This is a genomic window from Metabacillus sp. FJAT-52054 (assembly GCF_037201815.1).
GTDB classification, from domain to species: domain Bacteria; phylum Bacillota; class Bacilli; order Bacillales; family Bacillaceae; genus Metabacillus_B; species Metabacillus_B sediminis.
This window is the reverse complement of the sequence record NZ_CP147407.1, coordinates 2,582,322-2,639,992: the sequence shown is the minus strand read 5'-3', so window position 1 is coordinate 2,639,992 and position 57,671 is coordinate 2,582,322. Positions and strand designations below refer to the sequence as shown.

Below are 57,671 nucleotides of genomic sequence, written 5' to 3'. Positions count from 1 at the left end.
CGTTTATTCTATCCGCACCCTATGCAGTTTCCTGACATCAGAATTTGCGAAATCGGCCTGAAAAAAGAAGGATGGGGACTGGCAAAACCCATCCCCTTTCTCATGCATTTAAGGGAGGTGAAAGATTGTGGAAAATGAAAAAGATCTAAATGAACGTGATTTAGCAAAAGAAGCAGAAGAAAAATCCGCTCTTTCAGAAGAGGAGATTCTTTCTCAGGAAGAAACAGCAGAAGCTGAGCCTGAAACGGACGAGCTAAGCGAAGCGAGAGAGAAGATTGCTTCCCTTGAATCACAAGTTGAGGAATCTGAAAGCAAGCTGCTCCGCGTACAGGCAGATTTTGAGAACTATAAGCGCAGAGCAAGAATGGATGCTGAATCCGCCCAAAAATACCGCGCGCAAAATCTGATTTCTGAAATTCTTCCGGCATTGGATAACTTTGATAGAGCTCTTAAGGTAGAAGCTTCTGATGAACAAACTAAATCTATTCTTCAAGGAATGGAAATGGTTCACCGTCAGCTCGTCCAAGCTCTGAAAAGTGAAGGTGTAGAGGAAATCGAGACTGTAGGAAAAACATTCGATCCTCATTTGCATCAGGCTGTTATGCAGGGTGAAGAAGAGGGATTTGAACCAAATACGGTCATTGAAGAGTTTCAAAAGGGCTATAAATTGAAAGACCGGGTTATTCGACCGTCCATGGTAAAAGTAAGTCAATAAGCGTACATAACTTGAGGAGGTAGCATTATGAGCAAAATTATCGGGATTGACTTAGGTACAACAAACTCTTGTGTGGCTGTTCTCGAAGGCGGAGAACCAAAAGTAATCCCTAATCCAGAGGGCAACCGTACAACACCATCCGTTGTATCCTTCAAAAATGGAGAACGTCAAGTAGGGGAAGTGGCAAAGCGCCAGGCTATTACAAACCCTAACACGATCATGTCTGTTAAGCGCCATATGGGAACAGATTACAAAGTAGAAGCAGAAGGCAAAAACTTTACACCTCAGGAAATTTCAGCTGTCATTCTTCAGCACTTAAAGTCCTATGCTGAAAGCTATCTTGGCGAGCCGGTTACAAAAGCTGTTATTACAGTTCCTGCTTATTTCAACGATGCAGAACGTCAGGCTACAAAGGATGCCGGCCGAATTGCGGGTCTTGAAGTTGAACGTATTATCAATGAACCGACTGCTGCAGCACTTGCTTACGGACTTGATAAACAGGATGAAGATCAAACGATCCTTGTTTATGATCTTGGCGGCGGTACATTTGATGTATCTGTTCTTGAACTGGGAGACGGTGTGTTCGAAGTACGCTCGACTGCAGGTGATAACCGCCTTGGAGGAGACGATTTTGACCAAGTAATTATCGATCACTTAGTAGCTGAATTTAAAAAAGAAAATGGTATTGATCTTTCTAAAGATAAAATGGCGCTTCAGCGTTTGAAAGATGCAGCGGAAAAAGCGAAGAAAGATTTATCTGGTGTATCTTCCACTCAGATTTCTCTTCCGTTTATCACTGCTGGTGAAGCTGGACCTCTTCACTTGGAACTTAACCTTTCAAGAGCGAAATTTGAAGAACTTTCTTCAGATCTTGTAGAACGTACGATGGCTCCTGTGCGCCAGGCACTTCAGGATGCTGGTATCTCAAGAGACGAACTTGATAAAGTAATCCTTGTTGGGGGTTCTACACGAATTCCTGCTGTACAGGATGCAATCAAAAAAGAAACTGGCAAAGAGCCGCATAAAGGTGTTAATCCGGATGAAGTAGTAGCACTTGGCGCTTCCATTCAAGGCGGTGTGATCACAGGAGACGTTAAGGATGTCGTTCTTCTTGATGTAACACCTCTATCTCTGGGAATTGAAACAATGGGCGGTGTATTCACAAAGCTTATTGACCGCAATACGACAATTCCAACAAGCAAATCACAAACCTTCTCAACGGCGGCAGACAGCCAAACAGCAGTTGACATCCATGTGCTTCAAGGTGAGCGCCCGATGTCAGCAGACAACAAAACACTTGGCCGCTTCCAGCTTACGGATATCCCGCCGGCACCAAGAGGTGTACCTCAAATCGAAGTGAGCTTCGATATTGATAAAAACGGTATCGTAAACGTTCGTGCGAAGGATCTTGGTACAAACAAAGAACAAACAATTACAATCAAATCTTCTACTGGTTTAAGCGATGATGAAATCGACCGCATGGTTAAAGAAGCGGAAGAAAATGCCGATGCGGACAAAAAACGCAAAGAAGAAGTAGAAGTGCGCAATGAAGCGGATCAGCTTGTTTTCACTACTGAAAAAACACTGAAAGACCTTGAAGGCAAAGTGGACGAAGCAGAAGTGAAAAAAGCTAACGATGCGAAAGATGCGCTCAAAGCAGCGATTGAGAAAAACGAGATTGAAGAAATCAAAGCGAAAAAAGATGAGCTTCAAGAAATCGTTCAGCAGCTGTCAATGAAGCTTTATGAAGAAGCAGCTAAACAGCAGCAAGCTCAAGACGGCGGTTCCGCTAAGCAAGATGACAATGTAGTGGACGCAGATTTTGAGGAAGTTGACGACAACGATAAAAAATAAACTGTTTTCGACCCAGAAAAGTCAAAGTCAGGCTTGCCTTGACTTTGACTTTTTTTACGAACAGAAAAGAACGGAAAAAGCGGTACTTTAATAAGATGCAAAAACAAGGAATGGGCGGACATCAAAAAACGGTCTGTTGGAGGTCTGCACGACGCAGGTCAGCTCTGCGCTGTGACAGGACGCCGCGCCTTTAGCAGAACTTCTATTCTGGCCTGAACAAGCCGCCTCCGCTTTTCTTTATTGTCTAGCTGCGGGCGCTGTGCCGCAGGGTCATTTCGCTTTCTCGGTCGAGGGCCTTCAGGATGAAGGCTCGTTCAGCGTTGCGACAGGACGTCGCGCCTTTAGCAGAACTTACATTCTGGCATGAACAAGCCGCCTCCGCTTTTCTTTATTGTCTAGCTGCGGCGGCTAGTCCCTCGGACGCTTCGCTGGCCCTGTCAAAGTCAAAAAGCGACTTTGTCAGTTCCAGCTCCACCGTCTGTCGGGCCTGAACGAGCCGCCTCCGCTTTTCTTTATTGCTACAATGTGCTTTAAAATGATACAATTTACTTTATGTGAGAATTCGGGAGTGAGAGGATTATGAGTAAGCGAGACTACTATGATGTACTTGGCGTCGGCAAGGATGCTTCGAAAGAGGAGGTCAAGCGCGCCTACCGTAAGCTTTCGAAACAATACCATCCGGACATTAATAAAGAGGCAGATGCCGATCAAAAATTTAAAGAGATAAAAGAAGCATATGAAATCTTAAGCGATGATCAGAAGCGCGGCCATTATGATCAATTCGGCCATACGGATCCGAATCAGGGATTTGGCGGATTCGGCGGACAAGGCGGAGACTTTGGCGGCGGATTTGGCTTTGATGATATTTTCAGTTCTATTTTTGGCGGAGGCGGAGGCCGGAGAAGAGATCCGAATGCCCCGCGTCAGGGAGCTGATCTGCAATACACCATGTCATTGAAGTTTGAAGAAGCGGCATTTGGATTGGAAAAGGAAATTGAAATTCCTAGAGATGAAGCGTGTGATACTTGTCACGGCTCAGGTGCTAAACCCGGAACATCTCCGGAAACCTGTTCACACTGCGGAGGTTCAGGTCAGCTGAATGTTGAGCAGAATACACCATTTGGCCGTATCGTTAACCGCAGAGTCTGTCATTATTGCAGTGGTACTGGAAAAATGATTAAGCATAAATGCTCCACATGCGGCGGCAATGGAACAGTGAAGAAACGCAGAAAAATCAAAGTAAACATTCCGGCAGGCGTGGATGACGGGCAGCAGCTTCGCGTTTCAGGGCAAGGCGAACCGGGAATCAATGGCGGGCCGGCAGGAGATTTATATGTCGTATTCCAAATACAGGAGCATGATTTCTTTGAGCGTGATGGAGACGATGTATATTGTGAAATGCCTCTAACGTTTGCCCAAGCAGCATTAGGGGATGAAATTGAAGTTCCAACTCTTCAGGGGAAAGTGAAGCTGAAGGTTCCTGCTGGAACACAAGCTGGTACTAAATTCCGTCTGAAAGGAAAAGGAATACCGAACGTCAGAGGATACGGACAAGGGGACCAGCATATTGTTGTGCGGGTTGTTACACCTACAAACCTCACTGAAAAGCAAAAAGAACTGATTAGAGAATTTGCTGAAATAACCGGCAACCTGCCTGATGAGAATGAAGAAAGTTTCTTCGATAAAGTAAAACGAGCAATTAAAGGCGATTAATATATGAAGGAGTTGGCAGAGGATGAAATGGTCAGAAATCAGTATCCATACAACACAAGAAGCAGTAGAACCAATCTCTAACATACTACACGAAGCTGGAGCGAGCGGTGTCGTAATCGAAGATCAAATGGACCTGCTAAAGGAAAGAGAAAGTGTGTATGGAGAAATCTACCATCTCGATCCTCTTGACTACCCTGCTGAGGGGGTCATCATTAAGGCCTATCTGCCAATGAACAGCTTTTTAGCCGAAACGGTTGAAGGAATTACAAACTCTATTGAGGGATTATCTCAGTATGGGATTAATCTGGGATCAAAGCAGCTCAAGACGAACGAAGTGAACGAAGAAGACTGGGCTACTGCATGGAAAAAATATTACCACCCTGTAAAAATATCAGAAAAATTCACCATCGTTCCTACCTGGGAAGAGTATGAGCCTGTTCATTCCGATGAACTCATTATTGAACTTGATCCTGGTATGGCTTTTGGAACGGGTACGCATCCGACAACCGTTCTATGCATTCAGGCCTTAGAGCGTACGGTCAAAAAAGGTGACAAGGTAATTGATATTGGAACTGGCTCAGGTGTACTCAGTATCGCTTCTGCATTGTTGGGCGCTGAAGCTGTTCGTGCGATGGATTTAGATCCAGTGGCAGTTGAAAGTGCTAGGCAAAATACAGTCCTTAACAAAGTGAATGGAAAGGTTGAAGTTTTTCAAAACGACTTGCTTTCCGGAATTTCCGAACAAGCAGATGTCATCGTAGCGAATATATTGGCCGAGGTTATCTTGAAGTTTACAGATGAAGCTTACAACCTCGTAAAAGAGGGCGGATGGTTCATTACTTCCGGCATCATTCTTAATAAGAAAAATGATGTGAGAGACGCGCTTATTAAGGCGGGGTTTGAGATTTCGGAAACGGTTGTCATGGAAGACTGGGTTGCTTTTATAGCAAGAAAAAGCGAACAAAGTGCCATCTGATTTTTACAGTTAACGGGGCCGGCTCTTTTAGTCGCCCCTTTCAATTTTCAGTACCTGCGGGTGGAGGGATTATGATGCAGCGTTATTTTATCGATACACCAAGAAGTGAAATTGGATCCTCTATAAAAGCGGCAGGCGACGATTTTCATCATATGATCAAGGTTATGCGGATGAGAGAGGGAGATTCGATCATCTGGGTGACTTCGGATGGAGAGGAAGCATTATGCACTCTGGCAGAACCGGGTCAACATGATGCAGATTGCCATGTGTCAGAATGGGTGACAGAGAATAAAGAACTGCCGGTACACGTTACAATTGCATGCGGGCTGCCTAAAGGGGATAAACTGGATTTAATTATCCAGAAAGGGACAGAGCTCGGTGCTCGGATGTTTATCCCTTTTAATGCGGCTCGTTCTGTAGTAAAATTGGATGACAAAAAATCCAAGAAGAAAGCCGAACGCTGGCAGAAGATAGCAAAGGAAGCAGCCGAACAGTCCTATCGAAATCGTATTCCATCCGTAAAAAATCCGGTTTCTCTAAAAGAACTTGTTCAGATATCAAAAGAGTATGATGTGAAAATTGCAGCATATGAAGAATCAGCAAAAAAAGGGGAAAAGAGCAGTTTCTCAAAAGCTCTTGAACAGCTGTCCGCGGGGCAGTCACTGCTTGTTGCAACAGGACCTGAAGGCGGATTTACGCTTGAAGAAATTGACTTTCTTCAGGAGCAGGGCTTCATAACAGCAGGCTTTGGACCGAGGATTTTAAGGACTGAAACCGCTCCGCTCTATGCACTTGCAGCGGTTTCCTACCATTTTGAATTGATGAGGTGAAGATATATGGCATCCGTTGCGTTTCATACATTAGGCTGTAAAGTGAACCATTATGAAACCGAAGCCATTTGGCAGCTTTTTAAAGAAGCTGGCTATGAGAGGAAAGAATTTGAAAGTTCAGCAGACGTTTATGTCATTAATACATGCACGGTTACAAATACAGGGGATAAAAAGAGCCGCCAGGTCATTCGCCGGGCGATTCGAAAAAATCCAGACGGTGTTATTTGTGTTACAGGGTGCTATGCTCAGACATCACCGGCAGAAATTATGGCCATCCCTGGTGTGGACATCGTTGTCGGTACACAGGATCGGGTGAAAATGCTTGATTACATTTCCCAGTATCGCGAAGAAAGACAGCCGATTAATGGTGTAAGCAATATTATGAAAGCAAGAACCTATGAAGAACTCGATGTACCGGCATTTACCGATCGCACAAGAGCTTCATTAAAAATCCAGGAAGGCTGCAACAACTTTTGCACGTTTTGCATCATTCCATGGGCCCGGGGACTAATGCGCTCCAGAGATCCTGAAGAAGTGATTAAACAAGCTCAGCAGCTTGTGGATTCAGGCTACAAGGAAATTGTTTTGACTGGAATTCATACCGGCGGTTATGGGGAAGACATGAAGGATTACAATTTTGCTGCCCTTTTGCGTGCACTGGATGAGCGGGTAGAGGGTCTGAAAAGAATCCGGATTTCTTCGATTGAAGCAAGTCAAATTACCGATGAAGTTATTGAGGTATTGGATCAATCAGATAAAATCGTCCGCCATTTGCATATTCCTATTCAATCTGCTTCAAATACCGTTCTGAAAAGAATGAGAAGAAAATATACGATGGAATTTTTTGCAGAAAGACTTGTCCGGCTGAAAAAGGCACTTCCTGGATTAGCAGTCACTTCCGATGTCATTGTTGGATTCCCTGGTGAAACAGAAGAAGAATTCATGGAAACATACAATTTTATTAATGAGCATAAATTCTCAGAACTGCATGTATTCCCTTATTCGAAGCGGACAGGCACTCCAGCGGCAAGAATGGAAGATCAAGTGGATGAAGAAGTGAAAAATGAGCGGGTTCACCGTCTAATTGAATTATCCGATCAGCTTGCGAAAGAATATGCGTCATCTTACGAAGGAGAAGTTTTAGAGGTGATTCCTGAAGAAGAGTACAAAGATGCACCTGGAAGCGGCTTATATGTGGGTTATACCGATAACTATTTAAAAGTTGTTTTTCAGGCTTCAGAAGAAATGGTTGGGCAAATTGTCCGCGTAAAAATCGAAAAGGCTGGTTATCCTTATAGTGAAGGCCAATTCGTCAGAGTTGTGGAAGAGCCAAAGGATACCATTCGCCTAAGCTCTTAAAAGATGCAGGAAATCCGGTTTTCGGATTTCTTTTTTTTAGGCAATCTGTAAGGGCATCTGCTCGCAATTTCAAAGCCCGATGCCTTGCAAAGCGCTTTGATTTTAAGGTAATGACTTCAGCGTCCTGTCTATGTATAATAGAGGAGGTAGGAAGTCAGACAACTAGTTGAGAGGGGTTTAAAATATGACTGAAAATATGGCAAAAATGATAGATCACACAGCACTAAAACCGGACACAACAAAGGCTCAGATTGAAAAACTTTGTGAGGAAGCAAAAGAATATCAATTCGCTTCTGTCTGTGTAAATCCAACATGGGTTGAAACATGCGCCCGTCTTTTAGAAGGTACAGATGTCAAAGTATGTACCGTTATCGGTTTTCCTCTAGGAGCTTCCACACCTGAAACAAAAGCATTCGAAACGAAGGATGCGATTGAAAAGGGTGCGGCAGAAGTAGATATGGTTATTAATATCGGTGCTCTCAAAGATGGAGATGCAGAACTGGTAGAAAAGGATATCCGTGCGGTAACAGAAGCAGCTAAAGGTAAAGCCTTAACAAAAGTAATCATTGAAACATGTCTTTTAACAGATGAAGAAAAAACACTTGCTTGCGAGCTTTCCGTTAAAGCCGGTGCCGACTTTGTCAAAACCTCTACTGGTTTCTCCACAGGAGGAGCAACGGTTGAAGACATCCGTCTGATGAGAAAAACAGTAGGTCCTGATCTGGGAGTTAAAGCATCTGGCGGAGTGCGTGACCGTGCTGGAGCAGACCTTATGATTGAGGCAGGGGCAACCCGAATTGGAGCAAGCGCCGGGATCAGCATTGTCAGTGGAGGAAGCTCTCAGTCTGATTATTAATTAAAAGGCTCTGTTAAAGCCTGGTGTTGATTTTAAGCCCTTGTTGATTGGAGTGGAAGGCGCGAGACTCCGTGCTAAGAGCAGCGGGACAGGTGAGACCCCGCAGGCGCGAAGCGGCGAGGAGGCTCACCGCCCGCCCAAGGATAAGCGAACGCCTGCTAACTGCAATCAACAGCCAAGTTTAACAAAGCTAATTAAAAAGCGATAACTCAAGCTTTAAAGCGAATTTTGGTTGACCATTTCCTCCTATTATATTATAATGGCAAAGTACATGTTTAAAATAAGCATGACAACTTTGAAGCATTCGTCGATTGGTGTATTCGGAGGGAGGGAAATAGCATGTCTAAAACAGTAGTTAAGAAAAATGAATCGCTTGAAGATGCTCTTCGCCGCTTTAAACGTTCCGTTTCAAAAACAGGCACGTTGCAAGAAGCAAGAAAGCGTGAATTTTATGAAAAACCTAGCGTAAAACGCAAAAAGAAATCAGAGGCGGCTAGAAAGCGCAAATTCTAAAAGAGGGTGTATTGCATGAGTCTTCTTGATCGTTTAAATCAGGACATGAAGCAAGCGATGAGAAATAAAGACAAAGACAGACTCACTGTTATACGAATGGTCAAGGCTTCCATGCAAAATGAAGCGATCAAGCTTAACAAATCCGAGTTGTCTGAAGAAGAGGAATTAACCATCCTCTCTCGCGAACTTAAACAACGTAAGGACTCCCTCCAGGAATTCAAAAACGCTGATCGTTCTGATTTGGTAGATAAACTTCAAGCTGAAATTGTGATCGTCAATGAGTACATGCCTGAACAGCTTTCAGATGAAGAATTGCTGGCCATCATCAATCATGCGATTGAAGAAACTGGCGCATCTTCCAAAGCTGATATGGGCAAGGTAATGGCTGCGATTATGCCTAAAGTAAAAGGCAAAGCAGATGGTTCCCTTGTCAATAAGCTCGTACAGCAGCAGCTATCATAATAATTAGCAAAACACCTTGCCATTCGGCGAGGTGTTTTTAGTTATTTGGATTTTCTTGTATTTTTCCAATAAACCTGAATCTTTTCCAATTTTAATACGTATATCCATTGAGGGGAACTGAAAGGGGGGATGACCAATCAGCCTGACGAAATATGCAAGCGTTTTAATTATCTTGTTAACAATTTGTATGGTGCCTGGTCCGAAAAATTCAGCAGTAGGCTCAGAAAATCAAAAAGTGCTGATAATTCCGGTTGAAAACGAGGTGGATTCCGTTCTCGCCGCGTTCATTGAACGAAGTATTCACCGTGCGGAAAAAGAACGTGTAAGTCAGATTGTGCTGGATATAAACACGCCTGGAGGATCACTGCAAGCTGCAATGAACATTTCAGAGCAGCTCAGAAAAACAAAAATTCCCACTGCATCCTATATTAATACGAGAGCTCTTTCAGCTGGTGCTTATATCGCATTAAGTACAGACTCCATTTACATTCGCAAGCAATCAAAAATGGGTGCCGCTGCCGTTATAAAAGGAAATGGAGGAGATGCTGATAAAAAGACACAGTCCTTTTGGCTTGCAGAGCTGAAAGAAACAGCCGAGAGCAGCGGGCGGGATCCGGTATATGCTCTTGCTATGGCGGATTCATCCATTGATCTTCCCAAATACAATGCCGGAAAGGGCAAACTGCTTACTCTGACCGGTAATCAAGCTCTGGAAGTAAATTATGCAGAAGGGGAGGCAGATTCGCTGGATGAAGTTTTCGCAGCACTGAATCTTTCCAAAGCCCATGTGGAAACAGCTAATATGAGCTTTGCAGACCATGCAGCACGATTTTTGACAAATCCTGCGATTATTCCCATACTTCTGACCATTGCCTTTTTAGGACTGCTTCTTGAATTGTATACTCCGGGATTTGGAGTATTCGGTTTTCTTGGATTATCAGCTCTCTTTTTATTTTTCTTTGGACACTTGGCTGCAGGCCTGGCCGGACTGGATGCTGTACTTTTCTTTATAATAGGGATTATCCTGCTGATTGCAGAGCTCTTTTTGCCAGGGGGAATTATTGGCCTTGCAGGGGCGGCTGCTATTGGCTACAGTTTGATCATTTCAGCGGATAATCCAGTCTGGATGGGTGTCTCAATTGGAATAGCAGCTGCAGTTTGTATCATTGCTTCCATCCTACTTACAAAGGTGTTTGGTAAAAAAATGAAATTTTTTAAAAAATTTATTTTAAATGATGCTGTGGATACGAAAAGCGGCTATATCTCTAATCGTTCCCGGGTGGAGCTAATAGGTAAAACCGGTATATGTCTAACTGCACTTCGTCCTACAGGTACTGTAGAAATTGACGGAGAGCGGGTAGATGCCGTATCAGAAGGAACATTTACCGAAAAAGGAAGACGAGTAAAGGTTGTTAAAACAGAAGGAATACGTGTTGTCGTAAGAGAAATAGAGTCTTAACTTTGACTGGAGGATAATTATGGATCCATCTACCTTATTAACAATAGGTTTAGTTGCTGCAGCAGTTATTTTACTGGGTATATTCTTTACGTTTGTACCGGTTATGCTCTGGATTTCCGCACTTGCTGCTGGAGTTGGGGTCAGTATTTTTACACTTATCGGAATGAGGCTGCGCCGTGTTACACCAAGCAGGGTTATTAATCCCCTTATTAAAGCACATAAAGCAGGTATCGGAGTAACCACTAATCAGCTGGAAAGTCATTACCTTGCAGGAGGCAACGTCGACCGGGTAGTCAACGCCCTGATTGCTGCTGAAAGGGCAAATATTGAATTAACGTTTGAAAGATGCGCGGCTATCGATCTTGCCGGGCGGGACGTTTTAGAAGCGGTACAAATGAGCGTAAACCCTAAAGTAATCGAAACTCCATTTATTGCAGGAGTGGCGATGGATGGAATTGAAATGAAGGCGAAAGCAAGGATCACAGTCAGAGCGAACATTGAGCGTTTAGTAGGCGGTGCTGGTGAAGAAACGATTATTGCAAGGGTAGGAGAAGGGATCGTTAGTACGATAGGGAGTTCGGATAATCATAAAAAAGTCCTTGAAAATCCAGACATGATTTCACAGACCGTTTTAAATAAAGGGCTGGATTCCGGTACCGCATTTGAGATTCTTTCAATTGACATTGCAGATGTGGATATTGGTAAAAATATCGGAGCCATCCTTCAAACAGACCAGGCTGAGGCAGACAAGAAAATTGCCCAGGCTAAAGCTGAGGAGCGCAGAGCAATGGCTGTTGCATCTGAACAGGAAATGAGAGCGAAGGTTGAAGAAATGCGTGCTAAGGTAGTAGAAGCAGAAGCTGCTGTTCCTCTTGCGATGGCAGATGCTCTCAAAAGCGGCAATATGGGTGTAATGGATTACTTGAATATCCAAAACCTGTCAGCTGATACGGATATGAGAGGATCCATCGGAAAAATGAACGGGCAGGAGGATGATTCTAAATAGTATAGGAGGCAGGCTTTCATGAATGGAATTGAATCGATCATTAATGCAATTGCAGATAATCCGATTGTATCAGCCGCTCTCATATGGGTGGTTGGTGCCATCTTTTCCAGAACCTTTAGAAGCGGCGATAAAAAAACTGAAAATCAGAAAAAGCCAAAGGAAAGGCCAGAGTCTTTTAAGGTTCAGGAAAAGCAGCTTCAAGAGTCTGTGCAAACCGTTTACGAAAGGGTGCAAAGGGAGATTAATAAGGAAAAAATAAAGAATAACCGCGGTTATGAGAAGGAACTAAGTGTAGTGAAGCTAAACAGGGCTTCAAATCATCAAAAAAAAGCGGCTCTGCAAAACCCTGCTGCTCAGGGGATCATATGGGCCGAAATCATAGGGAAACCGCGTTCTTTAAATCCACATCATACAAGACGGAGCAAATAAGACCATAAGATTCATGAATCAGAACTCTGCTTCTCTCATACATATGAGATGAAGGGGGGTTCTTTTTTATGGCAAAAAAATGGAACAGCCGTATAGCAGATTGGATAACGAAAACGATTGAACTCCCGCCTGATGTCATGATGGACTTACCGCGGATTACGATGGTGGGCCAAATTCATATATACATTGAAAATCACCGGGGGCTGCTGAAGTTCTCCGATCAGGAAATTAGGCTTCTGCTTAAACAGGGACAGCTTTTAATTAAAGGAAAAAGCTTTGTAATCCGAACGATTTTGCCTGAGGAAATTATGCTTGAGGGGAAAATAGAGCAGGTTCATTACCTTGAACAGTAACGGCAATGGAGGAATGGAGGAGAAACGGTGTGAAAAACAGCTGGACAAACTTTTGGATTGGCTATGTTCAGATTAAAGCAGAAGGTACCGGACTGGAGCGGATGATAAATGAATGTCTCCGCAGCGGCATATCCGTATGGAGAGTAAAGCGTGAAGGGGATCAATCGATTTCCTTTTTTATTCCGCTAAAAGATGTACATGCTTTCCGGACCGTAAGAAGAAAACAGGATTGCAAATGCAGCTTTCCAAAGAAAAAAGGCTTCCCCTTTATTGTGAAAAGATCATACAAAAACAGTGGATTTGTACTCGGAATGCTTCTGTTTTTAGGTGTGCTGTTCATGCTGTCCAATATGATCTGGGCAATTGAAGTCCACGGAGCCAAGCCTGAAACTGAGCATTTAATTGTAAAGGAACTGGATAGAATGGGAGTGAAACCAGGGGCCGTTCAATTCTTGACCTATGATTCAGATGACATTCAGAAAATCTTAACAAGCCGTATTCCTGCTTTAACCTGGGTCGGGGTGGAATTAAAGGGGACATCCTATCATTTAAAGGTGGTAGAAAAAAATATGCCGGAGCAGGAGGAGTATTCAAGTCCCCGCAATATCGTGGCAAAGAAGAAAGCCGTTATCACAAGAATTTATGTTGAGCAGGGGAAGCCGCTTGCAATGGTTCATGATCACGTGCAGCAGGGCCAGCTTCTTGTATCGGGGATGGTAGGAGGAAAATTCATACCGGCTAAGGCGAAGATTTTTGGCGAGACATGGTATGAAACAGAAGTCGAAGTGCCTCTTAAAACCGATTTTAGCGTTTATAACGGAAATTTATCAGAAAAACAATACGTCTCAATTAACGGATGGAATCTGCAGATTTGGGGTTACAGACAGAAAGATCCGTCTGTTTATGTAAAAGAGCAGGACAAAAGAGATTTGCAATTTCTAGGGTGGAAGACCCCGTTTTCGTATATAAAAGAAATAAAAAGGGAAAAGGAAGTAGTAACCAGGAGTTATACCGTAAAGGAAGCGGTAAGAGCCGGAGTCGAAATGGGAAAAGAGGATTTAATGCAAAAAATTGGAGAAAGCGGCCGTATCAAGGGCGAAAAAGTTTTGCACCAAAGGAATGAGAATGGTAAAGTAAAATTGAAAATACTTTACCAGGTAATTGAAGATATCGTGAAAACCACACCAATAGTTCAGGGAGACTAAAGAATGCCAGAAGACTTAGTGTCAATGAATCAGAAGCTAGAAAATCCGAATGAAGCCATCATGCTCTTCGGTAATCAGGATATTCATCTTAAAAGGCTCGAGGAAGAGCTCCATGTCACCATTGTGACCCGCGGTGAAGCAGTATATGTTTCTGGGGACTCTATAAATGTTCAGCTGACTGATGACATATTGCAGGCGCTGCTAGGCGTCATACGCAAAGGAATTGTTATATCCGAAAGAGATGTAATCTATGCAGTCAGCATGGCAAAAAAACAAAAACTCGATGAATTTCAGTCCTTATTTAACGAAGAAATTACGAAAAGTGCAAAAGGAAAACCAATCCGCATTAAAACATTGGGGCAGAGGCATTATATATCTGCCATCAGGCAATCAGACCTTGTATTCGGAATTGGTCCGGCTGGTACAGGGAAAACGTATCTTGCCGTCGTAATGGCTGTCAATGCGCTCAAAAGCGGCTCAGTTAAAAGAATCGTGCTTACGCGGCCTGCTGTTGAAGCGGGAGAGAGCCTCGGATTTTTACCTGGTGATTTAAAAGAAAAGGTAGATCCTTATTTAAGGCCGCTCTATGACGCTCTGCATGATGTGCTTGGCCTGGAACATACGGAACGTCTAATGGAACGCGGAACCATTGAAATTGCCCCGTTAGCCTACATGAGAGGCCGTACCCTGGATGACGCATTTGTTATTTTAGATGAATCCCAGAATACGACTCATGCCCAAATGAAAATGTTCTTAACCCGGTTGGGATTCGGTTCAAAAATGGTGGTAACGGGTGATATCACTCAAGTCGACTTGCCAAAAGGAGTTAAATCCGGTCTTGCCATTACCCGCAGCATGCTTGAGAACGTGCCGGGGATCTCATTTGTTGAATTAGAGCAGGCAGATGTAGTCCGACATCCTCTTGTTGGGAAAATCATTGAAGCGTATCAAAAAAATGAGAACTGATGGCAGATGACCCTCACTGGGTCATCTGTCTATGTATCACCACTCATTTGATCTTACTTCACAGCGGCGGGAGGTGCCTTTACATGAAAAAAAAGCAGACAGGCTTTAAAAAACAAATTGACCTCATAAATCAAAACCGATTTCTTCACTATATTCTGTATGTGCTGTTTGGAATTATTTTATTCGCTAGTCTGTATGGAAACGTTAAGCCTCAGAACCTCGATATTAAACTGCTTGATATTTCAAAGCAAACGCTGTACTCCCCGATCAATGTAGTAGACAGGGAAGAGACGGAAAGAAAAAAGAACGAGGCTTATCAGCAAATAGAAGATCAATACAGGCTTGTTGAAGAGTACTCGGACAGCAGAGTCCAGCTTGTCAACTTTATTTACAACTCTGCAATAGAAGTGAACACTGAGGCATTAAACGAAGTGAAAAACGACGCCGCAAAAAACGAAGATCCGGTAAAGGAAAAACAATTGAAACCGCTTACTGCAGAAGAGAAGTATGCTCTTCTTGAAAAAAAACTGGCAGACGGTTTCAAGCGGAAAATACCAAAGGATACCCTCTTTCCTCTAATTGGAGCTTCGACAGAGGAACTGACGGTGGCCAAGGAATCGGTTGTGACGACCGTTAATAAGGTGATGCGCGAGGAAATTTCCACTGATAAACTTGAGGAGAAGAAACAACAGGTGGAGAAGGAACTTCAATATACGCCGCTGACATCTGAAATGCTTCAGTCCTCCATCGAAATTGGCCAGTATGCAGTTATTCCGAATTATATTTATGACGATAAAGCTACAAAGGAAAAACGGCAGCAGGCTGCAGACAAAGTGAAGGAAAGTGTCATTAAACAAGGTCAGATTATTGTTTCAGAGGGACAAACCATTACTCCTGAAATCTATCATAAGCTGGATATTGCCGGCCTGATTAATAATAAGCAATCCTTTAAACCATTTTTGGGCTTGCTGATTTTTGTGTTGCTGGCGGTTTCGATCCTGATTTATTATTTTGAAAGCCAGCAGAAAACAGCAGAAAAAAAGAATCTTTCCCTGCTTCTCTTCTTTCTCGTTTTTTTCATCTCTTTGCTGTTTATGAAAGCGATTAGTATTTTCCAGCAGCTGGATATTACATACATAGGGCTTATTGTGCCTGCTGCAATGGGACCGATGCTCGTTAAATTGCTAATCAGCGAGAGACAGGCCATTCTTTCAAGCATTATTCTGTCTGTTTGCGGCAGCATCATTTTTAACGAAGGAATTACAGGTACATTTAATTTTAATATGGGAATCTATTACCTAGCCGGCTGCCTTGCTGGTGTACTGTTCCTCAATAAGCATAACTTACGATCAAGAATATTGCAGGCGGGCCTTTTTGTTGCATTGGTTAATATTATGATGATTACAGCACTGACTTTGATACAAAATGGAAACTATTCAAATTTAGAAATCGGAAGCTATTTTATCATGGCGGCGATTTCCGGTATCGCAGCATCTGTTCTTGCAATGGGATTTCAGCCATTTTTTGAAACAGGCTTCGGCTTGCTTTCAACTATGCGCCTTATTGAGCTGTCAAATCCGAATCATCCGCTGCTGCGGAAAATTCTCACAGAAACGCCTGGTACGTATCATCACAGTGTGATGGTAGCGAACCTGTCTGAGTCTGCCTGTGAAGCAATCGGAGCAAATGGATTGCTTGCGAGGGTAGGAGCATATTATCACGACATAGGAAAAACAAAACGTCCCCAATACTTTATTGAAAATCAAATGAAGATGGACAATCCTCATGATAAGCTTTCCCCTCAGCTAAGTAAAAATGTAATCATTGCCCATGCATCGGATGGTGCTGAGATGCTGAGAAAACACAAGATGCCGAAAGAATTTGTTGATATAGCCGAGCAGCATCACGGCACGAGCCTTTTGAAATACTTTTACTACAAAGCGAAGGAACGCGGGGATGAAATTCTGGAGGAAGAGTTCCGTTATCCCGGACCTAAGCCGCAAACCAAAGAAATCGCTGTAATATCGATTGCTGATAGCGTTGAGGCAGCGGTACGCTCCATGTCCAGCCCAACACCTGAGCGCATCCAAAAGCTGGTTAGAGGAATCATTGCTGACCGCCTCCAGGATGGACAGCTTAATGAATGTGATTTAACATTAAAAGAACTGGATATTGTGGCGAAGTCTTTTTGTGAATCCCTTAAAGGAATTTTTCACTCCCGCATTGAATATCCGGAAGTAACGAAACAGAAGGTGAAACAGGCATGAATAAAAGATTAATGATTGATCTATGCGATGAAACAGGTGAGCTGTCATCTGAAGAAATCAATATTGTAGAAGCTCTTCTCCAATTTGCTGCAGAAGCAGAGCAGACAAAAGACGGGGCCGAGGTTTCGGTCACGTTTACGGATAACAGCAGGATTCAGGAAATTAACCGTGAATACAGGGATAAGGATCAGCCAACGGATGTGATCTCCTTTGCCATGGAAGAGCAGGGTGAAGATGAGATCGAGATTATCGGGGCGGACATGCCTCCGGTACTGGGTGATATTATTATCTCTGTAGAAAGAACAAGAGAGCAGGCTGCTGACTATGGTCACAGCTTTAAAAGAGAGCTCGGATTTTTAGCCGTTCACGGTTTTTTGCATTTGCTGGGGTATGATCATTTGACAGAGGAAGACGAAAAGGAAATGTTTACTAAGCAGAAGGGGATTTTAGATTCCTATGGGCTTACAAGATCAGAAAACATCTGAAATTAAACGTCTGTTGAAAAGTTTTGCATTCGCCTCGTCCGGACTCATGAATGTGTTCCGGCATGAAAGAAATTTTCAGATCCATTGTATATTGATGGTACTGGCCATTGCTGCAGGTTTCATTCTGGAAATCAGTTTTATGGAATGGTACATGGTTATTGGGTCAATTGCGGCAGTGCTGTCACTTGAGCTTATGAATACAGCAATTGAACGGACAGTAGATCTTGTAACGGATGAAATGCGTCCGTTGGCAAAGGCTGCCAAAGATGCTGCTGCGGGCTCAGTGTTCGTGGCGGCCATTGCAGCTTTCTTTATTGGAGTGCTAATATTTACTCCAAAAATAATTGAATTTTTATAATTGAGAATATTCTAATTATTTATTCTTTATTTCACGAGAAAACGTGAAAAAGATGATGTTTTCGGGTAGAATAGAAATAGACGCAGCTGATTGAAAATGAAAGGATGAAATGCGGCATGAATACAGAACAACTGATTATTGAAGCGAAAACAGCACGGGAAAGAGCGTATGTGCCATATTCAACATTCAAGGTAGGCGCTGCGCTTTTGACCAAATCCGGTAAGGTATTTGGCGGGTGCAACATAGAAAATGCCGCATATAGCATGTGCAATTGTGCAGAACGGACTGCCTTATTCAAGGCTTATTCAGAAGGTGAAACGGACTTTGAAGCGATAGCAGTCGTTGCAGATACGAAAAGACCTGTTCCGCCATGCGGTGCATGCCGGCAGGTGATTTCCGAGCTTTGCAGCAAGGATATGAAAGTGATACTAACAAATATGAACGGCGATATTGAACAGCTTACAGCAGGTGAATTGCTGCCGGGAGCATTTTCAGCGGAGGATTTAAATGACTAACAGAGAATATAAATCAGGTTTTGTTTCCATTATCGGCAGGCCAAATGTCGGCAAATCAACATTTTTAAACCGGGTAATTGGCCAAAAAATTGCCATAATGAGTGACAAACCTCAAACAACACGAAATAAGATTCAGGGAGTTCTGACTACTGAAGACTCTCAAACCATCTTTATTGACACCCCGGGAATTCACAAGCCGAAACACAAGCTTGGCGACTTTATGATGAAGGTTGCACAAAATACTTTGCGTGAAGTAGACATTATTATGTTTATGATTAATGCAGAAGAGGGCTATGGCAGAGGCGATGAATTTATTATCGAAAAGCTTAAAGAAGTTAAAACGCCCGTTTTCCTTGTAATCAATAAAATAGATCAGCTGCATCCAGATCAGCTGTTCCCGCTGATTGAAAAATATAAAGCGTTATACCCGTTCAAAGAAGTGGTGCCAATTTCTGCATTGCAGGGGAACAATATTGAAACGCTCCTTGAGCAGATTAAAACATATCTGCCTGAAGGTCCGCAGTATTATCCTGCCGATCAAGTAACTGATCACCCTGAACGCTTTATTATTTCCGAACTGGTCAGAGAAAAGGTCCTCCATTTGACTAGGGAAGAGATTCCTCACTCCGTTGCAGTCGTCATTGATGCAATCGAACGCAGGGAGGAAAACGCTTCAGTATATGTGGCAGCTACTGTTATCGTAGAGCGTGATTCGCAAAAGGGCATCGTGATTGGAAAGCAAGGAAAGATGCTGAAGGAAGTCGGACAGCGTGCACGGGTGGATATTGAAGCCCTTTTAGGATCGAAAGTGTTTTTGGAGCTTTGGGTAAAGGTTCAAAAGGACTGGCGTAATAAAATGAATCAGCTGAGAGACTATGGATTCAGAGAAGATGAATACTAAAAAATCAGCATGTTAAAGCATGATGTTTTTTGAGACCTGCTGGCTGCAATCAACACCCAATTTTAACAGAGCCAAAAATTAAAAATTGGCTAGCACAATTTAGCAAATATTGTTTAACATGATTAGAGGGAGTCAGGGTCATCCTATCAGTAAGAAAATTGGATTAAGCTTTTCTGGTCTTATTGACGAAAGGTGGGGGTAACATGAAGGATTTTACCTGGAAGGTTTTTTATCAGACAGGTAATATTGACACGTATCTTCTTTTTAAGGAAATGGAAAAGGAGCATGCAGATGGACCCGATACACAAGAGGATGAGCTGATTAGTCCAGATTTTCCGCTGATTTGATTCTGGCCCTTCCGGATGGAGAGGAAAAAGGTGCTCCAAAAATGCGAAGGAATCATTATTCGTTCATCCAACTATGGAGAGAACAATAAAATAGTCACGATTTATACAAGAGAGCTGGGTAAAGTTGGAGTGATGGCTAGGGGAGCAAAAAAACCAAACAGCCGTCTTGCAGCGATGACTCAGCTTTTTACTTATGGCACTTTTTTATTTCAAAAATCATCAGGCCTTGGAAGTTTGCAGCAGGCCGAAACCCTCTCTTCAATGCGTTCCATTAGAGAAGATTTATTTATGACGGCTTACGCTTCCTATATGGCAGAACTGCTGGACAAGGGGACAGACAGCCTGGAAAGGAACCCTTTTCTTTTTGAACTCTTTCTGCAAATGTTCCAGCACCTTGACGAGGGGCAGGATCCAGATATTCTGCTTAGAATGTTTGAACTGAAAATGCTCCCGGTTCTTGGAGTTACTCCGCATCTGAATGGCTGTGTCAATTGCGGAAGTACGGATGGAACCTTTCATTTTTCAATTAGAGAAGCGGGTTTTCTGTGCCACCGCTGTTTTGAAAAAGATCCTTACAGACTCGTTGTTTCACAGGGAACAGTCAGACTCTTGCGTCTCCTGTATTTCTTTGATTTAAACAGGCTTGGCCAAATTTCTGTCAAAACCGAGACGAAAAATGAACTTAAGCTCGTTTTAAACAGCTATTATCAGGAATATTCTGGCCTGTACTTAAAATCAAAACGATTTTTGGATCAGATTGAAAATTTACGGGATCAGCTGTAGCAGGTTGACAATCATGATAAATTTCATTATGATTCGTATATAATTTAATCGAATTTTAACCATGTGAAGAAGGAAAGAAGTACCAGCATGTGCTTTTGTTTTAGCGAGTCCGGGGCGGTGAAAGCCGGATACGAAGCAGCTGCGAAAGGCATTCCGGAGCATGTTTTTGAAAAGAGGGGAACGACGAAGCAGTCTTCTGAATTCCCAAGTAGGGTGGAACCGCGGGTAACTCTCGTCCCTATGTCATTCTGTAATGGCATAGAGACGGGAGTTTTTTACGTTTTCTGCCGAAATTATCATCCTTTTGGAGGGATCTATATGAATATTCAAAACATGATCTTAACATTGCAAAAGCACTGGTCAGAACAGGGCTGTATTTTAATGCAGGCTTACGATACCGAAAAAGGTGCAGGAACAATGAGCCCTTACACATTTTTAAGAGCAATTGGACCTGAGCCCTGGAACGTTGCGTATGTAGAACCGTCTCGCCGGCCTGCTGATGGCCGTTATGGAGAGAACCCTAACCGTCTGTATCAGCATCATCAATTTCAAGTAATTATGAAACCATCCCCTGATAATATTCAGGAGCTGTATCTAGACTCCTTAAAAGCACTTGGAATAAATCCGCTTGAACATGATATCCGTTTTGTAGAGGATAATTGGGAAAATCCTTCTCTTGGCTGCGCCGGTCTTGGATGGGAAGTATGGCTTGATGGAATGGAAATCACCCAATTTACGTATTTTCAGCAGGTAGGCGGATTAGAGTGCAAGCCTGTTTCAGTTGAAATTACATATGGAATTGAACGTCTTGCGTCCTATATTCAAGATAAGGAAAACGTTTTTGACTTAGAATGGACGGATGGATTTACTGTACGGGATATATTCGGAATGCCGGAATATGAACATTCTAAATACACGTTCGAGACATCGGATGCAGAGATGCTCTTCCATCTGTTTACGGTTTATGAAAAAGAAGCACATCGCCAAATGGATCAGGGGCTGGTGCATCCAGCGTATGATTATGTATTGAAGTGTTCTCATACCTTCAACCTTTTAGATGCGAGAGGGGCCATTTCAGTCACTGAACGAACAGGATATATTGGCCGAGTAAGGAATCTTGCAAGAAAAGTGGCTAAAACGTTCTATGATGAAAGAGAAAAGTTAGGCTTTCCAATGGTAAAGGAACAGGAGGCGGAAAATCATGAATAAACATGACCTGCTGATAGAAATCAGACTAGAAGAGCTTCCGGCAAGGTTTGTTACAGATTCAATGAATCAGCTTGGAGAAAAAGTGCAGAAATGGCTTACTGACCATGCGGTTCCATTTGGAGAAATGAAGCTGTATTCAACCCCTCGCCGTCTTGCTGTTTTGGTTTCTGGTTTAGCTGAGAAACAGGAAGATGTAACAGAAGAAGCGAAAGGGCCGGCAAAAAAAATTGCTCTCGATGCAGAAGGCAATTGGAGCAAGGCTGCAATGGGATTCTGCAGAGGACAGGGTGCTTCAGTAGAGGATATATATTTTAAAGAAATTAACGATGTAGAGTATGTCCATGTTCAAAAGCATGTAAAGGGGCAGTTCACTGCGGAACTTTTGAAAAACCTGGATAAAGTACTCTCGAGTCTTACCTTCCCTAAAAATATGAAATGGGGAAGTCAGGACATGCGCTATGCCCGCCCTATTAAATCGATCATAGCGTTATTCGGCAATGAGGTTATACCGTTTACGCTGGCAGGCATCCAAACGGGTATTGTAACAAGCGGGCACCGCTTCCTTGGAGAATCTTCTGTCTCCATAACAGAACCAGCCAGCTATGAAAACGAGTTAAATGAACAATATGTTGTTGCAAATCCGGCTGAACGCAAGCAGCTGATCAGACATCAGCTCGAGGAGATGGCACAGGAAAATCATTGGGTTATTCCGGTTGATGAGGATTTACTTGAGGAAGTAAACAATCTGGTGGAATACCCGACTGCCCTATATGGGAAATTTGAAGCCGATTATTTAACCTTGCCTGAAGAAGTCCTTGTAACGACGATGAAGGAACATCAGCGCTACTTCCCGGTTAAAGATGAAAAAGGCGTCCTTCTTCCTTACTTTGTAACGGTCCGCAACGGAAACGATGTGCATCTTGAACAAGTTGCCCGTGGAAATGAGAAGGTATTAAGAGCCCGCCTTTCTGATGCTGCATTCTTTTATAATGAAGACCATAAGCTGAAAATCGGCGAGGCTGTAGAAAAACTTGAAAAAATTGTATTCCATGAAGAACTCGGTTCACTAGGGGACAAAGTAAGAAGAGTTACCGCACTGTCAGATATGTTGGCAAAACATCTTGAGCTGAATGAAGAAGTCCGTGAAGATGCAAAACGGACAGCTCAAATCAGCAAATTTGATCTCGTTTCCCACATGGTTTACGAATTTCCTGAACTGCAAGGTGTAATGGGTGAAAAGTATGCCAGGCTTTTAGGGGAGAAAGAAACGGTTGCGGCGGCAATCAATGAGCACTATAGTCCACGGCATTCCGAGGATTCGATCCCTGCTTCCGAGGCAGGTGCGGTCGTAGCGATTGCCGACAAGCTTGATACAATTACTGCTTTCTTCTCTATTGGAATGCTCCCAACCGGATCACAAGATCCATATGCACTCAGAAGGCAGGCAAGCGGAATTGTTCAAATCCTTATAGGCTATAATTGGAAGATTTCGCTTCGGGAGCTATTTCAGCTTTCCTTGTCCTCTCTAGAAGCAGAAGAACCGGAAAAACTGATCGATGAATTAACAGGATTTTTCAAAATGAGAGCGAAGTATGTTATGGATGAAAGAAATATTCGCTACGATTTGGTTGAGGCAATTCTGCAATCCTCTGAAGCAGAGGTAACGTCCATGATCAAACGGGCGGATGTACTGGCATCTGAGTCCGGTACCGAAACCTTCAAAGAAACCATTGAAGCCTTCTCACGTGTACTAAACATAGCGAGTAAGGCAGGCGATAACACAGCTGTAGATCCAGCGCTTTTTGAAAATGAATACGAAAAGGCTCTGCACAGCAAAGCGGAAGAAGCCATTTCCGAGTATTATAAGGCTTCAGCCTCCTCGGATTTCGTTCAAGCGTTTGCTGCACTGAAAACGATGACGCCAGAAATTACGTCATACTTTGATCACACTATGATTATGGCAGAGGATGAAAAAGTGAAAGTGAACCGCCTCGCTCAAATGAAGCAGCTGGCTGATGTAATTCGTTCTTTCGCTGAAACCAATTCTATTATCGTTAAATAAGTTCTTTGGATCCTGTTTTTTCAGGATCCAAAGCTTTATGCCGTAAATACGCCGCTATAAATGAAGAAAGCCTTCTCTGATGGCAGTTTTGCATAAAAAAGCTTTCATAACATGACTTTTTTTCCTGCCTGTTTCATATATAATGTTGATAGAACAAGCGTAATGTAATGCATTTACATAATCCTTTGCGGAAGAGAAAAAATAGCCGCAGAATGCCGGAACTGGTGGTGAGTATAATCGAACTGAACAAGCGGCAGGAAATAATCCTTCAAATCGTGAAGGAAAATGGGCCTATAACAGGTGAACATATAGCAGATCAATTAAATTTGACAAGGGCTACTCTAAGACCGGACCTTGCTATTTTGACGATGTCCGGATATTTGGAAGCAAGACCGAGGGTCGGCTATTTTTATACTGGAAAGACAGGCAATCAGCTATTAAGCGATAAGCTGAAAAAACTTCAGGTGAAGGATTTTCAATCCATTCCCGTAGTCGTTAGCGAGAATGTGTCGGTCTATGATGCAATCGTCACGATGTTCCTCGAGGACGTAGGTACATTATTTGTTGTGGATAAGGACTCCCTGCTCGTTGGTGTGCTCTCCAGAAAAGATTTGCTGCGGGCTAGCATCGGCAAACAAGAATTAGCTTCCATCCCGGTTAACATCATTATGACACGAATGCCGAATATTACAGTTTGTAAAAACGAGGATTTTATAATGGATGTGGCAAAATCGCTGATTGAGAAGCAAATCGATGCACTTCCAATTATTAGAGATACAGAAAAAGGGTTTGAAGTCATTGGGAGAATTACTAAAACCAATATGACCAAAATTCTAATGAGACTTGCAGATAACGATATCATTTAACATAGGGAAGCGGGGAACGGGATGAATAACCGGGTCATTTATGTAGTATCAGATTCAGTAGGGGAGACGGCCGAACTGGTTGTTAAAGCAGCAATCAGCCAGTTCAATGGAACCGCGGCAAACACGATGATCAAGCGGATTCCTTACGTTGAAGACAAAACCACTCTGGAGGAAGTCGTATCCTACGCACAAATGGACGGAGCAATTATTTGCTTTACTCTTGTGGTACCGGAATTGAGGAACTACCTGATTCAGCTGGCAGCTGTCAGGAATGTGCCAATTCATGACATTATCGGTCCTTTAATTGATAAAATGGAAACATCCTATGGCATCCAGGCGAAATATGAACCTGGCAGAGTGCGCAAGCTGGATGAAGACTATTTCAAAAAGGTTGAGGCCATTGAATTTGCTGTTAAATATGATGATGGCCGAGATCCAAGGGGTCTGCTGAAAGCCGATATTATCCTGATCGGAGTTTCCAGAACATCCAAAACACCTTTATCCCAATACCTTGCACATAAACGTTTTAAGGTGGCCAATGTTCCGATTGTACCGGAAGTGGAGCCGCCCGAAGAACTTTTCAAGATCCCTGCCAAAAAGTGCATCGGTCTTAGAATCAGTGCAGAAAAGCTCAATAACATCAGACGCGAGCGCCTCAAATCACTTGGATTAAATGACCAGGCAATCTATGCCAACATCAATCGGATTAATGAAGAAATCGAGTACTTTGACAAAGTGGTGGAACGCATTGGCTGCAACGTAATTGACGTTTCAAACAAAGCGGTAGAGGAAACGGCAAATATTATTCAAACCATTATGAATAAATGAGCGATTATTCCTTCTTTAGGAACGAGTGCAACGGTGAAAAATATTTTCTTTTTGTTAGTGGAGCGATTACAGTGCAGATAAAACCCGCATCCTGCGGGACTGGCCCAGCTGAATTTTTTCAGCCGGGCTTTCATTTGATGTGCGCTCCTGGAGCATGAAAATTTCTTTTTCAAATTCAAGTAAAAAACGTAGAAAAAATGAAGGCTTTGTATTATAATAAAAAATTGTGATAAAATTACACTTTTTAGGTTTAGACTTTAAGGCGATAGAATAAACTATTTACTAGTATCTGTCAAGAACAATATGCTAAAATTATTCGACAATGGTTTTAGCAGATCAGCTTCCTTCAGACATTTCATCACGCTTTATTCTAATACTCCTCTTAGTCAGGGTGAGTAAGAATAATGATTCTGCTTTGGAAGAAGGATTTTAACGGAGTGATGGAGAATAGAGAAAAATGCCGAAAAAAAGCTGAAAATATTAGTGGATGCTGATGCATGCCCAGTAAAGAAGGAAATTGCTGATTTAGCTGACACTTATGAGACAGAGTCGATATTTGTCGCCTCCTATAATCACATGACAAGCGAAACGCTGGGGAAAAAGTGGGTTTATGTTGACACAGATAAAGAATCGGCAGATCTCTATATTGTGAACCATATTCATCCCGGGGATATTGTGATTACTCAGGATATTGGGCTGGCAGGCTTACTCCTGAAAAAGAACGTTATTGTTTTAACGCCTAGGGGTAAACAGTATACAGAGTATAATATAGAAACGGCTTTGCAGTACCGGTATTTGTCTGCGAAGGGAAGAAGAGAGGGCATTCATTCTAAAGGACCAAAACCTTTTCTGGATGCCGACCGGAAACAATTTAAAGAATCTCTGGAAAAGTTCTTGTCGAATATTGCAGGGATTGATTAGTTAGTCTCGAATACTTCAAACACGGGGATGTTAGAATGGCTCAGAGAATTCCTGAGGACGCTGTAAATAAGATTCAGCAGTCCGTGGACATTGTCGATATCATCGGAGAATATGTCCAGTTAAATAAACAGGGGCGAAATTATTTTGGGCTTTGTCCATTTCATGGAGAAAATACTCCATCATTTTCTGTTTCACCTGACAAGCAGATTTTTCATTGTTTTGGCTGCAAAGCAGGAGGGAACGTATTTTCTTTCTTAATGCAAATGGAAGGGTATGAATTCGTAGAGGCTGTCCGGCAGCTTTCCGAGAAAGAAGGAATAGCTTTGCCTGAGGAAGTCGCGCTGGTCTCTTCCTCCAGTCATGAAAAGCAGGATGATGATACTGCTGCTATGCTGAAAGCGCATGACCTCTTAAAGAAATTTTACCACCATTTGCTGGTAAATACAAAAGAGGGCCAGGACGCATTGGATTACCTTTTGCTAAGAGGGTTTACAAAAGAATCCATTGAACAATTTGAAATTGGCTTTGCACTGCCTTCCTGGAATTTTGTATCTAAATTCCTCTCGGCCAGAGGGTTCAGTCTGCCGCTAATGGAACAGGCGGGTCTGCTGGTCAGGAAGAACGACGGGAAAGAGTTTCTTGACCGTTTCAGAAACCGGATCATGTTTCCAATTCTTGATCATCACGGAAACACCATTGCTTTTTCAGGGCGGGTTTTGACAGATGAACAGCCCAAATATTTAAACAGCCCTGAAACCAAACTGTTTAATAAAAGCAAGGTGCTTTATAACTTTCATAAGGCAAGGCTACATATCAGGAAGCATCAGCAATCTGTTCTTTTAGAAGGCTTTGCAGACGTGATCTCTGCTTCTAAGGCAGGGGTTGAACACTCTGTTGCTGCAATGGGCACTGCACTGACTGAGGAGCAGGCAAAGATTCTGAAGAGAAACAGTGCTGAGATTATCATTTGCTACGATTCAGATAAAGCCGGCCTTGAAGCGACACTGCGTTCGGCAAAAACACTGAATCAGGCTGGAGCATCCGTTAAGGTTGCCATGATACCGGACGGACTTGACCCCGATGACTACATTAACCGGTTCGGAGCAGAAAAGTTCCGCCAGGATGTAATAGGGGCCAGCGTGTCGGTAATGGCCTTTAAAATGCATTATTACAAAAGAGGAAAAAATCTTCAAAATGAAGCGGAAAGACTGCAATATATTGAGCAAATCTTAAAAGAATTTGCCGATATGCAAAATCCGCTGGAACAAGAGATCTATCTAAGGCAGCTTTCACAGGAGTTTTCACTGGATATGAGCATTTTGAAGGAACGGCTTTCTGAAGTGATTCGGACCTCTGGAAGGCCGAAGGAGATCGGGGTGCAAAAAAAGGCAGCGGCTGAGAAACCGATGGCTCCCCGTAAACGCAAGACTCTACTGCCTGCCTATCATAATGCAGAGCGAATGCTTCTGGCTCATATGCTCAAGAGCAGGGATGCAGCACAAAAGGTGCTTGATACACTTGGACTTCAATTTAATATTGAAGAACACAAGGTAATTGCCACTTATTTATATGCCTATTATGAAGAAGCAACTGACGAAAAGATCAGCTCCTTTATCCAGCGGCTTCCCAGCAAAGAGCTTATGTCTGCCGTGTCAGACATAGCCATGATTCAAATCAGTGATGAGCCTTCTCCTCTCGAGATCCAGGACTATATGAGACAGATTTTAAATCATCCGAAAACCCGGGATCTTCAGCAGAAAGAAGCTGAAAAAAATGAAGCGGAAAGGCAAAGGGATTTTGTCAAAGCGGCTAGAATTGCCATGGAAATCGTTCAGCTTAAACGCTCATTTAAATCTTAATCATTCGAAAATGACCGTCCATTATATATGGAGTTCATCTATAGCAACCCAGCAGTCTTACAATAAGGCAGCGCAAAATTTAACTGCCTGAAAAGGCTGCAAGAGTTTGGAAGGAGGGGATCCAATGGCTGACAAACAAACCCATGATACAGAACTGACGCTTGAGCAAGTGAAAGATCAGCTAACGGAGATCGGCAAAAAGCGTGGTTCATTGACATATGAGGAAATTGCAGAACGTATGTCCAGCTTTGAAATGGAATCAGACCAAATGGATGAGTATTATGAATTTCTTGGTGAACAGGGCGTTGAGCTTCAAGGTGAAAACGGTGAAGCAGAAGACCCTAACATACAGGATTTAGCTAAAGAAGAAGAGTTTGACCTGAATGATCTCAGTGTGCCGCCAGGGGTTAAAATCAACGACCCGGTACGGATGTACTTAAAAGAAATTGGTCGTGTCGATCTTCTATCTGCTAATGAAGAAATTGAATTGGCCAAAAGAATAGAAGATGGTGATGAAGAAGCTAAACGCCGTTTAGCGGAAGCAAACCTTCGTCTTGTTGTAAGTATCGCTAAACGCTACGTAGGACGCGGCATGCTCTTCCTTGATTTGATTCAGGAAGGAAACATGGGTCTGATGAAAGCGGTAGAAAAATTTGACTACCGTAAAGGCTACAAATTCAGTACGTATGCAACATGGTGGATCCGCCAGGCTATTACACGTGCAATTGCCGATCAGGCCCGTACGATAAGAATTCCCGTTCATATGGTGGAAACCATTAATAAGCTTATTCGTGTTCAAAGACAGCTCCTGCAGGACCTTGGCCGTGAGCCATCACCGGAGGAAATTGCAGAAGATATGGATTTAACCCCGGAAAAAGTACGGGAAATCCTGAAAATTGCACAAGAGCCAGTATCTCTTGAAACACCGATTGGCGAAGAAGACGATTCACACCTTGGTGATTTTATTGAAGATCAGGATGCAACATCTCCATCTGAGCATGCAGCATATGAATTGCTCAAGGAACAGCTTGAGGATGTCCTTGATACGCTGACAGACAGAGAAGAGAATGTTCTCAGACTGCGTTTCGGATTAGATGACGGCCGTACCAGAACGCTTGAAGAAGTTGGAAAAGTGTTCGGTGTAACTCGTGAGCGTATCCGCCAAATCGAGGCGAAAGCATTAAGAAAATTGCGTCATCCAAGCAGAAGCAAGCGGCTTAAGGATTTCTTGGAATAGAAAAGGAAAGGCGGGTGTCCGTCTTTCTTTTTTTTTGTCTGTTCACAGAAAATGGCTGTTCTTAGCGAACATGATTGGTAATGAACCACGGGACTACATATCCAGGAGTCCACTATATGCAATGTTTGCTGAATCAGACAAAAAGGAAAGCGCTTTCTATCTTATTTGTATTTACGAACAAAACAAATATTATTAAAATATAGCTATAAGATAAAATTTCCATGTTACTTTTCATCTTAAAGTCAGCTGCGGCCGCAGTATGAGGGTCTCGATCATTCGGTTTTATAAAATCATCCGCTTATCCCTATCAGGTGAAAAAAGCTGAAATTTTTCTTTACCCTTAAGGTGAATAACATGACAAATGGGGAATGGCACCAATGAATAGTGAAAGAAAACAAATAATTGTCGATGAAATAAAGCATTGGAAGATCAACAAACTGCTTCCGGAAACCTATTGTGACTTTCTGCTAGCCTTATACACAGGCGGAAAGCAAGAGGAGCAGGTAACGAAAAAGAAGCGGTCCGCTTTATTAATGGCTTATATCATTCTGCTGCTACTTCCTGTATCTCTTTTTGTCTATTTTACTGAAATGAATCCTCCAATGCAAATGAGTCTTCTTACAGGATTTGTAATATGTGTGATTCCAGCATTGAAAATGAGCAGAGGCCAAAGGATGTTTTTTTATTATATGGGGGTCTTGTTCCTGCTGCTATTGCTTCTTAGTTTAACAGGGATTGGCATAGCCCATCTGCCGAAAGGACCTTCCTCCGCAATTGCCATCATTATACATAGCTTCATCTGGATCACTTTTGCTGTTCGCTTTAAAACGCGTTCTTTTTTTATCGCTGGATTGGCAGGCATTTTGCTTTCAATTGGCTCTTTCCTTTTCTAAAATTAAAGCATGGTATTGATTGTAAACACTTGTTGATTGGAGTGGAAAGCGAACGCCTGCTAACTGCAGTCAACAGCCAAATTTAACAGCTTTTATAATAAAAATGAAAGAACGTTAGTTTGCGAAAAAATATTAAATTTTTAAAAAGTTGTGAAAATATTCCTTTCCTCTTATAATAATAATGTAAGCGTGTTCAACATTCAGGGGGGATTGGATGAACTTTGATTTAACGGCTGAACAAAAAATGATTCAACGGACAATAAGGGAATTTTCGGATGCTGAAGTAGCACCGGGAGCTGAAGAAAGAGATAAAACAAAGGAATTTCCAAAGCAGATATTTAAAAAGCTTGGAGATATGGGCATGCTGGGCCTACCTTTCCCTGAAGAATTCGGGGGAGCTGGAGCAGATACCGTGAGTTTTGCTATTGTAACGGAGGAATTGAGCAGAGCCTGCGCTTCGACTGGTATTACATACTCTGCACATATTTCACTTGGGGGAGCGCCCATCAATTTATTTGGAACAACCGAGCAAAAGCAAAAGTATCTTTCGAAAATTTGCTCAGGGGAGTCATTGGGAGCCTTTGGGCTAACAGAGCCTAACGCTGGTTCAGATGCTGGCGGAACAGCTACTGAAGCGGTCTTAAAGGATGGCAGCTTTTTAATTAACGGAAGCAAATGCTTCATTACCAATGCATCCTATGCGAAATTTTTAGCTCTAACTGCTATAACAGGGAGAGACGGAAGTCATAAGGAAATAAGCGCTATTATTGTCCCAACCGATGCCGAAGGGTTTTCAGTCATTGACAATTACGAAAAAATGGGGCTAAGCGCTTCAAACACGACTGAATTGGTTCTGGAGGATGTCACGGTGCCTGAGGAAAACCTGCTTGGTGAGAGAGGCAGAGGATTTAAACAATTCCTCATTACATTGGATGGCGGCCGCATTGGGATTGGGGCAATGGGAGTAGGAATTGCACAGGCTGCATTTGAAAAAGCGCTGAATTACGCTAAAGAACGGAAGCAATTCAACAGAAGCTTGTCAGCTTTTCAGGCAATACAATTTAAGCTCGCTGATATGGCCATGAAAATTGAGCTCGCCAGAACGATGGTATATAAAGCAGCCTGGCTTAAGGATCAGGGTAAAGCTTTTACAAAGGAAGCATCTATGTGCAAGCTCTACGCTTCTGAAATTTGTTCTGAAGTCACCAATCAGGCCATCCAAATTCATGGCGGCTATGGCTATATGAAGGATTACCATGTTGAGAGGTATTTGCGTGATGCAAAGCTGCTTGAAATCGGCGAGGGAACGAGTGAAGTTCAAAGAATGGTTATTGCAAGACAGATCGGCTGCTGAAAAGAATTTAGGGAAAAGCTGGTTTTTTGGATGAAATTGGACTAATTCTCTTTTCCTTCCCTCTAATATAAAGTAAAATGAAGGAAGTTTACATCTATAATACATATAGAGAGAGACGAAGTCTGGGAGGAGAAAAAATGAAACGGAATCCGCTTATTCCTTTTGCCTTAATTGCTCTTTTCGGTATAGGATTAATGCTCTTTTTTTCAGTAAAAGGGATTGGTGACGGGAAAGAAATGGCTGGCGGAGAGAAAGAGAAGCCTAAACAAGAGGATATTGCGAAACTGTCTCCTGAGGAAATTTATAAAGGAAAGTGTATTTCCTGTCATGGAGAAAACTATGAGGGCGGCGTTGGTCCAAAACTCGCTGGTAATGATTTGGATGTAAATGCCATCAAAGAAAGAATTAAAAACGGGGGCGGCGGAATGCCGGCTAATCTGGTTCCAGATGAAAAGAAACTCGATGAAATGGCAAAATGGGTTTCAGAGTTAAAATAATGCGCCTTAGACCCCTTAAAAGGGGTTTTTTTGTTTTGCCTGTTGGACATGAAGAAGCACTTCACCTAAAATAGGGGAAGGTATACATAAATTATGGACAAAGGTGACATCATGAATGAATTGAAATTATCAAAAAGACTATACACGGTTGCGAACTTTATTCCATCTGGAGCGGTTTTAGCCGATATTGGATCGGATCATGCATATTTGCCATGCTTTGCGGCCATAAACGGAAAGGTTCAAAAGGCGATAGCTGGCGAAGTGGTGGAGGGTCCTTATCAGTCCGCAGTCAAACAGGTGGAGAGGACTGGATTAACAAGCCGGATCGATGTGCGCAAGGGGGATGGGCTTTCTGTATTGCGCCCATCTGAGGCCACATGTGTGACCATTGCAGGAATGGGCGGAGGACTGATTGCCAAGATCCTCGAGGAAGGAAAGAGCAAGCTTGATCAGACCGAGCGCCTTATCCTTCAGCCGAATGTAAACGCGAATTTTATACGGACTTGGCTGATTGAAAATGGATGGGAGCTTATCCATGAAGAAATTCTGGAAGAGGATCTGAAAATCTATGAGGTCCTTGTAGCAGAAAAAGGCGACCCCCTCCATCCTTATAACGGAAAAAAACAGGAATCTGCCATTTTGTTTGGCCCATTTCTGATGGAAGAGAAAAATGAAGTATTTATTAAAAAATGGAGTCATGAAAAACGCCACTGGGAAAGTGTCGCTGCTCAAATTGCTAAAGGAAAAACAACAGATGAATCTACAAGCAGGCGGGAAGAAATGGAGACTTTGATAACCATGGCATCGGAGGTATTGGAATGAGCAAAATCCCGAACGGATATGAGGTCATTGAGCTGTTTGAAAGCTTTTCTCCTAAACGCTATGCAGTTGAAGGAGATAAGATTGGTCTTCAGGTTGGAACTCTTAATAAGCCGGTTAAACAGGTGATGATTGCACTGGATGTTCTGGATGAAGTAGTTGATGAAGCCATTAGCCAGAATGTCGATTTAATCATCGCCCATCATCCGCCGATCTTCAGACCGCTGAAAGCTTTGAGGACCGATCAGCCGGCTGGGCAGCTGCTTGAAAAATGTATAAAACACGATATTGCCATTTACGCGGCTCATACAAATTTGGATGTTGCAGAGGGCGGTGTCAATGACTTGCTGGCTCAGGCTCTAAATTTACAGGATACAAAAGTTTTATCTCCCACCTACGAGGAAAAACTTAAAAAATTAACGGTATTCGTACCTGCATCACATAAAGATGAGGTTAGAACAGCCATCGGAGATGCAGGGGCAGGGAGTATCGGTAAATACTCCCGCTGTTCGTTTGCAGCACAAGGGACAGGAAGCTTTTTACCCTTGGAAGGGGCGAACCCGTTTATCGGAGAAGCAGGGAAGCTTGAAGAGGCGGATGAATTCAGGATAGAAACGGTTTTTCCTGAGAACCTCGAGAAAAAAGTAGTCTCTGCCATGATGAAGGCACATCCGTATGAAGAACCCGCCTATGATATCCATACCCTGGATCAAAAAGGCATTGAGATGGGTCTTGGAAGAATCGGCAAGCTTGAAGGAGAAATCACGCTCAGGGAATTTACTGAACAAGTGAAAAAAGCGCTGAATGTTGAAACGGTTCGGGTCGTTGGAGATTTAGACGCGAAAGTAAAGAAATGTGCTGTACTCGGCGGAGACGGAAATAAATATCTTTATGACGCAAAATTCAGTGGAGCAGATGTTTATGTTACGGGAGACCTTTACTACCATACGGCACATGATGCCATGATGATGGGCCTTAATGTGATTGACCCAGGCCATAACGTGGAAAAGGTCATGAAACAGGGAGTAACAGACCTGATGCTCTCGCTATGTGAAGAGAAGAAATATGAGGTCAGTATTATTCCATCCGCCGTTCATACAGATCCATTTACGTTTATCTAATAGAAATCAAAAAGGTGTACCTGCAAATCCGCCGGTACACCTTTTTCTTATTTTTTTACCCGTACTTTCGGCAGGATTTTGTTCAATGGTACAGCATGAACAACATCCCAAACCTTATTTTCATCGTCCTCGTATTTCTCAAGAAAAGTAATAACTTCCTTTGTGATTGGCGTCGGAGTAGAGGCGCCGGCAGTAATCGCAACTGTCTTAACGCCCTTCAGCCATTCCAGTTTCAGCTCGGAAAGGTTGGAAATCCGATAAGCCGGTGTGCCGGCAATCTGCTCTGAAACCTGAGCCAGCCTGTTTGAATTGTTGCTTTTCGGATCACCCACAACAATTGTCAAGTCAGCTTCTTTTGCCTGTTCTGCAACAGCCTCCTGGCGCACCTGGGTGGCAAGGCAAATCTCCTGATGAAATTCAACATGGGGAAATTTGTCTTTTACCTTTTCCATAATATCGTATACGTCCCATTGGCTCATTGTAGTCTGATTCGTTACGATAATTTTATCGGAATTGATTTCAAGAGCGTCTGCATCCTCTACCGTCTCAATCAAGTGAACAATTTCCGGAGCCACTCCAACGGCACCCTCTGGTTCAGGATGGCCTTTTTTGCCGATATAGATTACCTCATAACCCTTGGCTTTTACATCCCGGATTAAGTCGTGGGTTCTCGTTACATCCGGACATGTAGCATCAATGCTCACAAGGCCTTTTTCTTCGGCAATGCGTCTGACTTCCGGAGAGACGCCATGCGCTGTGAAAATAACCGTTCCTTTATCCACTTTTTGCATGATTTCAAGACGGTTAGTCCCGTCCAGAGTGATAATTCCTTCTTCTTCAAAAGCATCGGTAACATGTTTATTATGAACGATCATACCCAAAATGTAGATCGGTCTTGGCAGGGTTTTGTCCATTGCCGCGTTTTTCGCAATGACCATCGCATCCACAACGCCATAGCAATATCCGCGGGGAGCAATCTTAATTACATCCATGTATCTTCCTCCTAAAGGATGATCAGGAAACGAAAATGAAAAAAGCCGGTAACCGGCCTTTTTTCTCATTACCTGACATTATTATAGCGAAATGGGCGGAAGAATACAAAACTCTTATACATAAAGTCTAGGTTTTGACGTGCCTTTTCTGGCTGAAGGCTCTTCAGACAATTCGTCTTGTTTCTCTAAGCTATAATCAGCTTCATTGGATAATGGCTCTGTTTTTTTCTTAACGGCTGTTTTGCTTTCAGCTTTTTTTTCTGGCTGTTCTTCCGAAGAAGAGCTGCTGTCATCCTCATCATCACTGTTCATTTGACTGAAAATCTTAATCATTGCCGGGAGATTTCTGACTAATGGACCGTATTGCTGGACCATTGGTGTTACTTGCTGAGCCATACCGAGGACCTTTTGAACATTACCAAGCATCCCCGTTATATTGGACGGATTGGCAAGACCTGAGATTCCCTGCTGGGCAGCCCCTGCAATATTTCCGGCACCGCCTGCTGAAGGGATAAAGCGTGATAGTAAGCCTCTAATTCCACCGCTGCCTGCGCCAGCTGCCTGCTGGGCCCCTGGAACCTGTCCTCCGAAGCCTCCAAACCCGCCAAACCCTTGGCTGCCCCCAAAGCCCTGACCGCCGCCAAATCCTTGTGGACCGCCAAATCCTCCGAAATTACCTCCTTGAAAAATGCCTCTTGCTCCTGGTGCCGGCCCTGTAAATGGACGATTTCCAGGAATAGGGGGTCCGCCACGGCCAGCAAACGGTCCTCCGCCTGAAAATGGTCCCGGCATGAATCCTCTTCCCTGTGTGCCGCCGGGCGGCATAGGTCTTTGTGGAAACATAGTCTTACTCCTTTCTATCCTGTTACCTACTACAGAGTATGCATAAGCGGGTAAAAGGTTTTTCTTTTCACTGGAAAAGACTTTGCAAGGTTGGTGTTTTGCCCTGTTTTCGTATATAATGTGAAAATGGTTAAACCTGTCCAGATACGGAACGTCTATAAGACAGGAAGGCAAATTATTAAGGGAGTTTTATACAACTATGGAGAGATTTGAACGATTAAAGCTTAAACCGTTTCTAATAGACGCAGTGAAAGAATTGGGCTTTGAGAAGCCTACTGAAATACAGGAGAGAATTATTCCTTCGATACTTAAAGGGGAAAGTGTGATCGGCCAGTCTCAGACAGGGACAGGAAAAACCCATGCATACTTGCTTCCGTTATTAAATAACCTGGATCCTGCTTCCCAATCCGTACAAGTGGTCATTACTTCACCGACAAGGGAATTGGCAAACCAAATATACAAAGAAGTCCTTAAGCTGATCAGCCACCATGATCAGGAAATTCAGGCAAGGTGCTTCACTGGAGGAACTGACAAGCAGCGCTCCATTGATAAGCTGAAGCAGCAGCCTCAAATTGTCATTGGAACACCAGGAAGATTGCATGATTTGCTGAAAGTAAACGCCCTTCATGTTAATAATACGAAATCATTTGTCGTCGATGAAGCCGACATGATCTTGGATATGGGCTTTCTTGAGGACGTGGATCGTATTGCTAGCGGAATGCCGGAACAGCTTCAAATGCTCGTTTTTTCTGCCACCATTCCAGAAAAATTGAAGCCGTTTTTGAAAAAATACATGGCCAATCCTAAATTCACGCATGTTGCCCCCAAGCAGGCTGCGGCAGAAAAGATTGAGCATGTGCTATTACCGCTCAGACACCGCAATAAAACGAAACTTGTGCATGATATGCTTCTTGCATACAATCCATATCTTGCAATTGTTTTTACGAATACGAAAAAAATGGCCGATGCTGTAGCTGATGAGCTTGCTGCAAAAGGTCTTAAAGTTGGCCGGATTCATGGAGGACTTCCTCCGCGTGAACGGAAAAAGGTAATGAAACAGGTCAATGATCTGGAATATCAATACGTTGTAGCAACAGATCTTGCAGCACGTGGAATAGATATTGAGGGCGTCAGCCATATCATCAACTATGAGCTTCCTCAGGATTTGGACTTTTACATTCACCGTGTAGGACGTACAGCACGTGCAGGGTATTCGGGACTGGCTGTAACCATTTACGAAACTTCTGATGAAGATGCATTAGCGAAGCTTGAAAAAATGGGTATCTCATTTGCATACAAAGATCTTGAAGGTTCAGAATTTAAGGATGCAGATGATCGCCATCGCAGAAAAAATCGTCCGAAAACAGATAGAGAAGTTGATGAGCGTGCGAAGCATGGTATTCGTAAGCCTAAAAAAGTTAAGCCTGGCTACAAAAGACACATGAAATGGGAAATGGATAAAATTAAGAAGAAGCAGCGCCGAATTAAGAGAAGAGAGAAATAGGAGGGGATTTGCATGCTTAGAATCGGCTCCCACGTCTCGATGAGCGGGAAGCATATGCTGCTGGCAGCGAGCCAGGAAGCAGCATCTTACGGAGCAAACACCTTTATGATTTATACAGGTGCCCCTCAAAACACGAGACGCAAAAAAATTGAAGATTTGAATATCGAGGCCGGACAGGCTCATATGAAGGAAAATGGAATGGACAACATCATTGTTCATGCTCCTTATATTATTAATATCGGGAATTCTGTTAATCCGGACACATTTGAGCTTGGGGTAAACTTTTTGCGGTCCGAAATTGAGCGGACAGCCGCACTCGGGGCAAAACAGATTGTTCTCCATCCAGGTGCACATGTTGGGGCAGGAACAGAAGAGGGCATTAGGAAAATCGTTGAGGGGCTGAATGAAGTGCTTCTCAAGGATCAGCCTGTTCAAATTGCCCTGGAGACGATGGCTGGAAAAGGCTCTGAAATTGGTTCAAACTTTGAAGAGCTCGCACGGATTATGAATGGGGTTCATTACAATGAACATTTATCTGTCTGCTTTGATACTTGCCATACACATGACGCCGGTTATGACCTGATTAATAATTTTGATGGGGTATTAGAGGAATTTGACCGGATCATCGGGCTTGATCGACTAAAAGTTCTTCATGTAAATGATAGCAAAAACCCGATTGGTGCCAGAAAAGACCGCCATGAAAACATTGGTTTCGGACATATTGGCTTTGATGCGCTTCTAAACATCGTGCATCATCCTTCTCTAGCAGATGTGCCAAAAATATTGGAAACTCCTTATGTAGGGGAAGATAAGAAAAATAAAAAACCGCCTTACAAATTTGAGATTGAGATGTTTCGATCTAAAGAATTTGATGAAGGGGTACTAGATAAAATCGTCAGTCAATAATGGGAAACTCCCGTCCCAGGGAGATTTGCTTCCCGTTCATTCAGGGTAAACAAACAGAAGGCTGTCTCCTAAAGACAGCCTTTCTGTATTTTTTGTAAATGAAGAAAACCCGTAATAGCCCGAATCCAACTTACATAAGCTATTTAACAAACTGCTTGAACAGCAGGTCCACCTGCTGTGCCGTTGCGGGGGATGTGATCGCAGAAATGCTGGCAAGAAGTTTTCTTCTCTCGTTTTCATTGAAGATGTTCACATTTTTTCCTTTGATCACTTTAACTATTTGAGCTGCCTGAGCTGGACTGATGGATAGCTGATTTTGCTTAGCCAGCTGAAGCAGTTCATCGGCGGTTATGGAATTAACCTTTTGATTAATTATTTTTTGAAATAAAATCAAAATTAAACCCTCCTCTCTCCACAATCTATGGATTCATGCCTAAGTTGTGCGGAAGGATGAGGCCTTGCCGCTTCCATCCTCTTTAATGAAGAGGGATATCATATACATATGGGCTTAAGCGTATTTCATGTATAAAAATAAGCAGAAAAAGGAGAGGGCTATGGAAAAAAGACAGCATCGCAAAGAAAAATTAGGAAGAACAATCTATCGATTTATCATGATCATCATCGGAGCGGGTCTGGCAGCTGCTGCACTTGAGCTTTTTCTAATCCCCAATAACATCATTGATGGCGGAATTATAGGTATATCTCTAATTCTTGACCACATTACTCCCGCAGGACTAGCTTTCATTAGTTTTGGTACACTAGTCGTTGTGCTGAATCTTCCTTTTATGTATTCCGGCTACAAACACATCGGGAAAACCTTCATGATTTCTTCTATTTTCGGGGTCGTTGCTTTGGCCATTATTGAGCAATCCCTTCATCATGCAGAACCATTCACTACTGAGCCAATTCTCGCTACCGTTTTTGGTGGGCTGATTTTAGGCCTCGGAGTGGGATTGGTGATCCGTAATGGCGGAACGCTGGACGGAACAGAAATACTTGGTATTTTAATGACGAAACGCCTTCCTGTATCTGTAGGAGAATTTGTTATGTTCATCAATATTTTCATTTTTGGATGGGCAGCATTTGTATTTGGACCTGAGCAGGCCATGTATTCAGTGATGACGTATTATATAGCGTTCAAAACGATTGATACGGTCATACAGGGACTTGATGAGACTAAGGCCGTTATAATCGTGACTGAGCAGTTCGAAGAGGTGTCAGATGCAATTCTGCACAGACTTGGCCGCGGAACGACTAAGCTAAAGGGAAAAGGCGGATATTCAGACGAAGATACAGAAGTCATTTATGCCGTGGTCACAAGGCTGGAAGTAACAAAACTGAAGTCCATTATTCATGAAATTGATGAAAATGCGTTTATCACCATCATGAACACACAGGAAACTCATGGAGCGCGATTTAAATCAGCCATCCACTAATTTGATTTTCTTTACAAACGCAGGGAAGGCATGTATACTTTCATAGTTATATAAAATGGCATGCACAATAGCTGCCATTTTATTTTTGTAAAGTAAATCGTAATCGTTCTTACTTTAATTATTGCAAAGCAAGAGGTGAAAAGGATGAATCATCCTGTTATTGAAATTACCCATTTATCCTACTCATATGATCGGACTAGAGTTCTTGATGATATTAATTTAACGGTGGAAGAGGGAGCGTTCATCGGGCTTGTAGGTCCGAACGGTTCAGGAAAAACCACTCTTCTCAAATGTTTGCTTGGCCTGCTCAGGCCTCAAAGCGGATCCATCCGGCTCTTTGGAGAGGATTTGAAAAAATTTAAGAATTGGCACGATATTGGATTTGTATCTCAAAAAGCGAACAGCTTTAATACCGGTTTTCCAGCTTCTGTTTTTGAAGTGGTAGCGAGCGGCCTTACAAGCAAGCTTGGACTGTTCCGATATATGAAAGCAGCAGATCGTGTGAAAGTAAAAGAGGCCATAGATGCAGTAGGGCTTAGTGAATTCTCCAGAAGAAATATTGGGGAGCTTTCAGGCGGCCAGCAGCAAAGGACGTTTATTGCCAGGGCTCTTGTCAGTGATCCGAAGCTGCTCATACTAGATGAACCGACGGTGGGAGTGGATTCAGCTTCTGTTCAGAGCTTTTATCGTATGCTGAAGGATTTAAACGGCCGGCTTGGGATTACACTGATTTTGGTCACTCATGATGTAGGAACCATTTCAGATAAGGTAACACAGGTAGCATGTTTGAATAAAACACTTCACTTCCACGGATCTCCTGAAGAATTCGATCAATTAAACGGACACTCACTTTCAGATTACTATGGGCATCCAGTTCATGTGTTAACCCATGATCATCACGGGGAGGGGCATCATCATGATTAGTCCGTTTTTTGAATTTGAATTTTTGCAAAATGCCTTTTTCTCAGGCCTTCTCATTGGGCTTATTGCTCCTCTTCTTGGTGTATACATTGTCGTCAGGCGTCTTTCGCTTATTGCGGATGCCCTGAGTCACGTAACATTGGCGGGGATTGCGGTCAGCCTTTTCCTTGAAAAGAAATGGGGGATTTTAGCAGGAGCGAACCCAATCTATATGGGAATGGCCTTCTCCGTTACCGGCTCTTTATTAATTGAGAGGCTCCGCGGTCTTTATAAGCACTACCAGGAGCTTGCAATTCCAATCATCTTATCCGGCGGTATCGGAATTGGTGCCATCTTTATATCACTGGCGGACGGATTTAACAAAGATTTAATGAATTATTTATTTGGAAGTGTGCTGGCCGTTACACGGTCGGATTTGATGATTGTAGTTGGCATTTCCATTTTTGTTTTACTTATCATCGGGCTTTTGTATAAAGAGCTTTTCGTTCTCTCATTTGATGAAGAACATGCGACTGCATCAGGTATTCAGGCAAAGTGGATTCATTTTATTTTTATTCTGACCGTTGCCTTAGTCATTGCCGCATCCATGAGGATTGTTGGTATCCTGCTTGTTTCATCATTAATGACCTTGCCGGTTGCAGCGAGCATTCGTATCGCCAAAGGGTTTAAGCAAGCCATGTTTTTATCTGTTATTTTCGGCGAGCTGTCTGTTATTATAGGGTTAATCGCTGCCTATCAAGCCGACCTCGCTCCAGGCGGTACGATTGTGGTATTGAATATCATCATTTTGGTGCTTTCTATTATTGTTAGCAAGTTCAAAAGGGGACATGTACAATGAATATTGAGCAAGCGCTCCAAATGCTTAAAGATTCAGGCTACAAATATACAAACAAGAGGGAAGAAATGCTTTCCTTCTTTGCAGACTGCAATAAATATCAAACCGCCCGGGATGTTCTTGAAAGCATGAAATCCAACTACCCCGGTCTCAGCTTTGATACAATATACCGGAATTTATCCTTATTCGCTGAACTGGGCATTCTGGAGACCACTGAACTATCCGGTGAGAAACAATTCAGGTTCACGTGCAACCATGCCCATCATCATCACCATTTTATCTGTATGGACTGCGGGAAAACGAAAGAACTTCATTCATGTCCAATGGATAAATTAAAAGATGACCTTGAAGGTTATGATGTGAGCGGCCATAAATTTGAGATATATGGGACCTGCCCTGATTGTATTTAACAAACAAAAAATGGAGCTGTCCAGTAAGTGAGTTTCAAATCTCCTTGCGCTTTTAATTGGAGTTGTTTTGACTGCTCACGCTTAATTCTCGCTTCTTCCGCTGCAATTAGCCTATCCCTTAATATTTTTGGAAAAACAAATCCCCGGAATGCTTACACAGCATTCCGGGGATTTCAATTTCAATCGTTTCCTCTTAGCAGGATTTTTAGATTACCGCTATTTCTTATCACCGATTACCGATTCTCTTTTAGCTCAAGTACCCGGCGATCCAGCCATTCCTCTGCCTCAAACCAGCTGTTCACACGCACGACTTGCTCCGGAACGGGATCCTGATTGTATGGAGTGTTGAAAAGGATGACTGGAATGTTAAATTCCTCGCTAATCATACAGGCATTATCATGCTTATCCTCAAAAAACACATCGATCCGGTGTTTCTTAACGGCCTCAAGCTTGTCATGTGAACCAACTAAGTCGATATTATGGAACGAAACCTCATTCTTTTCAAACCAGTTCAAGGTCGTATCATAGAGATGATGGCCTCTGGCACTGATAAATATTAAATCATGCTTCTCTTTCCATTTACCGAGAATTTCCTTTGCCCCTTTTGAAACCGGAGCCTCTCCATAGATAATCGGTTCAAATTCCGCCATCCATTGACCCAATTCTTCGTAGCTGACTTCAAGAGCTTTCGTCAAGTCATAATCCTTTATGTCATCAAGGGTTATTTGCTTTTTAAATGATTTGTTTAAATATGGAACAAAGGTTTCTGGCGGTGTAATGGTCCCGTCAATATCAATCCCTAAACGCAGCATGCCGACACTCCTTTTTTGATCTTTTCCAAGTGTATCACAAAGCAGTGCAGAAAAAGAATGGATAAAGGCATAATTATGGACCGCCTTCTGCATACTAAGGATGCTCCTTATATCTGAAAGTGAGGGGAAAGGAATGGCAGACGAAAGACACTTTGAAGATCACGGCAACATGACGAACTCAGATCAGGTTAATGGTCTGAATAACCGTGATGAACTAATGGAAATTGAAAAGCACCGTGAATATAGAGAAGAATCTGCTGCAGAAATCGCACCTCCGATTGGTTCATACCGTGAAGAGGAACGGGTGGCAGATGATGACCGTCATGGGGCTGTTGAAGGCAGATCCACCGGGTATATAGCTATCGCTCTTTCCGTTATTTCACTTTTCCTTCTTCCCGTTATCTTAGGAGCAGTGGGAATAATTGTTGGATTTGTGGCGAGAAGAAAGGGTGCTAAAACCCTTGGAGCCTGGGCAATAGGAATTGGAGCAGTTTCCGTGATTCTGGGACTGTTTGTAACACCATTCTTTTAATAAGAAAGCTCTGTTAAACTTGGCTGTTGATTGCAGCTAGCAGGTGTTAAAAAATCAACACCATGCTTTAACACAGGCAATAAGAAAAACGGGCATTCCCATAGGGAAGTGCCCGTTTTTTTATATCATAAGTGTGTATAAATTTCTGACTTGTCCAGCTCCAGTGGCCGAAGGGTGAACGAGCCGCTGAAGCTATTCTTGATTAGCCTTGAACTTCCGCTTTTTCCGCTGCTTCCTTTGCGTAATGAGCTTCCGCTAATTTATCGATTTCTTTTTTCAGTTCTTCTACCATGATTTCTTCAGGGACTTTACGAACAATTTGCCCTTTCATGAATAGTAATCCTTCTTTGCGCGCTCCGGCAATCCCGATATCGGCTTCCCGTGCTTCGCCAGGGCCATTTACAGCACACCCGAGCACAGCTACTTTAATCGGAGCTTTAATTGTGGAAATGTATTCCTCTACTTCATTTGCGATACTGATCAGGTCAATTTCAATCCGTCCGCACGTAGGACATGAAATCAGCGTTGCCGCATTTGAAGCAAGTCCGAATGATTTTAGAAGCTCTCTTGCTACTTTGACTTCTTCAACAGGATCCGCGCTTAACGAGATGCGCAGGGTATTTCCAATTCCCATACGGAGGATGGCTCCTAAACCGGCGGCACTTTTTACAGTGCCTGCAAACAGGGTGCCTGATTCAGTAATTCCAAGATGAAGGGGGTAGTCAAATGCTCTGGAAGCTTTCTCATAAGCTTCTATCGCAAGATTTACATCAGAAGCTTTCATCGATACGATAATATCGTGAAAATCGAGATCTTCCAATATCTTAATGTGATGCAGTGCGCTTTCGACCATTCCATCTGCAGTCGGATAGCCGTACTTTTCCAAAATGCGTTTTTCGAGAGATCCTGCATTTACACCAATACGGATCGGAATGCCTTTTGCTTTTGCTGCATTAACAACAGCTTCTACTTTTTCTTTGCGGCCGATGTTTCCGGGATTAATCCGGATTTTATCTGCTCCGCCTTCAATGGCTTTAAGAGCCAGTTTATAGTCAAAATGAATATCAACGACAAGTGGAATGTTTATCCGCTTTTTGATTTCGGAAATTGCGTCTGCAGCGCGCTCATCCGGACATGCAACCCGGACGACTTGGCAGCCAGCTTCTTCAAGACGGTTAATTTCTGCAACCGTTGCTTCAACGTCGTGTGTCTTAGTTGTGGTCATGCTTTGTATAATAAGCTCGTTGCTTCCGCCAATCGTTAAATTACCGACTTTGACAGGACGAGTTTTTGTACGATGTGTAATTTCACCCACGAGTGGATCGCTCCTTATTCATATAGGTTTGGTAACCAGATTGATACCTTTTCCTATCACATTGTATCAGTCATTTAGCAGTATTGACAAGGAAATAGACAAATCGGCTACTCATAAACAGGGAATTTATAGGAGTGTCCGGTTAGAATTCGGTTCGCTTTTGTCCCGGGATTGAGTTTTTCAAAATCCTCGGCTGCAGTTTCCAGGGGGACAGGAATGGAATGGCTGTTGACCTTATTGATGATGATAAGGACGGATTCCCCTTTTTTAACGCTAAGCTGTTTAAACGTCTCCTTCTTTACAGGCTGTGATACAGCCATTATGTTCTCCTCCTCCGCTCTCGGAAGAGTCCCCCTGCTTAAATCATAGTAAATAATATATGTGAGCAGTGCAATCGAGCACAGCAGAATGAGTCTTTTCATCGGCTGACCTTCCTTCATTTTAGGCATAATTCATACTATGCTTGTCCAACTGAAATCATAACTGGTGGATTCAAAATGCCTAAAATAAAGAAAAATAATGGAGATAATATATGATAAAAGAACTAATTTTCGACAAAAATTCGCAAAAATTAATGTGAAATTTACACTTCCTTAACATATCTTTGGGATAATTTAATTACATTTCACAATATGTACTTTAAAAGGAGAATTTTCCATTTATGAAACAAATATGGCTAAGAAGGTTTCCGGGTAGGCAATTTTTTCTTGCTTTAAAACAGTCATCGGAACGTTGGATGAAAACAGCCTCCAGCTTCGGCAAAAATTTCGGCGGAATCAAAAATGGCTTTAGCCTTCAGACACGGATCATCGCACTTGTTCTATTTATACTTGTTACCTCTGTATTAGTAGTTGGTATCACTTCTTATCAAAAGGCGAAAGAAACGACCATATCGATTATCGAGAACCGTCTAGAGCGGGAAGTAAATACAACAAATGAAATAGCCGGTAATCTGATGTTCGCATATATAGGGGACGAAGAAGGTTTCAGCAAGCGATTTAATAAAACAGTTTTGCCTAATCAATCCAGCCAGCTGATTCAGGATGGCCTGAACGCAGACTTTTATCTTCTGAAAGATCAGCAGGTAACGATGCTTGAAGGAACCGGGGAAGAGCTTAAGTATCAAGAATTAGGAGACCTTGCAAAAAACGAAAAGCAGACCATTGTTCATAAAAAAATCAATGGGAAAGACTACACTTTATCCATAAAAGAAATCCAGGAGCTAAAAGGCATTCTGATTATCGCTGTTGAGACAGAGAGTTATCTGGCTCCAATCTATTCCTTGGCGAATTTTACTGCATGGACAGTAGCAATCAGCATTTTAATTGCTACTCTGCTGATTGTATTTTTTGTAAGAGGACTGACGAAGCCTCTATCCCAGTTAAGACTTGTTATGAAACAGGTAAGAGAGGGAAGCCTTGATGCAGGAACAAATATAAAAACCAATATTCCTGAAATCAGATCGCTTGTGGCAAGCTTTAATCAAATGATTGCTCAAATGCGAACGATGATATCGAATATGAATTCAACTACGCTGGACTTATCGCATACAGGCTCTGAACTGACTGAGTCTTCAGCAGATGTACTGGATCAGAATGAACAGCTTGTGGAGGCCATCAAAGTAGTAAAAATGGGAGCAGAACAGACAGCTGCCACCTCAGAAACAAGCGTGGCTGCGTTCAATCAGATGAAGAAAGAAATTGGAACGGCATTAACAAGCATGGAATACCTGTTTAAAAGTGCGGATGGAATGAATGTGTCAGCGGACAAGGGTGAGAAAAAAATATCAGGTTTGATCAGCGAAATTCATGAGTTCGGACTGGAATTCGAGAAAATGAATGAAACGATACGAGGGGTAAAAAACCACTCCAGCTCTATTTCAAAAGTTGTCAGCTTAATTCAATCCGTTTCAGAGCAGACAAAATTGCTTGCACTGAATGCTGCAATCGAGGCAGCAAGGGCGGGGGAATCAGGTAAAGGTTTCGCAGTCGTGGCAAATGAAGTCAGAAAACTGGCCGAGCAGTCCTCAAAAGCAGCAGAAGAAATAAAAGGCTCTGTCCAGAAAATGGAGAATATTTCAATTAAAGCAACGGATGAATTTGGAGAGCTCCACAGCAGCCTGAAATCACATTTAACAGCAGCAGAAGAATCAAGGTATTCCTTTGATCATCTAATGGAAGAAATGAAAAGTGTGAATGCGAAACTTAAAGAGATGAACAGCAATATGCACTCTCTTCAGGAGAGTATGCCTTTGATGGAGCAGTCAACTGAAAATTTCGTTTCGGTTTCCCAGGAGACACTAGCAAGTGCGGAACAAATGCTTGCCTCTTCCGAAGAGCAGATGATTCAAATTAATCACACTCATGAGATTGGAAACAAATTGACCAGTTTGTCTAATGAGCTTTCAAGCCTGACAAGCAAGTTTAAACTGGCAAAATAAGAAAAGGTGTTCCGAAATCCGGAACACCTTTTGTATTAAAGGCTGATTTTGATTTTGTATTCTTTCAGCCATTCGTTAATTTGTACAAGATAATCCAGGATGGCACGTGCTTTATCCCCTTGTATTTCCTGATCTTCTCCTCTTGAGATGGCACGTACCCGATCCTGATTGATTAGCGGAAGGATCGGGGCGTCTTCATCCTCAAGTATTTGTGTCATCCAGCTGCTGATGCCTTTGAGATAAGCGTCATCCTTCGTACTTGGATAGGCACTTTTTTTGCGGTTGCGGACGTCATCCGGCAAGTAATCCTTAAATGCTCGGCGAAGAATTCCTTTTTCAATCCCATCTATGCTTTTTAATTCAAATGGAACGTTCCATAAGTATTCAACCAGCCGGTAATCACAAAAGGGGACCCTCACTTCAAAGCCGGTCATCATACTTGCACGGTCTTTTCGATCCAGCATAAATGGCAGAAAACGAGTGATAAAGAGATAGGACATTTGCCGCTGCTTCGCTTCCAGTTCGCTTTCGCCCTCGAGGAATGCAACTTCGTTAACAGCCTCTTTAAAACGTTTTTGGCGGTAAGCCTCAGGCTGCAGTTTCAATCTTGCCTCATCGGATAAAATATCAGTGAAATATCCCAGATTTACAAGCCATGGGAATTGTCCGCCATTCAAATACTCTTCCTGGTGAAACCATGGATACCCTGAGAAAACTTCGTCGGCGGATTCACCAGAAAGGGCAACAGTCGCGTCCTTTTTCATTTCTTCAAAAAGCAGGTAGAGAGAGGTTTCAATCTCACCAACTCCAGGAAGATCTCTTGCCCTCATTGGAACAAGAAGATTGTCTACTAGCTTTTGAGCATCAAAAACGATTGAATGATGCTCAGTACCAACGTGCTCGGCTACTCTTTTTACCCAGGGCTCATCTTTATCACGTCTAAGAAAATCCTCTTTAAAATCCTGATCGTTGTTAACGAAATCAATCGAATACGTATGAAGAACCTTATTTCTGCTTCTGTATTCTTGCCCCGCGATTGCCGTCAAGCCGCTGGAGTCAAGGCCGCCTGAAAGCATGGAGACAACGGGTCTGTCAGCAATAAGCTGGTGTTTAACGGTATCCTCAAGCAGTCCTTTTATTTTTTCGGCTGTTGCAGTCTCATCATCGCGATGTGACTCGCTTTTCAAGTTCCAATACCGGACCGATTTTTGCCCATAAGCCGTAAAGACCGAATAATGACCCGCACGTATTTCTTTTACATCTTTAAAAATTCCATTACCCGGAGTCCTCATGGGACCTAATGCGAATACCTCGGATAACCCTTCAGCTGTCACTTCAGCTTCCACTAAAGGATGTTTCAGGAGAACCTTTAATTCGGAACCAAAAATAATGGATTGGCCGCGTTCTGCAAAATAAAGAGGTTTAACTCCAAGATGATCACGGGCGAGCATTAGCTTTTTTAGATGATCATCCCAAATTCCGAAGGCAAAAATCCCGTTAAAGTGCTGGACGCAATCCTCTTTCCATTCTATATAAGCGTGAATGAGAACCTCTGTGTCAGATTTTGTTTTAAACCGATGTCCCTTATTCTCCAATTCTTCACGAAGTTCAATGTAATTATATAGCTCACCGTTATAGACAAGAGCAATTTTCTGATTCGTGTCTTCATAGATCATTGGCTGAAGTCCGCCCTCAGGGTCGATGACAATGAGTCTTTGGTGTCCAAGGACGGCATGGTCGGAGTACCAGAATCCATCTGCGTCCGGTCCTCTGTGAGTGATTGCCTTTGTCATACTTTGAATAATGTCTTTTTCACCTGTTAAATCTTTGGACCAATCAGCCCAGCCTGCAATTCCGCACATTCTCAAGACCTTCTTTCATAAAGTTAATCTGGATTTTTTCGACCAAAAATCTATATTGGTCGAAATAAGAGTAAAAATTCGACCAAATGATGAATTTGGTCATATTTATATGTTAGAACCTTCAGAATAGATTGGCAACCTTTCTGACAAAAAAGCGAAAGAAGTCCCTCCTCTTCGTTAAAAACTTCCAATATGGACAAGTGAGCGGGACAAGACTGTGCATTTGACTGTTCTGCCATAATTGGCAATAATGGAGAAACACACATGACTTTTATCATAAGGGTGCGGTAAATGAAGGACTTAGGGAAAAAAGAGAAAATTATTCAATCAGCAACACGGCTTTTCTCAAGCCTTGGCTTCAGGGGAACTACGTTAAGTAAAATTGCCGGAGAGGCAGGAATCGGGAAGGGTACGATCTATTATTATTACAATGATAAAAATGAGATTCTCCTTGATTGCTATATGCGTCACATTAGGAAGACCCGTTCAGAAGCTTTTAAAGCCTACAGGACAGAAAAGGATATTCTTGTAAAGCTGCGCAAAATTTTAAGGTACTTAAGTGCAGAGATTCATCATGATTCTTTTGTTTCTTCCTTATTTGAAGAATATAAGGAATACCGGATTCCAGAAATTGAAAAGTGCTTTACAAGCGGTGAGGAAGAATCGGTCCAGCTTATTTGCAAATTGATAAGAGAAGGACAGGAGCAAGGATATTATGCACATGTTCCTCTTCCGCTAACTGCTTTTATGCTCGTTCGGATGATTTTCGCCTACGAGCTTGATTATGAGAAAACCGAGCAAAGCGATTTGCATTTAAAACAGCTGCTCCGGCATATGCTTAGAAGAGAAATTGATCCTTTGAACTAAGCTCTGTTAAACTGGCTGTTGATAGCAGTTAGCAGGCGCTCAGCGACCAGCGGGGCGTGCGCCTGCGGGGTCTCACTTGTCCTGCTGCTCTCAGCACGGAGTCTCGCGCCTTCCACTCCAATCAACAGGTGTTAATAATCTACATCAGGCTTTAACAGAGCCTTGAACTAAAAAACGGCCGAAGCAAATGCACGCTTGGCCGTTTTTTTAATTAAACGATGACTGCTGGTTCTTTCTTTGAAGGAACCTCTTTTATTGATAGATAAAGCATTACCAGATGAACGAACCATATGACAAGGCCCTGGCTCGGTACCGCTGCCTGTACAGCATTCATGATGGTTAGAAATAGCGTTGCAAGAGTAACGGAATAAGCAGACATAACCCAGGATTGCTTGTAATTCACTTTTTTCTTCAGCATGCTGCGGATCATAAGCCCTAATAAAGCCAGAATCGTCACTTCTACAAACTTAGAAAAAGAAGAGATTAGATAAAGCAGAACGATGGCAGCACCAATGATAACGGGCTTTAGCTGTCCGGTTTGATCTGCAAAATTGACAATCTGATCCTTTGTAATGCTGAAGTCGCCGGCACTATTATAGGGTATAGACTGGGCAGTACCGTTGGAAACAAGAACGAATTCCTTTTGAAGGATTCCAACTGCATTCTGTTTTAGTTCAAGTTCCTTAGAGGTGAACGATCCGGTTGGGTCCAGCACAATGAATAGTTCTCCATCCTTTATTTCAAGAGGTTTATCCGTGTCGGCCGTGAGTTCTCCATTTTTAATTGCGAAGCTTGGAAGATCGCTTTGAATGGTCTGCTGGGCAGCCGTGATGCTGCTGCTGATTGTAAGGCCCAAAAAAATCGAAGCAGGCACGATGGCCGCGAGACTCAATACGAAGACATAAAGAATCGTTTTTCCAATTCCCTGAAACCGGAACGAAGCAATATCTTTCGGAGAGTAAAGACTTTTTGCTAGCTGTTTGAATAGGTTCATGCGTTCACTTCCTTTATCATTCAATCCTATTTTATTTTACTCTTGGGCAGCTGCATAAACAAGTTTCGTCCTGCTGAATGAAAAAATCCATGTTTGTAAAAATATGCGTCTTTTTACCGAAAAAGCTTTACAATAAATACACAATTCATTAATAATTGACTTGATTAACGTAATAAAGAGAGAAAGCTGGAGGGAAATACGGATGGAATTAGATCTCCAACGAGTGATTTTTGAATTTGTGGGGGGACTGGGGATCTTTTTATTTGGAATAAAATATATGGGAGAGGGATTGCAGCGTTTCGCGGGTAACCGGCTGCGAGATATGCTCGACCGGGTTACAACCAACCCTGTTATGGCAGTTCTTGCTGGAATGGCAGTTACCGTTTTCATTCAATCAAGCAGCGGTACAACGGTCATTGCCGTCGGTCTGGTCAGTGCGGGGTTTATGAATTTACGGCAAGCCGTTGGAGTCATTATGGGAGCAAATATCGGCACCACCGTAACAGCCTTCATAATTGGTTTCAACGTATCGGAATATTCGCTTCCGATACTAGCTGCAGGGGCCATCCTTTTGTATTTCATAAAAAATAAAAAGGTACATTATGCCGGACAGGTCGTATTTGGTTTTGGGGCTCTTTTTTTCGGTTTAGAATTAATGGGGAATGGTATGAAGCCGCTTGGTACTCTGTCTCTGTTTCAGGATTTAACTGTAGGGCTAAGCTCTAATCCGCTCCTTGGCGTTTTAGCAGGAACGATCCTGACAGGTATTGTACAAAGTTCAAGTGCGACAATCGGTATTCTTCAGGAGTTATACGGGCAGAATCTTATTAATTTGCATGGAACGCTTCCTGTCATGTTCGGAGATAATATTGGCACAACGATTACGGCAGTACTCGCATCAATCGGTGCTTCATTGGCTGCAAGAAGGGCAGCAATGGCTCATGTCATTTTTAACTTGGCAGGAACTTCAATCTTTTTAATTGTATTGCCATTGTACACCGTTTTTATTGAATCTCTGGAAACAAATCTCAATTTAAGTCCGGCTATGACGATTGCTTTTGCCCATGGTACCTTTAATGTAACAAATGCACTTATTCAGCTTCCATTTATCGGCGCCCTTGCCTGGGCGGCATCAAAAATTATTCCAGGTGAAGATCCGTCTATTGAATACCGGACTAAGCATTTGGATCCTTTATTTATAGAACAATCATCTTCCATTGCACTTGGACAGGCAAAAGAAGAAGTGCTGAGGATGGGACGCTTCTCCGTTCAGGGGCTAAAAGAAGCGAACAGCTATTTAAAAACCAATCAGCAGAAGCATGCACAATCTGCAATCCAGTTTGAAGAAGTGATCAACAATCTTGACCGCAAAATTACGGACTATTTAATCCTTATATCACGCAATGAAATGGATGAGAATGAGTCGGCTGAACACTCTGTTCTAATTGACACAGTCAGGGATATTGAGCGGGTGGGAGATCATTTCGAAAATATCATTGAATTAGTGGATTATAAGCTATCGAATAAAGTGAAAATAACGGATGAAGCGATCAAATACCTGGAGGAAATGTTCGATCTTACCGTTAAAACGCTTGAACATGCCGTTCAATCTCTTGATGACCGTGATATTGGACTTGCCAACCGAGTTCTTGAGGCGGAAGACCGGATTGACCGGATGGAGAGGACACTCAGGAAAAAGCATATCATTAGAATGAATAATGGAGAATGCTCGGCACAGGCAGGAATGGTTTATGTAGATATCGTGAGTAATCTGGAGCGAATTGGCGATCACTGTGTAAATGTTGCGGAAGCTGTTTTAGGTTACCGGAAATAAAGGTTAATAATAATCCGTTTAAGATATAATGAAAGCAAGGGCACAGTGTGCGTTTGCTCTTATTTTTATAATGGAGGATAAAAAGAATGGACTTTTTATATTGGGCATTAATCATTGCAGCATTTGTTATTGCTTTCGCAGGACTGATTTACCCAATCATTCCAAGCGTCGTGTTCATTGTCGGGGGCTTCCTGCTTTATGGATTGTTCTACGGATTTGATGAATTCGGCTACACATTCTGGATTGTCGAAGGGATTTTTGTTGCAGTGCTGTTCGCTGCAGATTATGTAACCAACTTGATTGGCATTAAAAAAGTTGGAGGGAGCAAGGCAGCAATTTGGGGAAGTACGATTGGACTTCTTGTCGGACCTTTTGCGATTCCGATTGCGGGAATTCTGATTGGTCCATTCATTGGAGCGGTGATAGCAGAACTGATTGTGCACAAAAAAGACTTTACTACCTCTGTAAAAGTCGGAATTGGTTCACTTATTGGATTTATATCAGGCGTATTTGCCAAAAGCGTCATTCAGCTGATCATGATCGGTTACTTCCTATTTGTCGTTCTGTAAAATCATTCCTTAACTCATGGAAATGATAACGGTGCCAAAAGCCAATCATATTCATTGAAACATTTGATTAAATTTGGTACGCTGATTCCAGAAAGCATAAGGCTTGGTCCTTTTGCTGGAATACATAATTTATTAAGGAGGAGATTTTAAATGGCTTACGAACTTCCGCAATTGCCTTACGCTTATGATGCATTGGAGCCTCATATCGACAAGGAAACAATGAACATTCATCACACGAAACATCATAATACGTATGTAACAAACGTGAATGCTGCACTTGAAGGACATGAAGACCTTGCAGGTAAAAGCATTGACGAACTAATCTCCAACCTGGATGCAGTTCCTGAAGAAAAAAGAACGGCTGTACGCAACAATGGCGGCGGTCACTCAAACCATTCATTCTTCTGGCAAATCCTTTCTCCAAACGGAGGCGGAGAGCCAGCCGGCGCTCTTGCTGACGCAATCAGCAGCAAATTTGGCGGATTTGACGCATTTAAAGAAGAATTTGCAAAGGCTGCAACAACACGTTTCGGGTCCGGCTGGGCTTGGCTTGTTGTAAACAATGGCGAACTTGAAGTGACAAGCACGCCAAACCAGGATTCTCCAATCATGGAAGGCAAAACGCCTGTGCTTGGACTTGATGTTTGGGAACATGCTTACTACTTAAATTATCAAAACCGCCGTCCCGATTATATCAGCTCTTTCTGGAATGTTGTAAACTGGGATGAGGTTTCAAAACGCTACGAAGCTGCAAAATAAGTTTTACTGAAGCAGGATGTTTCCTGCTTCTTTTTTTTGCATTGATTTTAAATACATAACTCCCTTTCTTCGTGCCACACTAGTACGAGACAGAAAGGAAGTTTTGCTATGCCTAAATTGCAAAAACTCATCGGTAATATCGAAATCAATAAAGACCTGTTGATGCTGTTAACGATTGGCGGTCTATATTCCCTAAGTATTGCGCTGTCCAACTCCTTCGTAAATGTATTCCTTTGGAAACAGACGGGTGAATTTGCTGACCTTGGTATATACAATTTAACAATTGTCATTATGCAGCCGCTCACATTTATATTAGCTGGACGGTGGGCCAAGAAAATCGATCGTGTGATCGTACTTCGGCTTGGTGTCCTTTTTCTTTCCATCTTTTATATCCTTGTGCTCATCATAGGAAGCCATGCCAATCAATTTTTAGTATTAATGGGAGCCCTTCTTGGAATTGGGTATGGATTTTACTGGCTTGCCTTTAATGTACTGACTTTTGAAATAACCGAACCTGAAACAAGGGATTTTTTTAACGGATTTTTAGGGATTTTAACCTCCTCAGCAGGAATGGTGGGGCCCATTGCGGCAGGACTGGTTATTTCCTTATTTGCCGGTAATAGCGGCTATAAAATCATTTTCGCGATTTCCTTAATTTTATTTGCCTGTGCAGTAGGAATGAGTCTTCTTATAAAGAGAAGACCATCTCACGGACAATACCTGATAAAAGAAGTCTATCTTGAAAGGAAAAATAATCCGAACTGGAAGCTGATTACGATTGCGCACTTCTTTCAAGGGTTGCGGGAAGGTACATTTATTTTTGTGATAGGGGTGTTCGTTTTTATCACCACCGGAAGTGAACTGGCTTTAGGTACGTTTGGAATGATTAACTCAGCGGTTGCTTTTATCGCTTACTATGCAGCATCGAGAGTGATCACGAAAAAAATCCGAAAAAAAGCCATATTGGCAGGGGGCCTGCTGCTTTATTTCTCCATCTTCCTGATTCTTTTTAACATGTCTTATCAAAACCTGCTGATTTATGCAGTTTGTATTGCGATTGCCTATCCTATGCTGCTCGTCCCGTATGTATCGCTTACCTATGATGTAATTGGGAGAGCATGGAACGCGGCTGGTGCCAGAGTGGAGTATATGGTAATCAGAGAGCTGTTTTTAAATGCAGGACGGGTTGTTTCGATAGCAGGGTTTATTGCAGTTGTCATGCTTTTTGATGTTCAGAAGTCACTTCCTGTGTATTTGGCGGTCATTGGAGCAGGACACGCTCTCATTTACCTGTTTGTGAGGAGAATTCATCTGCATGAGCCTGCTGAAACCATTAATAAGGAAGATGGAGAAATTCTTGCTGCAGAATCCAATTTAATGGATGGAGAAAACGGAACTTAACTGTATTCCTTACAATTCTGTAACAATCCAGTGCCAGAGTAGAAATGATACTGAAAAAATAATACAATAGACAAGGCACCCTCACAGGGTGTCTTTCTTTCATCATTCTGGAAAAATGCTTTAAAAGGTGGTGTAAAATGACGAAAGAGAAGAAAAGCAGAAGAAAAAGGTTTATGCCGGTCCGCCTAAATGTCCTCTTCCTGATCGTATTCCTCGTTTTTTGCGGAATCGTTCTCAGACTTGGCATTGTACAGATCGTCTATGGCCAGGACTACCAGAAGGAACTCGACCGGAAAGAAGAAGTCGATGTGAGTTCTACAGTACCGAGAGGGAAAATGTACGACAGGAATTATAGTACTTTAGTGGACAATGAGCCGCTTAACGCGATTACATACACCAGATCTTCGGCGACAAGCCAGGAAAAACGGCTGGCTATTGCTAAAATCCTGGCGAAAATGATTGATCAAAAAACAGATAAGATTACAGAAAGAGATTTAAAAGATTATTGGATGATTACACGTCCTGATGAAGCAGAAAATAAAATAACGGATGAAGACAGACAAAAGGCAGGGGAAGGCAAGATTTCTGAAGACCAGTTGTACGATCTTCAGCTAAGCCGAATTACAAAGGAAGATTTAGCAAGGGTATCTCAAAAAGAACTTGAAATACTCGCTATTAAACGGCAAATGGATGCCGGATATGCCATGACTCCGCAAATTATTAAAAATAAAGGCGTTTCACCGAAGGAATTCGCAACGGTAAGCGAACATCTTGATGAGCTTCCAGGAGTGGACGTTACAACAGACTGGGAACGGAAATATCCATTTGATACAATGCTGCGCACGATGATTGGCAACATCTCCTCACCTGAGCAAGGGATACCAAAGGAGCAGAGGGACACATTTCTGGCTAAAGGATACAGCCTTAATGACAGGGTTGGGACCAGCTACCTTGAAATGGAGTATGAAGATGTCCTCCAAGGTGAGAAGGCACGGGCCAAGAATATGACGGACCGCGAAGGAAATATCCTGGATACTCAAATGATTTCAGAGGGCAAAAGCGGAAAAGATCTAATTCTGACCATGGATATTGAACTTCAAATAGAAGTGGAAAAAATTATTGAGGAAGAGCTCAATGCCGCAAAAAAAGAATCAGGCACTGAGCTTTTGGATCGGGCATTTGTTGTTATGATGGATCCAAGAAATGGAGAGGTGCTCTCCATGGCAGGCAAGCAAATTGTAAAGGATCGCAGCGGGGTGCAAAAAATGAAGGATTTCTCACTCGGTGCAATGACTTCTTCCTATACAATGGGCTCTGCCGTCAAGGGGGCGACCGTTCTTTCAGGCTATCAGTCCGGAGCAATCAAACCCGGCACCACTTTGCTGGATGAACCGCTTTTCATTAAAGGCTCCCCTCCAAAAAAATCACATGAAACCATGGGAAGCATTAATGATCTTGAAGCACTGAAGCGTTCTTCAAATGTTTACATGTTTAAAACGGTCATTGAAATGGCTGGAGGAAAGTATAAGAAAAACGGGTCTCTGCCGCTTGATACAGGGGCATTCAGTGTTCTTCGGAATTATTACAGCCAATTCGGCCTTGGGGTTCCGACAGGAATTGATCTGCCAAATGAAGCAACAGGATATCAGGGCTCAGATGTCACACCGGGATTATTGCTGGATTTATCTATTGGCCAATATGATACATATACCCCGTTGCAATTGGCTCAATATGTTTCGACCATTGCGAATGGGGGCTACCGGATGAAGCCGCAAATGGTCAGGGAAATAAGGGAACCCGCTCCTTCAGAAGGTCTTGGGCCGGTTGTGAAATCCTCTCATCCTGAGATCCTGAATAAACTTGAAATGAGCCAGAGCAATATTGAAAGGGTTCAGGAAGGCTTCAGACAAGTCATGCAGGAGAAGGGCGGAACAGGATATCCATACTTCATGGGTGCAGATTATAAGCCGGCCGGCAAAACCGGAACAGCACAGGCTTTTTATGATGGGCCTGTAGAAAGCAAATTCCTCTCGCCTACCTATAACCTGACGATGGTCGGATACGCCCCGAATGATCATCCTGAGATTGCCTTTTCGGTAGTTGTCCCATGGGCGTACGATAAAAGTTCCAATTCCCATCCAATCAATCGGACCATCAGCAAAAGAATAATGGATAAGTACTATGAACTAAAATCCAAGCATGATAAAGAAAAATTAGAAGAGAAGAATATGGAAAAAATTGAGCAAAAGGCGATAAACAATTAATTAGAATAATTTTCAAGTCCTATTGCCATAATAAGAGCACTCAATCAAGAGTGCTCTTTTTTTGAGAAAAAATGGGACTATCCTTCCCTAAAACCGACAAAAAGCATCACAAATTTACAAAACCTTAACATTTGGTTAAAACCAAGTTAATAGTCTA

Annotated in this window: 56 protein-coding genes; 48 read left to right on the top strand and 8 right to left on the bottom strand. The window is 42.6% G+C overall.

The features are described from left to right. Nucleotides 1–127: 127 nt before the first annotated feature. The 34 genes from grpE to WCV65_RS13665 all read left to right on the top strand — a co-directional run bounded on the left by grpE (nucleotide 128) and on the right by WCV65_RS13665 (nucleotide 34,018). On the top strand, nucleotides 128–715 hold the full coding sequence (gene grpE, locus WCV65_RS13830) for a nucleotide exchange factor GrpE (protein WP_338777223.1): 588 nt from the start codon (nucleotides 128–130) through the stop codon (nucleotides 713–715). Between the two features lie 27 nt (nucleotides 716–742). Continuing rightward, nucleotides 743–2,569 (top strand): molecular chaperone DnaK, encoded by a 1,827-nt coding sequence (gene dnaK, locus WCV65_RS13825; RefSeq protein ID WP_338777221.1) that lies wholly within the window; start codon nucleotides 743–745, stop codon nucleotides 2,567–2,569. A gap of 579 nt (nucleotides 2,570–3,148) precedes the next feature. Then, entirely contained in the window at nucleotides 3,149–4,282 is a 1,134-nt protein-coding gene (gene dnaJ / locus WCV65_RS13820; RefSeq protein ID WP_338777219.1) for a molecular chaperone DnaJ, read from the top strand. A gap of 22 nt (nucleotides 4,283–4,304) precedes the next feature. Next, nucleotides 4,305–5,258, top strand: coding sequence for a 50S ribosomal protein L11 methyltransferase (prmA, locus tag WCV65_RS13815; protein WP_338777217.1), 954 nt, complete (start codon nucleotides 4,305–4,307; stop codon nucleotides 5,256–5,258). A gap of 74 nt (nucleotides 5,259–5,332) precedes the next feature. After that, complete coding sequence (locus tag WCV65_RS13810; RefSeq protein WP_338777215.1) at nucleotides 5,333–6,088, top strand: 16S rRNA (uracil(1498)-N(3))-methyltransferase; 756 nt, start codon at nucleotides 5,333–5,335, stop codon at nucleotides 6,086–6,088. 6 nt (nucleotides 6,089–6,094) lie between these two features. Continuing rightward, the gene (gene mtaB, locus WCV65_RS13805) at nucleotides 6,095–7,447 is read left to right on the top strand and encodes a tRNA (N(6)-L-threonylcarbamoyladenosine(37)-C(2))-methylthiotransferase MtaB (RefSeq protein ID WP_035405148.1); all 1,353 of its coding nucleotides are present in this window, start codon (nucleotides 6,095–6,097) and stop codon (nucleotides 7,445–7,447) included. 184 nt (nucleotides 7,448–7,631) lie between these two features. Then, a complete protein-coding gene (deoC, locus tag WCV65_RS13800; RefSeq protein WP_035405147.1) occupies nucleotides 7,632–8,303 on the top strand; it encodes a deoxyribose-phosphate aldolase in 672 nt (223 codons plus the stop codon). A gap of 339 nt (nucleotides 8,304–8,642) precedes the next feature. Next, on the top strand, nucleotides 8,643–8,816 hold the full coding sequence (gene rpsU, locus WCV65_RS13795) for a 30S ribosomal protein S21 (RefSeq protein ID WP_009791389.1): 174 nt from the start codon (nucleotides 8,643–8,645) through the stop codon (nucleotides 8,814–8,816). A gap of 15 nt (nucleotides 8,817–8,831) precedes the next feature. Then, a complete protein-coding gene (locus WCV65_RS13790) occupies nucleotides 8,832–9,278 on the top strand; it encodes a GatB/YqeY domain-containing protein (protein WP_035405146.1) in 447 nt (148 codons plus the stop codon). Nucleotides 9,279–9,513: 235 nt separating this feature from the next. After that, on the top strand, nucleotides 9,514–10,737 hold the full coding sequence (locus WCV65_RS13785; protein WP_338777205.1) for a nodulation protein NfeD: 1,224 nt from the start codon (nucleotides 9,514–9,516) through the stop codon (nucleotides 10,735–10,737). A 19-nt stretch (nucleotides 10,738–10,756) separates the two neighbouring features. Then, nucleotides 10,757–11,743, top strand: a complete 987-nt coding sequence (gene floA, locus WCV65_RS13780; RefSeq protein ID WP_338777203.1) for a flotillin-like protein FloA — start codon at nucleotides 10,757–10,759, stop codon at nucleotides 11,741–11,743. Between the two features lie 18 nt (nucleotides 11,744–11,761). Then, nucleotides 11,762–12,172, top strand: a complete 411-nt coding sequence (locus WCV65_RS13775) for a hypothetical protein (protein WP_338777201.1) — start codon at nucleotides 11,762–11,764, stop codon at nucleotides 12,170–12,172. A gap of 68 nt (nucleotides 12,173–12,240) precedes the next feature. Beyond that, nucleotides 12,241–12,525: a sporulation protein YqfC gene (gene yqfC / locus WCV65_RS13770; protein ID WP_035405141.1), complete on the top strand. Its 285-nt coding sequence runs from the start codon at nucleotides 12,241–12,243 to the stop codon at nucleotides 12,523–12,525. A 29-nt stretch (nucleotides 12,526–12,554) separates the two neighbouring features. Continuing rightward, complete coding sequence (gene yqfD, locus WCV65_RS13765; protein ID WP_338777197.1) at nucleotides 12,555–13,730, top strand: sporulation protein YqfD; 1,176 nt, start codon at nucleotides 12,555–12,557, stop codon at nucleotides 13,728–13,730. 3 nt (nucleotides 13,731–13,733) lie between these two features. Next, entirely contained in the window at nucleotides 13,734–14,696 is a 963-nt protein-coding gene (locus WCV65_RS13760; protein WP_035405139.1) for a PhoH family protein, read from the top strand. 83 nt (nucleotides 14,697–14,779) lie between these two features. Continuing rightward, entirely contained in the window at nucleotides 14,780–16,963 is a 2,184-nt protein-coding gene (locus WCV65_RS13755) for an HD family phosphohydrolase (protein WP_338777194.1), read from the top strand. Further along, nucleotides 16,960–17,448 carry an rRNA maturation RNase YbeY gene (gene ybeY / locus WCV65_RS13750; protein WP_338777191.1) on the top strand — a complete coding sequence of 163 codons (489 nt, stop codon included), beginning with the start codon at nucleotides 16,960–16,962 and terminating at the stop codon, nucleotides 17,446–17,448. The genes WCV65_RS13755 and ybeY overlap by 4 nt, the downstream gene beginning before the upstream one ends. Continuing rightward, on the top strand, nucleotides 17,420–17,806 hold the full coding sequence (locus WCV65_RS13745; protein WP_338777189.1) for a diacylglycerol kinase family protein: 387 nt from the start codon (nucleotides 17,420–17,422) through the stop codon (nucleotides 17,804–17,806). Before ybeY ends, WCV65_RS13745 begins: the two co-directional genes overlap by 29 nt. A gap of 116 nt (nucleotides 17,807–17,922) precedes the next feature. Then, entirely contained in the window at nucleotides 17,923–18,321 is a 399-nt protein-coding gene (locus WCV65_RS13740) for a cytidine deaminase (RefSeq protein ID WP_035405134.1), read from the top strand. Then, nucleotides 18,314–19,222, top strand: a complete 909-nt coding sequence (gene era, locus WCV65_RS13735) for a GTPase Era (RefSeq protein WP_338777184.1) — start codon at nucleotides 18,314–18,316, stop codon at nucleotides 19,220–19,222. Before WCV65_RS13740 ends, era begins: the two co-directional genes overlap by 8 nt. Before the next feature lie 203 nt (nucleotides 19,223–19,425). Further along, nucleotides 19,426–19,569 carry a YqzL family protein gene (locus tag WCV65_RS13730; protein WP_066098940.1) on the top strand — a complete coding sequence of 48 codons (144 nt, stop codon included), beginning with the start codon at nucleotides 19,426–19,428 and terminating at the stop codon, nucleotides 19,567–19,569. A 30-nt stretch (nucleotides 19,570–19,599) separates the two neighbouring features. Continuing rightward, nucleotides 19,600–20,352: a DNA repair protein RecO gene (recO, locus tag WCV65_RS13725; protein WP_035405132.1), complete on the top strand. Its 753-nt coding sequence runs from the start codon at nucleotides 19,600–19,602 to the stop codon at nucleotides 20,350–20,352. A gap of 318 nt (nucleotides 20,353–20,670) precedes the next feature. Next, nucleotides 20,671–21,561, top strand: a complete 891-nt coding sequence (gene glyQ / locus WCV65_RS13720; RefSeq protein WP_211559331.1) for a glycine--tRNA ligase subunit alpha — start codon at nucleotides 20,671–20,673, stop codon at nucleotides 21,559–21,561. Then, nucleotides 21,554–23,623, top strand: a complete 2,070-nt coding sequence (gene glyS, locus WCV65_RS13715; protein WP_338777180.1) for a glycine--tRNA ligase subunit beta — start codon at nucleotides 21,554–21,556, stop codon at nucleotides 23,621–23,623. The genes glyQ and glyS overlap by 8 nt, the downstream gene beginning before the upstream one ends. Nucleotides 23,624–23,850: 227 nt before the next feature. Next, entirely contained in the window at nucleotides 23,851–24,489 is a 639-nt protein-coding gene (locus WCV65_RS13710) for a helix-turn-helix transcriptional regulator (protein WP_035405367.1), read from the top strand. 21 nt (nucleotides 24,490–24,510) lie between these two features. After that, nucleotides 24,511–25,317 carry a pyruvate, water dikinase regulatory protein gene (locus WCV65_RS13705; RefSeq protein WP_035405129.1) on the top strand — a complete coding sequence of 269 codons (807 nt, stop codon included), beginning with the start codon at nucleotides 24,511–24,513 and terminating at the stop codon, nucleotides 25,315–25,317. Between the two features lie 483 nt (nucleotides 25,318–25,800). Beyond that, complete coding sequence (locus tag WCV65_RS13700; RefSeq protein WP_082883705.1) at nucleotides 25,801–26,238, top strand: YaiI/YqxD family protein; 438 nt, start codon at nucleotides 25,801–25,803, stop codon at nucleotides 26,236–26,238. Between the two features lie 35 nt (nucleotides 26,239–26,273). Next, on the top strand, nucleotides 26,274–28,097 hold the full coding sequence (dnaG, locus tag WCV65_RS13695) for a DNA primase (RefSeq protein ID WP_338777176.1): 1,824 nt from the start codon (nucleotides 26,274–26,276) through the stop codon (nucleotides 28,095–28,097). Between the two features lie 124 nt (nucleotides 28,098–28,221). Next, nucleotides 28,222–29,334 (top strand): RNA polymerase sigma factor RpoD, encoded by a 1,113-nt coding sequence (gene rpoD, locus WCV65_RS13690; RefSeq protein ID WP_035405126.1) that lies wholly within the window; start codon nucleotides 28,222–28,224, stop codon nucleotides 29,332–29,334. A gap of 377 nt (nucleotides 29,335–29,711) precedes the next feature. Then, nucleotides 29,712–30,227 carry a hypothetical protein gene (locus WCV65_RS13685; RefSeq protein WP_338777175.1) on the top strand — a complete coding sequence of 172 codons (516 nt, stop codon included), beginning with the start codon at nucleotides 29,712–29,714 and terminating at the stop codon, nucleotides 30,225–30,227. 214 nt (nucleotides 30,228–30,441) lie between these two features. After that, nucleotides 30,442–31,581 carry an acyl-CoA dehydrogenase family protein gene (locus tag WCV65_RS13680; RefSeq protein WP_338777173.1) on the top strand — a complete coding sequence of 380 codons (1,140 nt, stop codon included), beginning with the start codon at nucleotides 30,442–30,444 and terminating at the stop codon, nucleotides 31,579–31,581. Between the two features lie 137 nt (nucleotides 31,582–31,718). Continuing rightward, the gene (cccA, locus tag WCV65_RS13675; RefSeq protein ID WP_035405122.1) at nucleotides 31,719–32,078 is read left to right on the top strand and encodes a cytochrome c550; all 360 of its coding nucleotides are present in this window, start codon (nucleotides 31,719–31,721) and stop codon (nucleotides 32,076–32,078) included. Between the two features lie 111 nt (nucleotides 32,079–32,189). Next, entirely contained in the window at nucleotides 32,190–32,900 is a 711-nt protein-coding gene (locus tag WCV65_RS13670) for a tRNA (adenine(22)-N(1))-methyltransferase TrmK (protein ID WP_035405365.1), read from the top strand. Further along, nucleotides 32,897–34,018 (top strand): Nif3-like dinuclear metal center hexameric protein, encoded by a 1,122-nt coding sequence (locus WCV65_RS13665; RefSeq protein ID WP_338777169.1) that lies wholly within the window; start codon nucleotides 32,897–32,899, stop codon nucleotides 34,016–34,018. The genes WCV65_RS13670 and WCV65_RS13665 overlap by 4 nt, the downstream gene beginning before the upstream one ends. Nucleotides 34,019–34,065: 47 nt before the next feature. Here the strand turns inward: WCV65_RS13665 and WCV65_RS13660 are convergent, their stop codons facing one another. Both WCV65_RS13660 and vrrA read right to left on the bottom strand, forming a co-directional pair. Further along, a complete protein-coding gene (locus tag WCV65_RS13660; protein WP_338777167.1) occupies nucleotides 34,066–35,010 on the bottom strand; it encodes a 4-hydroxy-3-methylbut-2-enyl diphosphate reductase in 945 nt (314 codons plus the stop codon). 114 nt (nucleotides 35,011–35,124) lie between these two features. Further along, nucleotides 35,125–35,853, bottom strand: a complete 729-nt coding sequence (gene vrrA / locus WCV65_RS13655) for a VrrA/YqfQ family protein (RefSeq protein ID WP_338777166.1) — start codon at nucleotides 35,851–35,853, stop codon at nucleotides 35,125–35,127. A 199-nt stretch (nucleotides 35,854–36,052) separates the two neighbouring features. Here vrrA and WCV65_RS13650 point away from each other — a divergent pair, with 199 nt between their 5' ends. Both WCV65_RS13650 and WCV65_RS13645 read left to right on the top strand, forming a co-directional pair. After that, nucleotides 36,053–37,357 (top strand): DEAD/DEAH box helicase, encoded by a 1,305-nt coding sequence (locus WCV65_RS13650; protein WP_035405119.1) that lies wholly within the window; start codon nucleotides 36,053–36,055, stop codon nucleotides 37,355–37,357. 12 nt (nucleotides 37,358–37,369) lie between these two features. Beyond that, a complete protein-coding gene (locus WCV65_RS13645) occupies nucleotides 37,370–38,263 on the top strand; it encodes a deoxyribonuclease IV (protein WP_338777164.1) in 894 nt (297 codons plus the stop codon). 139 nt (nucleotides 38,264–38,402) lie between these two features. Here WCV65_RS13645 and WCV65_RS13640 read toward each other — a convergent pair whose 3' ends face one another. Continuing rightward, nucleotides 38,403–38,657 carry a DUF2624 domain-containing protein gene (locus tag WCV65_RS13640; RefSeq protein ID WP_035405115.1) on the bottom strand — a complete coding sequence of 85 codons (255 nt, stop codon included), beginning with the start codon at nucleotides 38,655–38,657 and terminating at the stop codon, nucleotides 38,403–38,405. A gap of 160 nt (nucleotides 38,658–38,817) precedes the next feature. Between WCV65_RS13640 and WCV65_RS13635 the strand changes: the two genes are divergently transcribed. The 4 genes from WCV65_RS13635 to WCV65_RS13620 all read left to right on the top strand — a co-directional run bounded on the left by WCV65_RS13635 (nucleotide 38,818) and on the right by WCV65_RS13620 (nucleotide 41,865). Then, the gene (locus WCV65_RS13635; RefSeq protein ID WP_035405361.1) at nucleotides 38,818–39,699 is read left to right on the top strand and encodes a YitT family protein; all 882 of its coding nucleotides are present in this window, start codon (nucleotides 38,818–38,820) and stop codon (nucleotides 39,697–39,699) included. Between the two features lie 144 nt (nucleotides 39,700–39,843). Next, on the top strand, nucleotides 39,844–40,623 hold the full coding sequence (locus tag WCV65_RS13630) for a metal ABC transporter ATP-binding protein (protein WP_035405113.1): 780 nt from the start codon (nucleotides 39,844–39,846) through the stop codon (nucleotides 40,621–40,623). After that, on the top strand, nucleotides 40,616–41,458 hold the full coding sequence (locus WCV65_RS13625) for a metal ABC transporter permease (protein WP_338777159.1): 843 nt from the start codon (nucleotides 40,616–40,618) through the stop codon (nucleotides 41,456–41,458). The genes WCV65_RS13630 and WCV65_RS13625 overlap by 8 nt, the downstream gene beginning before the upstream one ends. After that, nucleotides 41,455–41,865 (top strand): Fur family transcriptional regulator, encoded by a 411-nt coding sequence (locus WCV65_RS13620; protein ID WP_035405111.1) that lies wholly within the window; start codon nucleotides 41,455–41,457, stop codon nucleotides 41,863–41,865. The genes WCV65_RS13625 and WCV65_RS13620 overlap by 4 nt, the downstream gene beginning before the upstream one ends. A 233-nt stretch (nucleotides 41,866–42,098) precedes the next feature. Here WCV65_RS13620 and WCV65_RS13615 read toward each other — a convergent pair whose 3' ends face one another. Beyond that, nucleotides 42,099–42,677: a nucleotidase gene (locus WCV65_RS13615; protein ID WP_035405359.1), complete on the bottom strand. Its 579-nt coding sequence runs from the start codon at nucleotides 42,675–42,677 to the stop codon at nucleotides 42,099–42,101. Nucleotides 42,678–42,894: 217 nt separating this feature from the next. Here WCV65_RS13615 and WCV65_RS13610 point away from each other — a divergent pair, with 217 nt between their 5' ends. Then, nucleotides 42,895–43,209: a DUF308 domain-containing protein gene (locus tag WCV65_RS13610; RefSeq protein WP_231889897.1), complete on the top strand. Its 315-nt coding sequence runs from the start codon at nucleotides 42,895–42,897 to the stop codon at nucleotides 43,207–43,209. Between the two features lie 202 nt (nucleotides 43,210–43,411). Here the strand turns inward: WCV65_RS13610 and ispG are convergent, their stop codons facing one another. Together ispG and WCV65_RS13600 are read right to left on the bottom strand one after the other, a co-directional pair. Next, nucleotides 43,412–44,524 carry a flavodoxin-dependent (E)-4-hydroxy-3-methylbut-2-enyl-diphosphate synthase gene (ispG, locus tag WCV65_RS13605; RefSeq protein ID WP_035405109.1) on the bottom strand — a complete coding sequence of 371 codons (1,113 nt, stop codon included), beginning with the start codon at nucleotides 44,522–44,524 and terminating at the stop codon, nucleotides 43,412–43,414. Nucleotides 44,525–44,631: 107 nt separating this feature from the next. Next, nucleotides 44,632–44,946 carry a hypothetical protein gene (locus tag WCV65_RS13600; RefSeq protein WP_338777156.1) on the bottom strand — a complete coding sequence of 105 codons (315 nt, stop codon included), beginning with the start codon at nucleotides 44,944–44,946 and terminating at the stop codon, nucleotides 44,632–44,634. Nucleotides 44,947–45,185: 239 nt separating this feature from the next. Between WCV65_RS13600 and WCV65_RS13595 the strand changes: the two genes are divergently transcribed. Beyond that, nucleotides 45,186–46,964, top strand: coding sequence for a methyl-accepting chemotaxis protein (locus WCV65_RS13595; protein WP_338777153.1), 1,779 nt, complete (start codon nucleotides 45,186–45,188; stop codon nucleotides 46,962–46,964). 35 nt (nucleotides 46,965–46,999) lie between these two features. Here the strand turns inward: WCV65_RS13595 and asnB are convergent, their stop codons facing one another. Further along, the gene (gene asnB, locus WCV65_RS13590; protein ID WP_338777151.1) at nucleotides 47,000–48,826 is read right to left on the bottom strand and encodes an asparagine synthase (glutamine-hydrolyzing); all 1,827 of its coding nucleotides are present in this window, start codon (nucleotides 48,824–48,826) and stop codon (nucleotides 47,000–47,002) included. Between the two features lie 291 nt (nucleotides 48,827–49,117). Here asnB and WCV65_RS13585 point away from each other — a divergent pair, with 291 nt between their 5' ends. After that, nucleotides 49,118–49,693 carry a TetR/AcrR family transcriptional regulator gene (locus WCV65_RS13585; protein ID WP_035405106.1) on the top strand — a complete coding sequence of 192 codons (576 nt, stop codon included), beginning with the start codon at nucleotides 49,118–49,120 and terminating at the stop codon, nucleotides 49,691–49,693. 211 nt (nucleotides 49,694–49,904) lie between these two features. On the opposite strand, the gene WCV65_RS13580 is transcribed toward WCV65_RS13585, so the two are convergent. Continuing rightward, entirely contained in the window at nucleotides 49,905–50,687 is a 783-nt protein-coding gene (locus WCV65_RS13580; RefSeq protein ID WP_338777149.1) for a DUF1189 domain-containing protein, read from the bottom strand. Between the two features lie 202 nt (nucleotides 50,688–50,889). Between WCV65_RS13580 and WCV65_RS13575 the strand changes: the two genes are divergently transcribed. The 5 genes from WCV65_RS13575 to WCV65_RS13555 all read left to right on the top strand — a co-directional run bounded on the left by WCV65_RS13575 (nucleotide 50,890) and on the right by WCV65_RS13555 (nucleotide 57,514). Further along, nucleotides 50,890–52,521 (top strand): Na/Pi cotransporter family protein, encoded by a 1,632-nt coding sequence (locus WCV65_RS13575; protein WP_338777147.1) that lies wholly within the window; start codon nucleotides 50,890–50,892, stop codon nucleotides 52,519–52,521. 86 nt (nucleotides 52,522–52,607) lie between these two features. Then, nucleotides 52,608–53,090 (top strand): DUF456 domain-containing protein, encoded by a 483-nt coding sequence (locus WCV65_RS13570; protein WP_035403896.1) that lies wholly within the window; start codon nucleotides 52,608–52,610, stop codon nucleotides 53,088–53,090. A gap of 150 nt (nucleotides 53,091–53,240) precedes the next feature. Continuing rightward, nucleotides 53,241–53,849, top strand: coding sequence for a superoxide dismutase (locus tag WCV65_RS13565; protein ID WP_035403898.1), 609 nt, complete (start codon nucleotides 53,241–53,243; stop codon nucleotides 53,847–53,849). Between the two features lie 108 nt (nucleotides 53,850–53,957). Then, the gene (locus tag WCV65_RS13560) at nucleotides 53,958–55,250 is read left to right on the top strand and encodes an MFS transporter (protein ID WP_035403900.1); all 1,293 of its coding nucleotides are present in this window, start codon (nucleotides 53,958–53,960) and stop codon (nucleotides 55,248–55,250) included. Nucleotides 55,251–55,387: 137 nt separating this feature from the next. Continuing rightward, nucleotides 55,388–57,514 carry a penicillin-binding protein 2 gene (locus WCV65_RS13555; protein ID WP_338777140.1) on the top strand — a complete coding sequence of 709 codons (2,127 nt, stop codon included), beginning with the start codon at nucleotides 55,388–55,390 and terminating at the stop codon, nucleotides 57,512–57,514. Nucleotides 57,515–57,671 lie beyond the last annotated feature (157 nt).

Excerpts from the sequence above, each read along its gene's own strand:
- dnaK (WP_338777221.1), top strand. The coding sequence starts at position 743 with ATGAGCAAAATTATCGGGATTGACTTAGGTACAACAAACTCTTGTGTG.
- dnaJ (WP_338777219.1), top strand. The coding sequence starts at position 3,149 with ATGAGTAAGCGAGACTACTATGATGTACTTGGCGTCGGCAAGGATGCT.
- prmA (WP_338777217.1), top strand. The coding sequence starts at position 4,305 with ATGAAATGGTCAGAAATCAGTATCCATACAACACAAGAAGCAGTAGAA.
- WCV65_RS13810 (WP_338777215.1), top strand. The coding sequence starts at position 5,333 with ATGCAGCGTTATTTTATCGATACACCAAGAAGTGAAATTGGATCCTCT.
- mtaB (WP_035405148.1), top strand. The coding sequence starts at position 6,095 with ATGGCATCCGTTGCGTTTCATACATTAGGCTGTAAAGTGAACCATTAT.
- deoC (WP_035405147.1), top strand. The coding sequence starts at position 7,632 with ATGACTGAAAATATGGCAAAAATGATAGATCACACAGCACTAAAACCG.
- rpsU (WP_009791389.1), top strand. The coding sequence starts at position 8,643 with ATGTCTAAAACAGTAGTTAAGAAAAATGAATCGCTTGAAGATGCTCTT.
- WCV65_RS13790 (WP_035405146.1), top strand. The coding sequence starts at position 8,832 with ATGAGTCTTCTTGATCGTTTAAATCAGGACATGAAGCAAGCGATGAGA.
- floA (WP_338777203.1), top strand. The coding sequence starts at position 10,757 with ATGGATCCATCTACCTTATTAACAATAGGTTTAGTTGCTGCAGCAGTT.
- WCV65_RS13775 (WP_338777201.1), top strand. The coding sequence starts at position 11,762 with ATGAATGGAATTGAATCGATCATTAATGCAATTGCAGATAATCCGATT.
- yqfC (WP_035405141.1), top strand. The coding sequence starts at position 12,241 with ATGGCAAAAAAATGGAACAGCCGTATAGCAGATTGGATAACGAAAACG.
- WCV65_RS13760 (WP_035405139.1), top strand. The coding sequence starts at position 13,734 with ATGCCAGAAGACTTAGTGTCAATGAATCAGAAGCTAGAAAATCCGAAT.
- WCV65_RS13755 (WP_338777194.1), top strand. The coding sequence starts at position 14,780 with ATGAAAAAAAAGCAGACAGGCTTTAAAAAACAAATTGACCTCATAAAT.
- ybeY (WP_338777191.1), top strand. The coding sequence starts at position 16,960 with ATGAATAAAAGATTAATGATTGATCTATGCGATGAAACAGGTGAGCTG.
- WCV65_RS13745 (WP_338777189.1), top strand. The coding sequence starts at position 17,420 with ATGGGCTTACAAGATCAGAAAACATCTGAAATTAAACGTCTGTTGAAA.
- WCV65_RS13740 (WP_035405134.1), top strand. The coding sequence starts at position 17,923 with ATGAATACAGAACAACTGATTATTGAAGCGAAAACAGCACGGGAAAGA.
- era (WP_338777184.1), top strand. The coding sequence starts at position 18,314 with ATGACTAACAGAGAATATAAATCAGGTTTTGTTTCCATTATCGGCAGG.
- WCV65_RS13730 (WP_066098940.1), top strand. The coding sequence starts at position 19,426 with ATGAAGGATTTTACCTGGAAGGTTTTTTATCAGACAGGTAATATTGAC.
- glyQ (WP_211559331.1), top strand. The coding sequence starts at position 20,671 with ATGAATATTCAAAACATGATCTTAACATTGCAAAAGCACTGGTCAGAA.
- glyS (WP_338777180.1), top strand. The coding sequence starts at position 21,554 with ATGAATAAACATGACCTGCTGATAGAAATCAGACTAGAAGAGCTTCCG.
- WCV65_RS13705 (WP_035405129.1), top strand. The coding sequence starts at position 24,511 with ATGAATAACCGGGTCATTTATGTAGTATCAGATTCAGTAGGGGAGACG.
- dnaG (WP_338777176.1), top strand. The coding sequence starts at position 26,274 with ATGGCTCAGAGAATTCCTGAGGACGCTGTAAATAAGATTCAGCAGTCC.
- rpoD (WP_035405126.1), top strand. The coding sequence starts at position 28,222 with ATGGCTGACAAACAAACCCATGATACAGAACTGACGCTTGAGCAAGTG.
- WCV65_RS13685 (WP_338777175.1), top strand. The coding sequence starts at position 29,712 with ATGAATAGTGAAAGAAAACAAATAATTGTCGATGAAATAAAGCATTGG.
- WCV65_RS13680 (WP_338777173.1), top strand. The coding sequence starts at position 30,442 with ATGAACTTTGATTTAACGGCTGAACAAAAAATGATTCAACGGACAATA.
- cccA (WP_035405122.1), top strand. The coding sequence starts at position 31,719 with ATGAAACGGAATCCGCTTATTCCTTTTGCCTTAATTGCTCTTTTCGGT.
- WCV65_RS13670 (WP_035405365.1), top strand. The coding sequence starts at position 32,190 with ATGAATGAATTGAAATTATCAAAAAGACTATACACGGTTGCGAACTTT.
- WCV65_RS13665 (WP_338777169.1), top strand. The coding sequence starts at position 32,897 with ATGAGCAAAATCCCGAACGGATATGAGGTCATTGAGCTGTTTGAAAGC.
- WCV65_RS13660 (WP_338777167.1), bottom strand. The coding sequence starts at position 35,010 with ATGGATGTAATTAAGATTGCTCCCCGCGGATATTGCTATGGCGTTGTG.
- vrrA (WP_338777166.1), bottom strand. The coding sequence starts at position 35,853 with ATGTTTCCACAAAGACCTATGCCGCCCGGCGGCACACAGGGAAGAGGA.
- WCV65_RS13650 (WP_035405119.1), top strand. The coding sequence starts at position 36,053 with ATGGAGAGATTTGAACGATTAAAGCTTAAACCGTTTCTAATAGACGCA.
- WCV65_RS13645 (WP_338777164.1), top strand. The coding sequence starts at position 37,370 with ATGCTTAGAATCGGCTCCCACGTCTCGATGAGCGGGAAGCATATGCTG.
- WCV65_RS13635 (WP_035405361.1), top strand. The coding sequence starts at position 38,818 with ATGGAAAAAAGACAGCATCGCAAAGAAAAATTAGGAAGAACAATCTAT.
- WCV65_RS13630 (WP_035405113.1), top strand. The coding sequence starts at position 39,844 with ATGAATCATCCTGTTATTGAAATTACCCATTTATCCTACTCATATGAT.
- WCV65_RS13625 (WP_338777159.1), top strand. The coding sequence starts at position 40,616 with ATGATTAGTCCGTTTTTTGAATTTGAATTTTTGCAAAATGCCTTTTTC.
- WCV65_RS13620 (WP_035405111.1), top strand. The coding sequence starts at position 41,455 with ATGAATATTGAGCAAGCGCTCCAAATGCTTAAAGATTCAGGCTACAAA.
- WCV65_RS13615 (WP_035405359.1), bottom strand. The coding sequence starts at position 42,677 with ATGCTGCGTTTAGGGATTGATATTGACGGGACCATTACACCGCCAGAA.
- WCV65_RS13610 (WP_231889897.1), top strand. The coding sequence starts at position 42,895 with ATGGAAATTGAAAAGCACCGTGAATATAGAGAAGAATCTGCTGCAGAA.
- WCV65_RS13600 (WP_338777156.1), bottom strand. The coding sequence starts at position 44,946 with ATGAAAAGACTCATTCTGCTGTGCTCGATTGCACTGCTCACATATATT.
- WCV65_RS13595 (WP_338777153.1), top strand. The coding sequence starts at position 45,186 with ATGAAACAAATATGGCTAAGAAGGTTTCCGGGTAGGCAATTTTTTCTT.
- asnB (WP_338777151.1), bottom strand. The coding sequence starts at position 48,826 with ATGTGCGGAATTGCAGGCTGGGCTGATTGGTCCAAAGATTTAACAGGT.
- WCV65_RS13585 (WP_035405106.1), top strand. The coding sequence starts at position 49,118 with ATGAAGGACTTAGGGAAAAAAGAGAAAATTATTCAATCAGCAACACGG.
- WCV65_RS13580 (WP_338777149.1), bottom strand. The coding sequence starts at position 50,687 with ATGAACCTATTCAAACAGCTAGCAAAAAGTCTTTACTCTCCGAAAGAT.
- WCV65_RS13575 (WP_338777147.1), top strand. The coding sequence starts at position 50,890 with ATGGAATTAGATCTCCAACGAGTGATTTTTGAATTTGTGGGGGGACTG.
- WCV65_RS13570 (WP_035403896.1), top strand. The coding sequence starts at position 52,608 with ATGGACTTTTTATATTGGGCATTAATCATTGCAGCATTTGTTATTGCT.
- WCV65_RS13565 (WP_035403898.1), top strand. The coding sequence starts at position 53,241 with ATGGCTTACGAACTTCCGCAATTGCCTTACGCTTATGATGCATTGGAG.
- WCV65_RS13560 (WP_035403900.1), top strand. The coding sequence starts at position 53,958 with ATGCCTAAATTGCAAAAACTCATCGGTAATATCGAAATCAATAAAGAC.
- WCV65_RS13555 (WP_338777140.1), top strand. The coding sequence starts at position 55,388 with ATGACGAAAGAGAAGAAAAGCAGAAGAAAAAGGTTTATGCCGGTCCGC.